This window comes from Eikenella sp. Marseille-P7795 (assembly GCF_916618725.1).
In the GTDB taxonomy this organism is placed as follows: domain Bacteria; phylum Pseudomonadota; class Gammaproteobacteria; order Burkholderiales; family Neisseriaceae; genus Eikenella; species Eikenella longinqua.
Window position 1 is genome coordinate 52,333 of record NZ_CAKAJZ010000010.1, and the last position, 49,302, is coordinate 101,634.

Annotated in this window: 45 protein-coding genes (1 of these 45 only partly in view); 32 read left to right on the top strand and 13 right to left on the bottom strand. The window is 59.1% G+C overall.

Annotation, left to right across the window (positions count from 1 at the left end; genetic code table 11):
• On the top strand, nucleotides 1–629 hold the 3' portion of the coding sequence (dinB, locus tag LG371_RS11210; protein WP_225748541.1) for a DNA polymerase IV. It extends 448 nt beyond the left edge of the window; the window shows 629 of its 1,077 coding nt (coding positions 449–1,077); the start codon falls outside the window, past its left edge; the stop codon is at nucleotides 627–629.
• Between the two features lie 139 nt (nucleotides 630–768).
• Here dinB and LG371_RS11215 read toward each other — a convergent pair whose 3' ends face one another.
• Complete coding sequence (locus LG371_RS11215) at nucleotides 769–1,362, bottom strand: TetR/AcrR family transcriptional regulator (protein ID WP_225748542.1); 594 nt, start codon at nucleotides 1,360–1,362, stop codon at nucleotides 769–771.
• 151 nt (nucleotides 1,363–1,513) lie between these two features.
• Here LG371_RS11215 and LG371_RS11220 point away from each other — a divergent pair, with 151 nt between their 5' ends.
• From LG371_RS11220 to LG371_RS11230, 3 genes are all read left to right on the top strand, one after another.
• Nucleotides 1,514–3,553 carry a TonB-dependent receptor gene (locus LG371_RS11220; protein ID WP_225748543.1) on the top strand — a complete coding sequence of 680 codons (2,040 nt, stop codon included), beginning with the start codon at nucleotides 1,514–1,516 and terminating at the stop codon, nucleotides 3,551–3,553.
• 249 nt (nucleotides 3,554–3,802) lie between these two features.
• Nucleotides 3,803–4,210 (top strand): extensin, encoded by a 408-nt coding sequence (locus LG371_RS11225; RefSeq protein WP_067591553.1) that lies wholly within the window; start codon nucleotides 3,803–3,805, stop codon nucleotides 4,208–4,210.
• Between the two features lie 11 nt (nucleotides 4,211–4,221).
• Complete coding sequence (locus LG371_RS11230) at nucleotides 4,222–5,463, top strand: MFS transporter (RefSeq protein WP_225748544.1); 1,242 nt, start codon at nucleotides 4,222–4,224, stop codon at nucleotides 5,461–5,463.
• A 105-nt stretch (nucleotides 5,464–5,568) separates the two neighbouring features.
• Here LG371_RS11230 and LG371_RS11235 read toward each other — a convergent pair whose 3' ends face one another.
• From LG371_RS11235 to LG371_RS11255, 5 genes are all read right to left on the bottom strand, one after another.
• On the bottom strand, nucleotides 5,569–6,645 hold the full coding sequence (locus LG371_RS11235; RefSeq protein ID WP_225748545.1) for a class I SAM-dependent methyltransferase: 1,077 nt from the start codon (nucleotides 6,643–6,645) through the stop codon (nucleotides 5,569–5,571).
• 25 nt (nucleotides 6,646–6,670) lie between these two features.
• The gene (gene murU / locus LG371_RS11240; RefSeq protein WP_370632692.1) at nucleotides 6,671–7,447 is read right to left on the bottom strand and encodes an N-acetylmuramate alpha-1-phosphate uridylyltransferase MurU; all 777 of its coding nucleotides are present in this window, start codon (nucleotides 7,445–7,447) and stop codon (nucleotides 6,671–6,673) included.
• 296 nt (nucleotides 7,448–7,743) lie between these two features.
• Nucleotides 7,744–8,640 carry an EamA family transporter RarD gene (gene rarD / locus LG371_RS11245; protein WP_225748546.1) on the bottom strand — a complete coding sequence of 299 codons (897 nt, stop codon included), beginning with the start codon at nucleotides 8,638–8,640 and terminating at the stop codon, nucleotides 7,744–7,746.
• A 205-nt stretch (nucleotides 8,641–8,845) separates the two neighbouring features.
• Nucleotides 8,846–10,054: a PilT/PilU family type 4a pilus ATPase gene (locus tag LG371_RS11250; protein WP_370632694.1), complete on the bottom strand. Its 1,209-nt coding sequence runs from the start codon at nucleotides 10,052–10,054 to the stop codon at nucleotides 8,846–8,848.
• 474 nt (nucleotides 10,055–10,528) lie between these two features.
• The gene (locus LG371_RS11255; protein WP_225748547.1) at nucleotides 10,529–11,569 is read right to left on the bottom strand and encodes a type IV pilus twitching motility protein PilT; all 1,041 of its coding nucleotides are present in this window, start codon (nucleotides 11,567–11,569) and stop codon (nucleotides 10,529–10,531) included.
• A 419-nt stretch (nucleotides 11,570–11,988) separates the two neighbouring features.
• Between LG371_RS11255 and LG371_RS11260 the strand changes: the two genes are divergently transcribed.
• Nucleotides 11,989–13,380 carry a DHA2 family efflux MFS transporter permease subunit gene (locus tag LG371_RS11260; protein ID WP_225748548.1) on the top strand — a complete coding sequence of 464 codons (1,392 nt, stop codon included), beginning with the start codon at nucleotides 11,989–11,991 and terminating at the stop codon, nucleotides 13,378–13,380.
• Nucleotides 13,381–13,645: 265 nt separating this feature from the next.
• On the opposite strand, the gene LG371_RS11265 is transcribed toward LG371_RS11260, so the two are convergent.
• On the bottom strand, nucleotides 13,646–14,287 hold the full coding sequence (locus tag LG371_RS11265) for a hypothetical protein (protein ID WP_225748549.1): 642 nt from the start codon (nucleotides 14,285–14,287) through the stop codon (nucleotides 13,646–13,648).
• 388 nt (nucleotides 14,288–14,675) lie between these two features.
• Nucleotides 14,676–15,293, bottom strand: coding sequence for an outer membrane lipoprotein chaperone LolA (lolA, locus tag LG371_RS11270; protein ID WP_067591891.1), 618 nt, complete (start codon nucleotides 15,291–15,293; stop codon nucleotides 14,676–14,678).
• 289 nt (nucleotides 15,294–15,582) lie between these two features.
• On the opposite strand from lolA, the gene LG371_RS11275 reads away from it, so the two are divergent.
• The 9 genes from LG371_RS11275 to LG371_RS11315 all read left to right on the top strand — a co-directional run bounded on the left by LG371_RS11275 (nucleotide 15,583) and on the right by LG371_RS11315 (nucleotide 22,673).
• Entirely contained in the window at nucleotides 15,583–16,230 is a 648-nt protein-coding gene (locus tag LG371_RS11275; protein WP_067591888.1) for an HAD family hydrolase, read from the top strand.
• A 119-nt stretch (nucleotides 16,231–16,349) separates the two neighbouring features.
• On the top strand, nucleotides 16,350–16,946 hold the full coding sequence (locus LG371_RS11280; protein WP_225748550.1) for a hypothetical protein: 597 nt from the start codon (nucleotides 16,350–16,352) through the stop codon (nucleotides 16,944–16,946).
• Nucleotides 16,947–17,165: 219 nt separating this feature from the next.
• Nucleotides 17,166–17,957, top strand: a complete 792-nt coding sequence (locus LG371_RS11285) for a molybdopterin-binding protein (RefSeq protein ID WP_067591885.1) — start codon at nucleotides 17,166–17,168, stop codon at nucleotides 17,955–17,957.
• Between the two features lie 111 nt (nucleotides 17,958–18,068).
• Nucleotides 18,069–18,587 carry a GbsR/MarR family transcriptional regulator gene (locus tag LG371_RS11290; protein ID WP_067591882.1) on the top strand — a complete coding sequence of 173 codons (519 nt, stop codon included), beginning with the start codon at nucleotides 18,069–18,071 and terminating at the stop codon, nucleotides 18,585–18,587.
• A gap of 181 nt (nucleotides 18,588–18,768) precedes the next feature.
• Nucleotides 18,769–19,161, top strand: a complete 393-nt coding sequence (locus LG371_RS11295) for a DoxX-like family protein (protein WP_225748551.1) — start codon at nucleotides 18,769–18,771, stop codon at nucleotides 19,159–19,161.
• A 3-nt stretch (nucleotides 19,162–19,164) separates the two neighbouring features.
• Nucleotides 19,165–19,647 carry a DUF2269 domain-containing protein gene (locus tag LG371_RS11300; RefSeq protein ID WP_225748564.1) on the top strand — a complete coding sequence of 161 codons (483 nt, stop codon included), beginning with the start codon at nucleotides 19,165–19,167 and terminating at the stop codon, nucleotides 19,645–19,647.
• A 50-nt stretch (nucleotides 19,648–19,697) separates the two neighbouring features.
• Nucleotides 19,698–21,107, top strand: coding sequence for a hypothetical protein (locus LG371_RS11305; protein ID WP_156503499.1), 1,410 nt, complete (start codon nucleotides 19,698–19,700; stop codon nucleotides 21,105–21,107).
• 55 nt (nucleotides 21,108–21,162) lie between these two features.
• Complete coding sequence (locus tag LG371_RS11310) at nucleotides 21,163–21,729, top strand: hypothetical protein (RefSeq protein ID WP_067591873.1); 567 nt, start codon at nucleotides 21,163–21,165, stop codon at nucleotides 21,727–21,729.
• Nucleotides 21,730–21,833: 104 nt separating this feature from the next.
• The gene (locus LG371_RS11315; RefSeq protein ID WP_225748552.1) at nucleotides 21,834–22,673 is read left to right on the top strand and encodes an NAD-dependent epimerase/dehydratase family protein; all 840 of its coding nucleotides are present in this window, start codon (nucleotides 21,834–21,836) and stop codon (nucleotides 22,671–22,673) included.
• Between the two features lie 383 nt (nucleotides 22,674–23,056).
• Here LG371_RS11315 and glyA read toward each other — a convergent pair whose 3' ends face one another.
• A complete protein-coding gene (gene glyA, locus LG371_RS11320) occupies nucleotides 23,057–24,307 on the bottom strand; it encodes a serine hydroxymethyltransferase (RefSeq protein ID WP_067591867.1) in 1,251 nt (416 codons plus the stop codon).
• Nucleotides 24,308–24,629: 322 nt separating this feature from the next.
• Between glyA and msbA the strand changes: the two genes are divergently transcribed.
• Together msbA and LG371_RS12295 are read left to right on the top strand one after the other, a co-directional pair.
• Nucleotides 24,630–26,420 (top strand): lipid A export permease/ATP-binding protein MsbA, encoded by a 1,791-nt coding sequence (msbA, locus tag LG371_RS11325; protein WP_225748553.1) that lies wholly within the window; start codon nucleotides 24,630–24,632, stop codon nucleotides 26,418–26,420.
• 243 nt (nucleotides 26,421–26,663) lie between these two features.
• Nucleotides 26,664–27,236, top strand: coding sequence for a sugar O-acetyltransferase (locus LG371_RS12295; protein ID WP_179945896.1), 573 nt, complete (start codon nucleotides 26,664–26,666; stop codon nucleotides 27,234–27,236).
• A 286-nt stretch (nucleotides 27,237–27,522) separates the two neighbouring features.
• Here the strand turns inward: LG371_RS12295 and msrAB are convergent, their stop codons facing one another.
• Nucleotides 27,523–29,121 carry a bifunctional peptide-methionine (S)-S-oxide reductase MsrA/peptide-methionine (R)-S-oxide reductase MsrB gene (gene msrAB, locus LG371_RS11340; RefSeq protein ID WP_225748554.1) on the bottom strand — a complete coding sequence of 533 codons (1,599 nt, stop codon included), beginning with the start codon at nucleotides 29,119–29,121 and terminating at the stop codon, nucleotides 27,523–27,525.
• Nucleotides 29,122–29,602: 481 nt separating this feature from the next.
• Between msrAB and LG371_RS11345 the strand changes: the two genes are divergently transcribed.
• The 3 genes from LG371_RS11345 (at nucleotide 29,603) to lipA (ending at nucleotide 31,657) form a co-directional block, all read left to right on the top strand.
• Nucleotides 29,603–29,875: a YbeD family protein gene (locus LG371_RS11345; RefSeq protein WP_067591857.1), complete on the top strand. Its 273-nt coding sequence runs from the start codon at nucleotides 29,603–29,605 to the stop codon at nucleotides 29,873–29,875.
• The gene (lipB, locus tag LG371_RS11350) at nucleotides 29,875–30,507 is read left to right on the top strand and encodes a lipoyl(octanoyl) transferase LipB (RefSeq protein WP_067591854.1); all 633 of its coding nucleotides are present in this window, start codon (nucleotides 29,875–29,877) and stop codon (nucleotides 30,505–30,507) included. The genes LG371_RS11345 and lipB overlap by 1 nt, the downstream gene beginning before the upstream one ends.
• A gap of 157 nt (nucleotides 30,508–30,664) precedes the next feature.
• Nucleotides 30,665–31,657, top strand: a complete 993-nt coding sequence (gene lipA, locus LG371_RS11355; protein ID WP_067591851.1) for a lipoyl synthase — start codon at nucleotides 30,665–30,667, stop codon at nucleotides 31,655–31,657.
• Between the two features lie 76 nt (nucleotides 31,658–31,733).
• On the opposite strand, the gene LG371_RS11360 is transcribed toward lipA, so the two are convergent.
• On the bottom strand, nucleotides 31,734–33,767 hold the full coding sequence (locus tag LG371_RS11360; protein WP_067591848.1) for a M3 family metallopeptidase: 2,034 nt from the start codon (nucleotides 33,765–33,767) through the stop codon (nucleotides 31,734–31,736).
• 354 nt (nucleotides 33,768–34,121) lie between these two features.
• On the opposite strand from LG371_RS11360, the gene LG371_RS11365 reads away from it, so the two are divergent.
• The 4 genes from LG371_RS11365 (at nucleotide 34,122) to LG371_RS11380 (ending at nucleotide 37,918) form a co-directional block, all read left to right on the top strand.
• Nucleotides 34,122–34,664 carry a gamma carbonic anhydrase family protein gene (locus LG371_RS11365; protein ID WP_225748555.1) on the top strand — a complete coding sequence of 181 codons (543 nt, stop codon included), beginning with the start codon at nucleotides 34,122–34,124 and terminating at the stop codon, nucleotides 34,662–34,664.
• Nucleotides 34,665–34,918: 254 nt separating this feature from the next.
• A complete protein-coding gene (gene petA, locus LG371_RS11370) occupies nucleotides 34,919–35,512 on the top strand; it encodes a ubiquinol-cytochrome c reductase iron-sulfur subunit (protein WP_067591845.1) in 594 nt (197 codons plus the stop codon).
• A gap of 17 nt (nucleotides 35,513–35,529) precedes the next feature.
• Entirely contained in the window at nucleotides 35,530–37,122 is a 1,593-nt protein-coding gene (locus LG371_RS11375; RefSeq protein ID WP_370632693.1) for a cytochrome bc complex cytochrome b subunit, read from the top strand.
• Between the two features lie 13 nt (nucleotides 37,123–37,135).
• A complete protein-coding gene (locus LG371_RS11380; RefSeq protein ID WP_225748556.1) occupies nucleotides 37,136–37,918 on the top strand; it encodes a cytochrome c1 in 783 nt (260 codons plus the stop codon).
• Nucleotides 37,919–38,040: 122 nt separating this feature from the next.
• On the opposite strand, the gene clpB is transcribed toward LG371_RS11380, so the two are convergent.
• Entirely contained in the window at nucleotides 38,041–40,614 is a 2,574-nt protein-coding gene (gene clpB / locus LG371_RS11385) for an ATP-dependent chaperone ClpB (protein ID WP_067591839.1), read from the bottom strand.
• A 265-nt stretch (nucleotides 40,615–40,879) separates the two neighbouring features.
• On the opposite strand from clpB, the gene LG371_RS11390 reads away from it, so the two are divergent.
• The 4 genes from LG371_RS11390 to LG371_RS11405 all read left to right on the top strand — a co-directional run bounded on the left by LG371_RS11390 (nucleotide 40,880) and on the right by LG371_RS11405 (nucleotide 43,155).
• Nucleotides 40,880–41,326 carry a thioesterase family protein gene (locus tag LG371_RS11390; protein ID WP_225748557.1) on the top strand — a complete coding sequence of 149 codons (447 nt, stop codon included), beginning with the start codon at nucleotides 40,880–40,882 and terminating at the stop codon, nucleotides 41,324–41,326.
• Nucleotides 41,323–42,240, top strand: a complete 918-nt coding sequence (locus LG371_RS11395) for a tyrosine-type recombinase/integrase (RefSeq protein WP_067591833.1) — start codon at nucleotides 41,323–41,325, stop codon at nucleotides 42,238–42,240. The genes LG371_RS11390 and LG371_RS11395 overlap by 4 nt, the downstream gene beginning before the upstream one ends.
• Nucleotides 42,241–42,316: 76 nt before the next feature.
• Nucleotides 42,317–42,709, top strand: a complete 393-nt coding sequence (locus LG371_RS11400) for an EndoU domain-containing protein (RefSeq protein WP_225748558.1) — start codon at nucleotides 42,317–42,319, stop codon at nucleotides 42,707–42,709.
• A gap of 89 nt (nucleotides 42,710–42,798) precedes the next feature.
• On the top strand, nucleotides 42,799–43,155 hold the full coding sequence (locus LG371_RS11405; protein WP_225748559.1) for a DUF5376 family protein: 357 nt from the start codon (nucleotides 42,799–42,801) through the stop codon (nucleotides 43,153–43,155).
• Between the two features lie 325 nt (nucleotides 43,156–43,480).
• On the opposite strand, the gene LG371_RS11410 is transcribed toward LG371_RS11405, so the two are convergent.
• Entirely contained in the window at nucleotides 43,481–45,025 is a 1,545-nt protein-coding gene (locus tag LG371_RS11410; protein ID WP_225748560.1) for a patatin-like phospholipase family protein, read from the bottom strand.
• 186 nt (nucleotides 45,026–45,211) lie between these two features.
• On the opposite strand from LG371_RS11410, the gene ppx reads away from it, so the two are divergent.
• The 5 genes from ppx to ccoS all read left to right on the top strand — a co-directional run.
• On the top strand, nucleotides 45,212–46,705 hold the full coding sequence (ppx, locus tag LG371_RS11415) for an exopolyphosphatase (RefSeq protein ID WP_225748561.1): 1,494 nt from the start codon (nucleotides 45,212–45,214) through the stop codon (nucleotides 46,703–46,705).
• 240 nt (nucleotides 46,706–46,945) lie between these two features.
• Nucleotides 46,946–48,139: a lysozyme inhibitor LprI family protein gene (locus LG371_RS11420; protein WP_225748562.1), complete on the top strand. Its 1,194-nt coding sequence runs from the start codon at nucleotides 46,946–46,948 to the stop codon at nucleotides 48,137–48,139.
• Between the two features lie 81 nt (nucleotides 48,140–48,220).
• Nucleotides 48,221–48,766: an NUDIX hydrolase gene (locus LG371_RS11425; protein WP_067591821.1), complete on the top strand. Its 546-nt coding sequence runs from the start codon at nucleotides 48,221–48,223 to the stop codon at nucleotides 48,764–48,766.
• Nucleotides 48,767–48,847: 81 nt separating this feature from the next.
• Complete coding sequence (locus LG371_RS11430; protein ID WP_067591818.1) at nucleotides 48,848–49,159, top strand: hypothetical protein; 312 nt, start codon at nucleotides 48,848–48,850, stop codon at nucleotides 49,157–49,159.
• The coding region (gene ccoS, locus LG371_RS11435; protein ID WP_225748565.1) for a cbb3-type cytochrome oxidase assembly protein CcoS at nucleotides 49,159–49,302 on the top strand (144 nt) is incomplete at its 3' end. The genes LG371_RS11430 and ccoS, both read left to right, overlap by 1 nt.

Genomic DNA, 49,302 nt, shown 5'->3' on the forward strand with positions numbered 1-49,302 from the left:
TCGCCAAAATCGCCTCCGACTGGCGCAAGCCCAACGGCCAATTCGTCATCCCCCCGCCGCGCATTGCTGAATTCCTGCTCACCCTGCCGCTGGGCAAAATCCCCGGCGTGGGCAAGAAAACCCTGCAAAAAATGCACGCCCTCGGCCTGCACACTGCCGGCGATTTGCAAAAAATGCAGCGCGGCGAATTGGTCAACCTGTTCGGCCGCTGGGGCTACCGTCTCTACGACCTCGCCCGCGGCATCGACAACCGCCCCGTGCAGCCGCAGCGCGAACGATTGCAAATCTCCACCGAAATCACCCTGCCGGAAGACCTGCCGCTGGCCCAAATCCTCCGCCACCTGCCTGATTTGGCGCAAGATTTGTGGCAGCAGGCGCAGCGCAAACAAGTGCAGGCGCACACGCTCACCCTCAAGCTGAAAACCGCCGATTTCCGCATCCTCACCCGCTCGCAAACCTATTCTTCCGTGCTGCCCGACGCCGCCGCGCTGGAGCAGGCCGCCCGCCAGCTCGCCCGCCGCATGCCCGCCGCCGAATACCGCCTGATCGGCCTGGGTATCAGCCATCTGCTGCCGCAGGGCAGCCAGCCGGAATTGTGGCCGGGGACAGAAGCGGAAGAGGCTACCTGAAAACTATCTGCCAAGCTTGGAAGCTGCCAAACAAAGCGGCTTGCCGCAGACAAAAGGCTACCTGAAAACTTGGATTACGGTTTTCAGGTAGCCTTTTGGTTTTCACTCCGTTGAAGCTTGTATTTTCAGGTAGCCTTTTTCAATCTGCTCGGTGTTCTCGGCTGGTTAGGCCGTAGAGCAATAGGTGCAGGATGTCTTGCGGCAGTTGCTGCGGGTTGGCTGCGTAGTGTGCCGATATTTGTGGGAGGCGCATCAAGCCGTCCATTTGGCGGATAAATAGCTCGATCAGTTCCACCGGCAGGCTGGGCTGGATGAGGTTGCGCTGTTGTAGGGTGTGAAAGAAGCCGCGCATGAAGCGGTATTTTTCTTCTTCCATATCGTGGAAGAAGCGTTCCAATTCTAAATCGGTGATGTTTTCGATGTCGCGCAGCACGGCGGCGGAATAGAGATCGGCCAGCGATGCCTGCTGGATACGGAACAGCTCGGCGGCGGCCTGTTCCAAGCTGCATTGCTGCGCCAGCAGCGATTCCAGCCGCAGGCGCACGCCTTCTTTGTGTTCGGCAAACAGTTCGGCCACCAATGCGTTTTTGCCGGCGTAATATTTGTAGAACGTTACGCGGCTTACTTCTGCCGCCGCGCATAAGGCCTCCACCGATACGGCGGCAAATCCTTGTTGATAAAATAATTTCCTAGCGGTTTCGCGCAGAGTTTGCTGTTTTTTGCTTAGAGGCATAGCGTGGTTTTCTTTTTTGGCGTGGTTGGAGCTGGTTGAGAATTGCTTGCATTCTCTTTTGTGGCTTTTTATAATTTACAATATACGTAATTTTAATGTAAATATGTAAACTTTGCAGTCGGTACAGCTCGGCTGCCATGAGGAGAATGCCATGAATGTGAACACCCGCCCTACCGCCTGCCTGCTGGCGCTGTTGGCCTCCGCACCGTATCTTGCCCATGCGGAGGAAGCGGAGCCGAGCGGGCAGTTGCCGGATATCGTCATCACCGGCGAGCGCGGCAGCCGCACGGTATTCCAAACCGGCACTTCGCACAACGTTTTCACTGCGCCCGACATCGACCGCAGCGGCCACAAGCTCTCCGCCACCGATCTGCTCAAGCAAACCGTCAACACCGTAGATTTGGGCAGCGGCAATGATTTGCCCGCCGTGCGCGGGGTGGACGGCTCCGGCCCGGCGGTGGGCGCGGTGGCCTTTTTTGCTGGCACGCGGCCGCGATTGAATTTGTCCATCGACGGCCGCTCGGCCACTTACAACGAGTATGCTTTTGGCACGCAGTCGCTGTGGGATATGCGGCAGGTGGAAGTGCTGCGTGGGCCGCAGAGCCTGGTGCGCGGGCAGAACGCAGTGGCCGGCGCCATCGTGATGCGTTCCAACGACCCGACTCAGGAATGGGAAGGTGCGGTGCGCTTGGGCGCGGGCAACCAGCAAACCCGCAATGGTGCGCTGATGCTCTCCGGCCCGATTATACGCAACAACTTGGCTTTCCGATTGAGTGCCGAGCGGCAGCAGCGCGAAAGCTACGAACCGTTTGTGTCTTACCACCCCGCCGGCAACCCACGCCGCGTGGAAAACACCAATATCCGCTTCAAATTGTTCCTCACGCCCGAAGCCTATCCCGGCTTCCTCAGCCGCTTCACCTTCAACTACATCAAATCGCGCGCCCCGCAAAACGAAATTCTCGGCAATACCGCCAGCACCCGCTTCCTGCCGCAAAAGCCGGTGTTTGAAACCGGTTCGCGTTCCGGCATTTGGGATGTGTCTTGGCAAATCAGCGACAGCTTCAAGCTGGAAAACAAGCTGGTGTATGCCCGCTATGATAACGACCGCATCCACCTGCCCATGTCCGTGCACCCGCAGGGCGTGCCCGCTACTTTGCGCGGTCATGAAGTGCAATGGGAGCCGGTGTTGCACTTCCGCCCCGAAGGCGGCAGCGTAAAAGGCTTGGCCGGGCTGTATTTCTTCCGCAGCAGCCAGTATGAAACCGTGGATATCCGCAGCGTGGGCGGGCGCAACGAGTTCGACGACGCCAACCGTGTGTACGCCGCCTTTGCTGAAGCGGATTGGCGTTTTGCCCCGCAATGGCACCTCACTCTCGCCGGCCGCCTCGAACGCGAAGAACACCGGCGCCACGGCGGCGGTGCCAGCCTGCATCTGGATTTGGACAAAGGTCAAACCGTGTTCCTGCCCAAAATCGACCTTTCCTACCGCCCGAACGAGCATTTTGCCGGCGGCCTGAAAATCGCCCGCGGCTACAACCCCGGCGGTGCAGGCATCACCTTCGGCCGCCCCGTGGTCACTTATGACTTCCAGCCCGAATACATCAACAACTTCGAGCTCTACACCCGCTGGCGCACGCCCGATAAGCGGCTCGAATTAAGCGGCAACCTGTTCCTCAACCGCTACAAAGACATGCAGCTGCCGTTTTACCTCGGCCCCAACTCCGTTGTCATTCGCAACGCCGACAGCGTGCAAACCTATGGCGCCGAGCTGCAAGCCGGTTGGCAGGCGCTGGAACAGCTGCGCCTCACCACCGCCCTCGGCTTGCTGCACACCGACATCCGCCGCTATCCGAACAGCGGCATCGAAGGCCACCGCCTCGGCCGTGCCCCAGGCTACACCGCCACCCTCGGCCTGGCCTGGAAACACCCCTCAGGCTGGGAAGCCGGCGGCGACGCCCGCTTCAGCGGCGGCTACTTCTCCGCCGCCAACAATACCGAAGTCGGCCGCATCAAACGCTACGGCCAGTTCAACCTCTACGCCGCCTACAATTTCAAACAAGGCCGCGTATCGCTGTATGCCGACAACGTGTTCAACAGCCGCCGCCCGATTTTCATCTCCTCCAACGACCGGCATGATGCCCTGTTCCAACGCCCGCGTGCCGTCGGCATCAGTACTGAATTGCGCTTTTAGGCAAAGAAAGGCTACCTGAAAACGAACACAGTGGGTTTCTGCGAAGTTAAAGCGTGAGCTTCAATGTAGTGAAAACGGCAGAATAATTTTCAGGTAGCCCATCCGTAGTACCGCAAAGGCTACCTGAAACGCCGTAGGGGCAGGTTATATAGCCGCCCGCTGCCACGCCCTTTTTCAGGTAGCCTCATTCGCAATACAGAAAAAGCTGCCTAAACCCTCCCAACCCACTCTCCAAAAGGAACCCGACTCATGTTCACCCCCGTCAAAACCCTGCCCGAAGGCAGCATCTTCTACACCGATCTCGCCGGTGTCTCCGTGTTTGCCGCCTGGCTGGACGCATTCGAAGTGCTGCTGCACAGTCACCAACGCCTAGCCACCGTATGCGCGCCGATGCGCCTGCAAAAAGAAGAAACGCAGATTGTGGCCGACCGCAAGCTCTATTTGGATTGGATTCGCGCCCACCAGCCGCTGTTGGCCGATCGATGCGCCGCCATGCTGCTGATTGAGCCGGATGCCGAACAACTGGCACTGATGCGGCAGCAGTCGGGCAAAATGGCGCCCGCCTTGGGCGTGAACTATATCGTGGAAGCCGATTACGCCGCCGCCCTGGCCTCCGCCCAAGCCGCCCTGGCTGCCTTCCAACCCGAAAAAGTTTAGGGAGGCCGCCCGTGCCCTCTATTCCGACAGCCCGCCCGCAGCTGCGCGACTGGCTGCTGCTCGCCACTGCCGCCACCTACAAATTCACCCTGATCGGCTTTTATCTGGTGGCGCTGATGACCATCCTCAAAAGCGGCGGCTTTAGCCTGAAACAGCTGGGCTGGGTTTACCTCATCGGCAGCGTGGAGAGCGGAAAAATCCTGTTTTCCACCCTGATCGAACGCTACCGCATCGGCCGCTGCGGGCGTTTCCGCGGCTGGATGCTGCTGTCGCTCGGCGGCATCGGCGCCGCGCTTTCGGTATTGCTGTTTATCAATCCGCTGCACGCTTTCCCGCCGCTGGCTGCCGCCTGCCTGTTGCTGTGCGCTTGCGGCACGCTCTACGGCTGCGCGGTGCTGGGTTTGAGCTGTATCGTGCTGCCGTATCGCGAGCGCGGTTTCGGCGGGGTGATTCAAACTGTGGCCGCCCGCGCCGGCAAGATGATCGGCGGCGCACTGGTACTGCTGGTGTTCCGCCGCTGGGGCTGGCAGGCGGCGGTTGGCTTGATGCTGTTGTTTAACATGTTGCTGATGCTACAAGTTTGGCTCTACCGCGAACCGCCGGCACAAACCCCGCCGGCTGCCGGTTTTGCCGAACTGTTTGCCCGTATGCTCGGCTTTTGGCGGCTGCCGGGGCGCGGCTTGCGTTGGCTGTTGCTGTTGGTGGCGGCAGCCACTCCCTATGCCTGGATTGCCGCCACTTTTGTGCCCAAACTGGGCGATTTGGGCTTCGATGCGGCGCAAACTGGCGCCATTCTGGCGGTGGCCATTCCGCTTGCCTGCATGACGGTTACGCCGCTGGCAGGCTGGCTGGCGCGGCGGCAATCGCGCCGGCGGATAGTCGGCCGGCTGTGCATGTTGCAGCTGCCGCTGGTGTTGTCGTTTGTGTGGATCGACCGGTCAGCCATGCTGCATCCGTGGTTGCCGCCGCTGCAAATCGTGGCTTTGAGCTTGAGCTACACGCTGCTTTTGCCGGTGATGCTGGCTCTGATGATGGACAAATCCGAGCCGGCCACCGCAGCCCTAGACAGCAGCCTGCAATTTTCCGTGCTGCTGGCGGGCACTTACGCGGCGGGCTTTGCCGGGCTGCGGCTGGCGGAGGCTTGGGGCTATCCGGCAGCCTACGGCGTGGCGGCGGGCTTGGCATTGCTGGTGTGGGCAGCGTTTGCCTGCAACGGGCGGCTGCTGGATTATGGGGCGGAAGAGGCTACCTGAAAAATGGTCGGCAAAGTTTGGAAGCTGTCACACAAAGCGGCTTGCCGCAGACAAAAGGCTACCTGAAAACTTGGATTACAGTTTTCAGGTAGCCTTTCTTTTGCTTCAGGCTTTCTTGCAGCACAAGAGGCTGTGGCCGAGGCCGAGTTGGTCGTGGATGTGGGCGATGGTGAGGCCGGCGCTTTCGATGCAGCGGATGAGGTCGTTGCTGCGGAAGAGTTTGCTGTTGCCGTTGGCCAGCGCGGTGAAGTAGAGGCTGGTGTGGGTGAGGCAGTAGGCGGCGGTTTCGTGTTTCTGCCTGTCCCACAGGGGCTCGAGGATGTAGAGGGTGCTCTCTGGGCTCATGCTGGCGGCGGCGCGGCGGAGGATGGAGGCGGCTTGCTCTTCGGTGAAGCAGTCGAGGAATTGGCTCATCCAGATGGCGTCGAAGCCGCTAGGGAAGGGGGCGGCGGGGTCGAGCAGGTTGGTGGGGTGGCCGTGGATGCGTTCGGCGCCGGGCCGGCCGGCGGTGTGGGCGCGCATGAGCTCGAGCTGCTGGGGCAAATCCATGATGGTGATGTGCACGTTGGGGTTGTGGGCGGCGCAGGCCAGGGCCCAGCGGCCGGTGTTGCCGCCCACGTCGAGCAGGCGGCGCACGGGTTGGGCGAAGACGATTTGGAGGGCGGCGGGGAAGGATTGGTCGGAATAGAAGTGGTCGAAGGCGAGCCATTTTTCGCGGGTGCGCTCGGGGAGCTGGGAGAGGCCTTGGTAGATGGTGGGCCAGCTGCCGAATTCTTCGAGCCCGGCGGGGCGGCCTTCGAGCAGGGCGGCTTCGAGGTGGAACATGCCTTGGTAGCACACGTCGTGTACGAAATCCATGTTGATGGGAGACATGGGGTCTTGGATGAGGAACCAGCCGGCTTTGCTGATGAAGTAGCGCTCGTTTTGGAGCAGCACGGTGCCGATGGAGAGGGAGGCTTCGAGCAGCACTTGGGCAGCGTAGTGGCTGATTTTGGCTTCGCTGGCGATGTGCTCGAGGGTTTGGCCTTCGCGGGCGCGGTTGAGGCACTGGAGGATGCCGAATTTCACCATCAGGCGGGAGGCTTGGAAGGCGATGGGGCCGAAGATGATTTGCTGGGCGAGGCGCTGGGCTTCGGTGGCGGTTTGCTGTTCTTCGGCGTAGTGCTGGAGTGTGGGATTCATGATGTTGGCTCGGTAAGGGGCGGGGCTACCTGAAGGCGTGGGCTTCAAGGAAGATCAAATGATGTTTTTGCGTGGACAAGGCTGGGTTTCTGTGAAACTGGGTTGGGCTTACCATTGCGCGGTGAGGGCGGCGGCTTCTTGCAGGCGTTCGGGGGTGCCGACGTCGAGCCAGAGGCCGCGGTGCATTTCGCCGCTCACTTGGCTGCTGCTCATGGCTTGGCGCAGGAGGGGGGAGTTTGGCATGCTGGTGGGCGGGGGTGTGGGCGAAGAGCTGGGGGCGGTAGAGGCCGATGCCGCTGAAGGTGTGGGCGGGCTGTGGCTGCCGGTTTGATTGTCGGCGTTTGGCCGCCGGGCAGGAGGCGGAAGTCGCCTTGGGGGTGGTGCGGGGGTTGGGCACGAGCCAGAGGTGGGCAAAAATGTGCTCGGGCAGGGTGGCGGCGAGCCGGATGGCGGGGCGGCAGTCGAAATCGGTGAGGATGTCGCCGTTGATGACGAGGAATGGCTCGTTGCCCAGGAGAGGCAGGGCGGTGGCGATGCCGCCGGCGGTTTCGAGCCCGCCGGGGGCTTCGGGGGAATATTGGATGGAGAGGCCGTAGCGGCTGCCGTTGCCGAGGGCTTGCTCGATTTTGTGGCCGAGCCAGGCGTGGTTGATGACGACTTCGCGGATGCCGGCGGCGGCGAGGCGGCGCAGGTGCCAGCCGATGAGTGGCTCGCGGCCGCAGGGGAGCATGGGTTTGGGCAGGGTGTCGGTAAGCGGGCGCATTCTTTCGCCGCGGCCGGCGGCCAGAATCATGGCTTTCATGTTTTCAGGTAGCCTTTGTGGAAATGGGGGATTATATAGCGGAATGGGGTGTTGTGTTTCGGCTTGGCTGAAGTTTGCGTTTTGGTTTGGCAGAAACTTCGCTGCCTTCGGAAACTTGGTTTTTATGCGGCCTGATTTGTGGTTGAGGCTACCTGAAAGCTTGAGCTTCAACGCAGTTAAAACGAATGAAGTGAGTTTCTGCGAAGCTAAAATCTGTTTGGCGGGTTTCGGGTGATTTTAGGGTTGGCTTGTATGGCTTTGAAGGGCGGGAAAAGTTTTCAGGTAGCCTCTGCGGTTTAAGCCTGCCGTTTGCGGGCGCCCCAGATAAACAGTGCCACGCCGGCCCACACCCAGAGGTAGCCGGCAAACTGGGTGCGGCTGAAGGGCTCGTGGAAGGCGGTGAGGCCGAGCAGGAATTGCAGGCTGGGCGAGAGGTATTGCAGGATGCCGATGGTGGAGAGGCGGATGCGTTGCGCGGCGGCGGCAAACAGCAGCAGGGGAATCATGGTGGCGGCGCCGCTGCCGATTACGATGGCCAAGGGCAGCGGCGGCAGTTGGGCAAACACGAGGCTGCCGTGGGCGTGGTGCCAGCCGAGGTAGAGGGCGGCGAAGGGCAGTAGCAACAGGGTTTCCAGCGTGAAGCCGGGCAGGGCGGGCAGCGGGGCGAGTTTGCGCAACAGGCCGTAGAGGCTCCAGCTCAGGCCGATGCCGAGCGCGAGCCAGGGCATCTGCCCGCCCCACGCGGAAAGCCACACCACGCCCACGGCGGCCAGGGCGATGGCGCCAATTTGCAGCGGGCGCAGGGTTTCGCCGAGAAAAATCCGGCCGAAAAAGATGCTCACCAGCGGGGTAACGAAGTAGCCGAGGCTGGCTTGCAGCACTTGCCGTTGGGTGATGGCGGCGAGGTAGAGCAGCCAGTTTGCGGCGAGCAGTGCGGCGCAGGCGGCGAAGGTGAGCAGGGTTTTTTTGTGTCGCAGGGCTTGCAGCAGCAGGGCGCGGCTGGGGCGGGGATAGGCGATGGCGCCGATGGCGAGCAGTGAGGCCCACACGATGCGGGGCGCCATGAGCTGCCCGGCGCTGATGGGCTGGCCGACGAGGGGCAGCCAATAGAGCGGGAAGAAGCCCCAGATGAGGTAGCAGGCGAGCACGCTGTAGAGGCCGCGGCGGTATTCGGTGGGATTGGTGGTGTGCATGGTGTGCTCAATGTGGCGGATCAGGCTACCTGAAAAAACGGGATTTCCGAAGGAAGACGAGTTTCTGCGAAGCTAAAACGGGGTTTCCAAAGAAAGGCGAGCTTCAGCGAAGCAAAAACAGGCGGCGGCTGATGCATGAAAACGGCAGAGGCTACCTGAAAATCCGCCGGGCGTTTTTCAGGTAGCCTCCATCAGCCATGGGCTGTTACATCAAGTTCAAATCGTTTACGCGCTCGAAGATGTGCGTGCTTTCGCGGCCTTCTTCGTAGAGCTTGATGCGCAGGCGCAAGTCGTTGGCGGATTCGGCCTGGCGCAGGGCTTCGTCGTAGTCGATTTCGCCGTTGATGTAGAGGCGGAACAAGTCTTGGTCGAAGGTTTGCATGCCGTCGTCTTCGGCGCGCTCCATCAGCTCGCGGGCTTCGAGCAGCTCGTTTTTGAACACGTGGTCCTGCATGGCGGGGGTGTTGATGAGCAGGTCGATGATGGCGTTTCGGCCCTTGCCGCCTTTTTTCAGCACCAAGCGCTGGCCGATGATGGCCACCAAGTTCAGCGCCAAGTCCATCAGAATCTGCTGGTGCCGCTCTTCGGGGTACAAGTTCATAATACGCTCAACGGTTTGGCTGGCGTTGGTGGCGTGGATGGTGAAGAAGCACAGGTGGCCGGTTTGCGCCAGTTGCAGGGCGTATTCCATGGAGTGTTCGTTACGCACCTCACCCACGCAGACCACGTCGGGTGCCTGACGCATGGCGCTCTGCACGGCGGCGCCCCAGCTGTGGGTGTCGAGGCCGACTTCGCGCTGGGTGATGATGCTCTTGATCGGGCTGTGGATATACTCGATCGGGTCTTCGATGGTAACGATGTGGCCGGCGGAATGTTTGTTGCGCCAGTCGAGCATCGCGGCCTGCGAAGTGGATTTACCGGAGCCGGTGGGGCCGGCCAGGATAATCAGGCCGCGCTTGCGCATGGAAAGTTCTTTGAGCACTTGCGGCAGGCGCAGGTCGTCCACGGTGAGGATATTGGTGGTGATGCGGCGCATCACCAGGCCGATGCGGCCTTGCTCGTGATAAGCATTCACACGGAAACGGATGCCGTTTTGCGATTGCAGGGAATAGTTCAGCTCCCATTCCACCGGGAATTTGGCTTTCTGCTCGTCGTTGAAGGTGGAATACACGATTTGTGCGGCTTCTTCTTCGGTGAGCGGTTTCACCGGCACGGGCACCAAGGTGCCGTCGATTTTGAACGAAGGCGGGAAGTTGCTGCTGATGAAAATATCGGAAGCGTTGCGCTTGAGCGATTCGTCGGCCATTTTTTCCAGCAGCGGGTGCAGCTTGGCGCGCTCGCGGGTGAGGTGTTGGTTTGGGCCGTGGCCGACGGGTTGCGCCGGTGCGGCGTGCAGCGGAGGATGGTTGGGCACGGCGGCAGCGGGGCGGGCTTGCGGTTGCGGCGCGGCTTGAGCCGGCTGCTGCGGAGCAGGCGCGGGCTGGGCTTGGGCAGGAGCAGGTTGCGGCTGCGACGGCGCAACCTGCATTTGGCCTTGCGCTACTTGGGCGAAGCGCGATCTGAGCGGCTGCGCGGGCTTGGCTTGGGGCTGCGGCTGGGCAGGCGGCACGGCTTGTGCCACGATTTCCGGCTGGGCGAATTGCGGATCGGGCATATCCGGCAGCGACGGGATGTCGATGGCCTGCGGGCTGAGGCTGTCATCTTGTATTTGCGGGATGGCAAACTGGCTTTCGATGTCGGATAAATCCCCTTCCGGCGTGATGGCAGCGGAAACAGGGGTAGGCTCGGGCGGCAGGTTGTCGCTGTTGGCCATTTCGGAGAGCAGCTCGGCCAGATTTTGTTTGTGCTGATCGTTTGACATAATGTTTTCCCTTGTTTTGTTGGCTGGTTAGACCAGTTGGTCGGGGTTTTGCGCTTTGGCGCGGGCGGCGTCAATGCTGATGATGCCGCGTTTGAGCAGGGCTTGCAGCGATTGGTCGAGCGTCTGCATGCCGTGTGCCTGGCCGGTTTGCAGGGCGGAGCCGATCTGGGCGATTTTGTTTTCGCGGATCAGGTTGCGCACGGCGGCGGTGGAAATCAGGATTTCGTGCGCGGCCACGCGGCCTTTGCCGTCTTTGGTTTTGAGCAGGGTTTGCGAAATCACAGCGCGCAGCGATTCGGAAAGCATGGAGCGCACCATCTCTTTTTCGCCGGCGGGGAACACGTCAATGATACGGTCCACAGTTTTGGCGGCGCCGGTGGTATGCAGGGTGGCGAATACCAAGTGGCCGGTTTCGGCGGCGGTAAGCGCCAGGCCGATGGTTTCGGGGTCGCGCATCTCGCCCACCAGGATGATGTCCGGGTCTTCACGCAATGCGGAGCGCAGGGCGTTGGCGAAGCTGTGGGTATGCTGGTGCAGTTCGCGCTGGTTTACCAGGCACAGCTTACTCTGGTGCACAAACTCAATCGGGTCTTCGATGGTGAGGATGTGGTGATGGTGGTTTTCGTTGATGTAGTTGATCATCGCCGCCAGGGTGGTGGATTTACCGGAGCCGGTGGGGCCGGTAACGAGCACGAGGCCGCGTGGCTGGTCGGAAATTTTTTGGAACACTTTTGGGGCGTTCAATTCTTCCAGCGTGAGCACTTTGCTGGGAATGGTACGGAATACGGCAGCCGGGCCGCGCTCGGTGTTGAATGCGTTCACACGGAAACGGGCGATGTTGGGCAGCTCGAAGGAAAAGTCGGTTTCCAGCCTTTGTTGGTAGTCTTTGCGCTGGTGGTCGTTCATGATGGAGGCGATCATGTTGCCGACTTCTTCGGCGCTCATTTCGGGCAGGTTGATGCGGCGCACGTCGCCGTGCACGCGGATCATGGGCGGCAGGCCGGAGGAGAGGTGCAAGTCGGACGCTTTGTTTTTCACGCTGAAGGCGAGTAGGTCGGTAATCTGCATGGCTTTTGAAACTCCCTTTTCAGTAAAATTTTTTGCAGTTTTGCTAAAAACAGTTCATTGTAAATAAAGATGGCGGGATAAATAAAGGAAAACTTGTATTTTCCTGTAAAATTGGCGGTTATCTGAAACAGGCTGGGTGGTTTGGGCGTGTTTTCGTGGCTGGCCGGCCCGGCTTGGGGAGTGGAGGGGCTACCTGAAAAATGCCGCCCTTTTTTTCAGGTAGCCTGTTGTTTGCTATCGAAAGGCTACCTGAAAACGATATTTCAGTGCAGCCGAGGCCGGCTTGCTGAACAGCGCAAACGGGATTTTGGCTTCAGACGCGCTGAAGCTGATGCTTTCAGACAGCTTTTTCAGGTAGCCTTTCCTTTGCCCGAGCCGGGCGGCATGCCCGCCGCTTATCTTCAATCAATCTTATCTTTATGAACGCTCAACAAAAAGGGCTGGCCTGGACGGCGGCCGTGGCGCTGTTTATGCAGTCGCTGGATTCCACCATTTTAAACACGGCGCTGCCGGTGATGTCGGCGAGCCTGCACGAATCGCCCTTGCAGATGGAGCTGGCCATCATCAGCTACGCGCTCACTGTGGCGGCGCTGATTCCGCTTTCGGGCTGGCTGGCTGACCGGCTGGGCACGCTTCGCGTGTTCCGGCTGGCGGTGATAGTGTTTGTGTTGGGTTCGGTGGCCTGCGCGATGGCGCCCACGCTGGATTGGCTGGTGGCGGCGCGTATCCTTCAGGGCGTGGGCGGGGCGCTGATGATGCCGGTGGCACGGCTGGCGATTATCCGCACCGTGCCGAAGTCGGAGCTGGTGGCGGCGTGGAACCTGATGGCGATGACGGGGCTGGTCGGGCCGATTGTGGGGCCGATTTTGGGCGGTTGGCTGGCGGTGAATTTGTCGTGGCACTGGATTTTCTTCATCAATATCCCCATCGGCCTGGCGGGGATACTGATTTCGGGGCGCTATATGCCGAATGTGCGCATGGAAACGCAGCCATTGGATTGGAAAGGGTTTTTGCTGTTTGCCGGCGGCCTGGTGGGGCTGACTTACGGGCTGGAGCTGGCGGCGGAAAGTCTGGGTAATGCCGCCCGGGCGCTGGCGGTGATGGCTGCGGGCGCGGCGGCGATGTGCCTGTATGCGCTGTATGCGCGGCGGTCGGCCAACCCGCTGCTGCCGTTGTCGCTGTTTCGGGTGCACACTTTCCGCATCGGGCTGGCGGCGAATTTGATGTTTCGCCTGCTGGCTTCGGGCATCCCGTTTTTGGTGCCGCTGATGCTTCAGGTGGCTTTCGGCTACAACGCGGAGATGGCGGGCTGGATGCTGGCGCCGGTGGCTTTGAGCTCGATTGTGATGAAGCCTTTCACTGCGCCGATTTTGGTGCGCTTTGGCTATAAGAACACGCTGTTGGGCACGGCGCTGGCGATGTCGCTGATTGTGGCTTCGCTGGGGCTGCTGGATTCGGGCAGCTCGATTACGTTTTATATGCTGCTGGCGGGGGCCTACGGGCTGTGCCAGTCGCTGATGTTCACGGCCATCAATACGCTGACCATCGGGGATTTATCCGATGCGGAGGCGAGCGCGGGCTCGACCATGCTGAGCATGGTGCAGCAGGTGGGCATCGGCATCGGGATTGCGGTGGCGGCGGTGGTGCTGGGGGTGTACCGCGCGGCGGTGGGCGAGAGCGGGGCGCTGTTGGAGCGGGCGTTTAGCCATACTTATGTGTCGCTTTCGGTGTGCGGGGTGGTGTTGTTGTGGCTGCTTTCCAAGCTGCATTCGGGTGACGGCGGGCATTTGAGCGGAAGGAAGGGCGGTTGAGCAAGGCTGCTTACTTGCGAGGTGGTCGGAACTGGTTTGCAGGTAGCCCGAAGCGTTGGCAGGCTACCTGAAATTTTTCGGACTAATAGACAAAAGGATGATTTTTCATCCCTTTTGTCCTTTCTTGACTCTGAAGAAATTATCTATAAACAATTTCTTAGTCTGCACACCCATCCCCGCATGACAGCGGATTTTGACCTTCAATTCACCAAATCGCCCTTCCAACATATTGGTGGTGTTCGGCATCATCCATTCCCGGTCCCGTTCAAAAGTAAACAGGTATGGCAGGCCGCTGTTCAGGCTGTGATATGCACGCCTCAGGTGTTTGTGGGTAACCACCATCGTGCCCCCCTTCCTCTTCCCCATAGCTCTTCTCGTTCAGGTAGTCGCGGTATCGGCTGTGCCATTGTTGCAATTGTCGGGTGAAGTCTGCCTGGGATAGCCGGAACAGGCTGTCTGCCAGGGCTTTGAGTTCCTTAGCGGCTGCGGATTTGGGTTTGCGTGTCAGGTAGCGCCGTATGGTTTGCTGTTGATGAAACTGGCATAGCTGAAAGGGAATGTCGGGAAGAAGCTTGGCTAGGCCTTTGAAGCCATCGGCAGTAATGCTCTGGATGGAGATGCCTTGCCTGAGGATGTGCCTCAATCCTGCTTGGTAGAGGGCGGCGGTTTCGCGTTCGACGTATTGGTGGTACAGTACTTGTCCGCTCAGGCTGTCGAGAAACACCATGACGCCGAAGTTCCTGCCGAAGTAGGTGGTATCCATGATGAGGTTGGCGGCCCATACTTTTTGGGCGGTGTTTGCAGGCGGAGCGACTTGCCGGATATGGCGTTGGATGGTTTTGGCGCTGCATTGGTAACGGACGGCCAATTGTGCGAGCGTTTGCTTGCCGTGGATGTACTCTTGCAACAGTTGGCTGGGAGAAGGGAGTTTGGAGACGGGCAGGTACTTTTGGCAGGCGGAACATTTATATCTTTGCCGGCCGTTTTTACGACCGTATTTGATTAGGGCATTTTTATAGCAAAAGGGGCATTTTTAACGAACATTGGCAAAAAATCGCTGAAAGCCGCGTATGGTAAGGCTTCCAGCGATTTTTACCATCCCTTTTGTCCTTTAGTCCGAAATTGGTAGTGGGGCGTAGCAGTGGAGGAAGAATTCGGGATCGCGCATGGCGTGGCTTTCGGCAGGCGGTAAATGGGCGGATGTTAAGCTATGCCGTTTGGCGGTGCAATAAGGCTACCTGAAAACAGTTGGCGGGTTTTCAGGTAGCCTTTGCTTTGCCGATGCGAAACGGGGCTTATTGGGTGAGTACGTCCACGCCTTGCGGGGGGGTGAAGCGGAATTGGCTGCGCGAGAGGTTGGGCTTGGTGTTCAGGCCGTTGAATTTGATGGTGGTTTGGTTGCCGAAGCTGTCTTTCAGGCGCATTTCGGCGAGGTTGTCGCCTTTGAAGCCGAGGCGGATGTATTGGTAGCCGGCGTTGGAGCGCTTGGGGGTGGCCAATACGTAGTCGATGCCGTTTGCGGAGCCGTCTTCTTTGAGGGTGTAGCTGGCGGTGAGGGCGTCTTTGTTGGAAAGGATGGCGGCGGGGCTGTCGCCGATGGCTTGGTTTTGCGCGGTTTTGGTGATTTGGGCGAGGTCGATGTCGTAGAGCCAGATGTGGCTGCCGTCGCCTACGATGGTTTGCTTGTAGGGGCTGGTGTATTCCCATTTGAAAAGGCCGGGGCGCAAAATGCTGAATCGGCCTTGGGCGCTGCGGGTGCGGTTGCGGCTTTGCACGCTTTGGCTGAAGCTGCCGCTGATGCCGTCGGTGTCGGCGTTGAATTTTTGCAGGGCTTCGATGCCGCCGGCCTGGGCGGTGCCGATGATGAGGGCGAAGAGGGCTGCGGCGGCGAGGCGGAAGGGTTTGCGGGGCATGGGGTTTCCTTTGCTGGGGTGAAAAGGGATGCGGCGCATTGTACCAGCTTGGGCGCGGCGGGGTAGGGCGGAGAGAATTGTAAAGATGGCGCGGTGGCGGGGTTTTGCCGAAAAGGCAAGGAATTAGGCGGCTTTTTGCGGCGGTTTTTTAACCGGATTTTATTCCTGCGTTATAATTCGCGGCTGCGGTAAAGATATTTTCAGGTAGCCTGCGTGCGTGTTGAGGTTACCTGAAAAGTTGCCATGCCGATATGTTGTTCAAAATATGGGCGAGACATTGGGAGACTTTATGATTCAAGCAGTATTGTTCGATTTAGACGGCACGCTGGCCGATACGGCGCTGGATTTGGGCGGCGCGCTCAACCGCCTGCTGGCCAAAAATGGCCTGCCCGCCGTGCCGATGGCGCAGATTCGGCCGGTGGCCAGCCACGGTGCGAACTATTTGATTAAACTGGGCACCGGCATTGAAAAGGGCCACCCCGACCATCCGCGCTGGCGGCAGGAATACTTGGCCGAATACGGCCGCTGCTTTCATGAAGAAACCGTGTTGTTTGAAGGCATCAACCCCATGATTGAGCAGCTTGCCGGGCGCAGCATTGCCTGGGGCATCATCACCAACAAGCCGCATGTGTTCACCAGCCGCCTGGTGCCCGAGCTGGGCTTTGCCGTTCCGCCCGCCGTGGTGGTGAGCGGCGACACCTGTGCCGAATCCAAGCCCAGCACGCTGCCCATGCACTATGCCTGCCGCCAAATCGGCATTGAGCCCGAGCGCTGCCTGTATGTGGGCGATGCCGAGCGCGATATGGTGGCCGGCAAAAACGCGGGCATGCGCACGGCGCTGGCCAACTGGGGCTACATCGCCGAGAGCGACCCGGTGCACGAATGGCCGGCCGATGCGCGGCTGGATGCGCCTGGGCAGATTTTGGATTTGCTGTAAGCATTTATAGCGAATCAAATTGGCTTTCGATACAAGGCGAGCTAACGACGTAGCGAAAGTTAAGTTGGTTCGCTATATTTAAGCAGTTTCACCCTTCCCTTGATAATGGAGAACGCCTGATGAAGAAAATCAAATTATTGCTGCCTGTTTGCGCCGCCTTGGCTTTGAGCGGCTGTTTTATGTCGCAGAAATCACAAATCGTGCGCCGCGAGGTGCCTTATAGCGCGCAAAACCAGGCGCGCCTGCGCATCTACGGCCAATACGGCCGCGACGTGGTGCGCATGATTCCAAACAGCACCTGTGAGCAATGGGCGGAAAAACAAGGCCGGCGCCGCCACACCCGCTTTACCGGCGGGCTGCCGCGCCGCATCCGCAACCTTTCCGTGGGCATGCCCGCCACCCAGCGCAGCAATATAGTGAACGAAGACACCGGCGTGGTGTTCCGCGAATCGTATAAAGAATTCGTGGTGCCCGCCGGCAAAGCGCTGGTGTTGGATGGCGCGTTTTCCACGGAAACGATCGGCCGCGTGGATCGCTGCCGACTTGCCGCCAGCCTCACCCCGCAGCCCGGCAAAGACTACGAAGTGCAATATTCGCGCGGCGGAAACAGCTGCGATGTGGCCGTGGTGGAAATCCTGCCGCAGGCCAGCGGCGAAGTGCACCCCACCCGCCCCGCGCCCATCCAATACTGCCCCATGCCGGGCACCAGCTATTAAGCAGCAAAGGCTACCTGAAAAATGCAGATAACTTTTCAGGTAGCCTGTTATCCCTAGAGGCTACCTGAAAAATATAGTGGATTAAAATCAGAATGCTACCGCGTTGGCTCGCCTTGCCGTACTGTTTGTACTGTCTGCAGCTCGCTGCCTTGTCCCATTCTGATTTTAATCCACTATAGAACACAAAATTTCAGGTAGCCTGCACACCAGAGGAACCCCATGACCTTCTCCCTCATCGTTGTTGGCGACGAAATCCTGCACGGCAGCCGCCAAGACAAACACTTCGCCTTTTTCAAACAGCTGCTCAAAAAACGCGGCCTCCAGCTCGATTCCGTGCAATACCTGCCCGACAACCGCCCCATCCTCGCACACCGCCTGCGTCAAAGCTTTGCCGAAGGCCGGCCCACCTTCATCACCGGCGGCATCGGCAGCACCCCCGACGACCACACCCGCCAAGCCGCCGCAGAAGCCCTCGGCCTGCCGCTGGCGCTGCACCCCCAAGCCGCCGCCCATATCGAAACCGTCTCCCTCAAACACGGCGACAGCCTCGACAGCCCCGCCCACCGCATCCGCCTGCGCATGGCCGAATTCCCCCAAGGCAGCAGCCTCATCCCCAACCCCTACAACAACATCGCCGGCTTCTCCATCCGCGAACACTACTTCCTGCCCGGCTTCCCCGTGATGGCGCAGCCCATGGCCGCCTGGGTGCTCGACCAGCTCTACGCCCACCTCCAGCACCAAACCGAACGCCGCAGCATCAGCGCCTGGATCGACCTGCCCGAATCCCGCGTCAGCCCCGTGATGAGCAGCATCGAGCAGCGCCACCCCGGCATCCGCAGCTTCAGCCTGCCCGCCACCCCCACCGCCGAGCGCCGCTACCGCCTGCTGTTCGGCCTCAAAGCCGAAGGAACCGCCTGCGCACAGCTCGACCAAGCCTGGCAGGAAGCCCAAGCCCAACTGAAAGAGCAGGGCGCCACACAAATCGAATTGGCCGCTGACGACGAAGCTTAGGCGGGGAAAGATTTTCAGGTAGCCTGCATACGGCAAACAGGCTACCTGAAAAATTATTTTCTAATTTCTGTATTGACAGAAATAAAAGACGCGCATACACTCCGCCCCACTATGAAACTGAATCCCACCACAGAAAAATTCATCCTGCATTGGGGCGAGATGGGCTCCAAATGGGGCGTAAACCGCAGCGTGGCGCAAATCCACGCGCTGCTCTACATCATCGGCCGCCCGATGCACGCCGAAGAAATTTGCGAAACGCTGAATATGGCGCGCTCCAATGTTTCCAACAGCATCAAAGAATTGCAGGGCATGCTCCTGGTGCACACCGTGCACATCATGGGCGACAGGCGCGACCATTTCGCCACTTCCGACGATGTGTGGGCGCTGTTCCGCACCATCGCCGAAGTGCGCATGCAGCGCGAAATCGAGCCCACGCGGCAGTTTCTGCAAGCGCTCATCGACAGCCCCGAGTTTGCGCAGGAAAACGAGGCGGCGCAGCAGAAAATCCGCCAAACCCACGACTTCATCGACACGCTCACGGTGTGGGCCAACGAGATGCTGAAGCTTTCCACCGGCACGATGGTGAAAATCCTGAAGCTGGGCGCGGGGATACAGAAGTTTTTCCGCTGAATATTTTGGTTTGGAAGATTGGGGCTACCTGAAAATGCGCTTGGGTTTTCAGGTAGCCTGAAAGAGAGTGGAAAGCTTGCAAACCAATCATGCGGCTAAGCCCGCTAAATTTTTAAGCCCATATTTCTCTTTATGCAGAAATTTAGAAAATACAGATAACTCGTGAAAGGCTACCTGAAAAATGGAAAACGTGCCGAACAAGCCGTCTGCTCCGGCTTATCTGGCGTATTCGCTGGGGGTGTTGTGGCTGTGGAGCGGGATTCAGCCGCTGTGTTGCGCGGCGGGGGAATCGCTGGCGCTGCTGCGTGCGGTGGGGCTGCCGGAGGGTTGGTTGTGGCCGGGGTTTGCGGGGGCTTCGCTGCTGGATGTGTGTTTCGGGCTGTTGTGTTTTTGGCCGGGGTGGCGGGCTTGGCGGGCGCGGCTGTGGTTGGCGCAGCTGGCCACGGTGGCGGGCTATTCGCTGATTGCGGCGCTGCGGCTGCCGGAAATGTGGGCGCATCCGTTTGCGCCGCTGGTGAAGAATGTGCCGATTTTGGCGGTGTTGTTCTTTTTGTATAACAGTGAGTTGGAGTGAATGATGAATGCTTATCTGATTGTGAAAACCTTGCATATTATTTCGGCCACGCTGATGGTGGGCACGGGCTTCGGCACGGCGTTTTACCTGTTTTGGGCGAACCGCTCGGGCTCGGTGGCGGCGCAGGCGGTGGTGTCGAAGTGGGTGATGAAGGCGGATTGGTGGTTTACCACGCCGGCGGTGGTGTTCCAGCCGCTCTCGGGCTTGTGGATGCTGCACTATCTGGGCATGCCGCTCACTTGGGACGGGGCGTGGCTGTGGGTGAAGTGGACGCTGGGGCTTTATGCGTTGGCGGGGGCTTGCTGGCTGCCGGTGGTGTGGCTGCAAATTAAGATGGCACGGCAGGCGGCTGCGGCTTGGGTGGCGGGGGAGGAGACGCTGCCGGGGAGCTATCGGCGTGATCAGTTTTGGTGGGAGCTGCTGGGCTATCCGGCTTTCTGCGCCACGGTGGTGATGTATTTTCTGATGGTGTTGAAGCCGATGTAGGGGCTACCTGAAAAAGATAAAAGCTAATTATGGAGGAAATTATGGAGGAAATGATGGATAGCAAAAAACGGCTGCTTGCCCTTTCTCTCGCCCTGTATGTGGTTTCCCTGTTTTTGCCCGTGCTGGGTGGGCAGATTGGCTTGGTTGTGATGTATGCCAGTATTGCTTTCGGCTGGCTGGCGATGGCGGTGGGGATGCTGCCTGCGTTGGCGGGCTATGCCAATTTGTTTTATTGGTGGACGGCGGTGCAACTGCTGCGCGGCAAAGAGCCGATAGTAGCTTCTTGGTTTTTCATGGTTTTCTCCTCATTTAGCCTGGTTATTCCGTTGATGCCGATCATGCGGGACAGAGCGGAGTTTACCGCGGTAGGTTGGGGCGCGTTGCTGTGGTTTTCTGCGCTGTGGCTGATGCGTTTGGCAGTGATGACCGAAAACACCCCCGAAGCCTTAAATCGCGCCTTCAAAAAATGGGCGAAAGTATGCGCCGTGATCACCTTTTCCCTGTTCGCCTTTGGCCGTTGGCAATATGCCGCCGCCAATGCCCAACAGCGCGAACAATATTTCCTCGTTGGCACCGTGTTTGCCTTTATGCTGCCCTCGTCGCTTCCCTATATTGCCCCACCGGCTTCCCTGCCCGAAGCGGGCAATGGCAGCGCCGAATGGCTGGGCGGGCTGGAAATTTCCGAAGACAACAGCCTGACTTTCGTTTCAGGTAGCCTCAAAGAATACCGCCCGCCCAAACGCTTCATTTATCAAGGCTACCTGATACAGGAATACTTCCACGAAGACGGTATCCTCTCCATCGTGCCCGCCGAAAAGCCCGCCGACTACCGCTACGGCTACCGCCCCGCACAAAGCGGCGAGCAGGGCGAACAAATCCAATTTATCCAACAAGCAAACGGGCACACCGTTTGGCAGGCGCCGGTGAAACGCGCAGATTTGGGGCAGTATCCCGATTACGGCAAAACCATCCAAAGCCTGTGGCAGCCGCCCAAACACACCGAAATCGCCGCCGAGTTTGACGCCAACCCCGCGCAAACCTTTGCCGAAGCCTGCCCGATTGAGCCATATAGCGCCCCGTTCAAACTGCACGAACCGCTGCAAATCGACGGCAAAATCTATTCCGACAAATACCGAAGCCCGCTTGCCCAAAGCCGCATCCTGTGTAATGCAGACTACATTCTCTGGCTCAACGCCCCCGCATACCAAAGCTACGACGACAGCGTTGAATTGAGCGCCGTGCTCATCCGCCGCCGCGATATGCTGCCCGTGGAAAAATACCGCGCCACCCGCTATCCGGATCAGACAAACCACGCCGTGCTCAAACAAGCCGCCGTGCAGCCGCAAGCCTGGCTTGCCGGCATCCGCCGCATGGCAACCCGCCGCCGCGCCGAAAACTATGGCCTGCAAGAAAGCGAGCTGGTGATAGAGGGCGAGGGCGGGGAATGGGTGCTGTGGTAATTTTCAGGTAAACTCCGGCTGCCCAAAGGCTACCTGAAAAATATGGAAGCCGGTCATGGAGGAAATCATGCATACCAAAAAACGCTTGATTATGTTGTCGCTTGCGCTGTATCTGCTGTCGCTGTGCCTGCCGTCGCTTGGCGAGCAGCCGGGCGTGGCGGTTTTGATGGCGGGCATCGTGTTCGGCTGGATGGGGATTTTTACCGGGAAGTTGGCCACGTTGGCCGCCTATGCCAATGTGTTTTATTTGTGGTCGGTGGTGCGGATGCTGGAGGGCAGGCAGCCGCGCCACGCGTTGAATGCCTGCATGGTGTTGTCTTTGTTTACATTCCCGTTCATGCTGGGCGCTAACCCGTTTTCGGATATCGGGGCGGTCGGCTGGGGCGTGTTGGTGTGGCTGGCGGCCTTGTGGCTGCCGTGGGCGGCGGGTATGACCGGGGAAGAATCTGCCGGGCTGCGCCGTGCAGCGGCAATATGGGTCAGCGTGTCGGCGGTCATGTTGCTGGCGGCGTTTGCCTACGGGCGCTGGCAGTCTGCGGCCTTGACCCGCGACGGCATCGTGCAGGATTGGCCTGCGGGCACGGTGTTTGTGTCGAATAATCTTGGGAAATACGCCGATTAGAGGGTGGATTACCACAGTTTTCAGGTAGCCTTGAGCGGGCTGGAGGCTACCTGAAAGCGATATCCTGTGAAGCTAAAAATAAAATCAAACAATATCAGATTATTATGAACATCCTCCTCTTCGGTGGCAGCGGCTTTATCGGCAAACGCACCGCGCATCTGCTGCGCCAAAGCGGCCATACCGTGCACACGCCTTCACGCTGCGATTTCAACTATCTGCACCCAAACGAAGCCGCCGCCCGCCGCCTGCTGCACGGCATGGACGCCGTGTTTAACTGTATCGGCGTGATGAGCCGCCATGCCGAGGTGCTGGAAACCGTGCACCACCGCACGCCCGCGCTGTTGGCCCGGTTGGCGGCGCAGGCAGGCGTGCGCCATTGGGTGCAGCTTTCCGCGCTCGGCGCCCATCTGGCGCACGCCGTGGCTTTTGTGGGCAGCAAAGGGCGCGGCGACGAGGCTGTGTGCCAAATCGGCGCGGCGGGCGGGATGCGCGTGCTGGTGGCACGACCATCCCTCGTGTACGGGCGCGGCGGCGCGAGCTGCGAGCTGTTTATCCGCCTTGCCCGCCTGCCTGTGCTGCCTCTGCCGGGCGGCGGTCGTTTCCTTGTGCAGCCGGTGCACATTGCCGATGTGGTGCAGGGTTTGGCCGGTTTGCCGGCAAGCCGACTGCCGCACGGCGCAGTAGTAAACATGACGGGCAGCCGCGCCCTCACGCTGGCCACCTACCTCGCCACCCTGCACCGCAAGCCGCCGCCGCGCATCCTGCCGATAGCGCTGCCGCTGCTGCGCCCCGTGCTGCCGCTGGCCAATCTGTTCAGCAACGGCATGGTTAGCGCGGGCAGTTTGGCTCTGCTGCAACAAGGTGCTTGTGCCAGCTGCCGCCCCTTCGCCGAGCTGCTCGGGCGGCAGCCGTTGGCGGCGGAGGAGTTTGCCGGGCATGAATAAATCCGGTTTGCGAAAACTGGCTTTGTTGGTTTTCATTCTGTTGAAGCTTGGTTTTCAGGTAGCCTTACCGCGCTTGAGGCTACCTGAAAAATGGGGCGGCATGTTTTCTGTTTGAATAGATTGAGTTGGATTGGATTTTTAGTGCCGGTTTTGCAGAAGCTTGCCTGGCTCGTTTTAGCTTGGCAGAAACTCAGCCTTGCTTCGCCGTTTTCAGGTAGCCTTTGGTTTGGCTTAGAGGCTACCTGAAAATTATTTTGGTGCGGTGAAGGCTGCTTGCTTGCGCCGAGGCTGGATTTTTCAGGTAGCCTCAATCGTGTGGGCGTGAATGCGGCAAGAAAAAAGCCGGCTGTTTCCAGCCGGCCGGGTGTTGTTCAATCAATCGGTTAGGCGCCGTACACCGGATGGGCGTCGCAGAGGGCTTTCACTTCTTTGGCCACACGGGCGAGGGTGGCTTCGTCTTCCGGTTTTTCCAGCACGTCGGCCACCAGGTTGGCGAGCTTGCGGGCATCGGCTTCTTTGAAACCGCGCGTGGTGATGGCGGCGCTGCCCACGCGGATGCCGGAGGTAACGAAGGGTTTTTCCGGGTCGTTGGGGATGGCGTTTTTATTGATGGTGATCATGGCTTTGCCCAGCGCGGCTTCGGCGGCTTTGCCGGTGATGTGTTTCGGGCGCAGGTCTACGAGGAATACGTGGCTTTCGGTGCGGCCGGACACGATGCGCAGGCCGCGTTTCACCAATTCTTCCGCCATGGCTTTGGCGTTGATTTTCACCTGTTTGGCGTATTCTTTAAACTCGGGCGCGAGGGCTTCTTTGAAGGCCACGGCTTTGGCGGCAATCACGTGCATCAGCGGGCCGCCTTGCAGGCTGGGGAAAATGGCGGAGTTGAGCGCTTTTTCGTGGGTGGTGTCGCGGCACAAAATCACGCCGCCGCGCGGGCCGCGCAGGGTTTTGTGGGTGGTGGTGGTCACGAAGTCGGCGTAGGGCACGGGGCTGGGGTATTCGCCGGCGGCAATCAGGCCGGCGTAGTGGGCCATGTCGACAAATAGATAGGCGCCCACTTTGTCGGCGATTTCGCGGAAGCGGGCCCAGTCGATTTCCAGGGCGTAGGCTGAGGCGCCGGCCACGATCATTTTGGGCTTGTGTTCGAGGGCGAGGCGTTCTACTTCGGCGTAGTCGAGCACTTCGTTCTCGTCGAGGCCGTAGGTGATGGCGTTATAGAGTTTGCCGGAAATGTTTACGGAGGCGCCGTGGGTGAGGTGGCCGCCGTGGGCGAGGCTCATGCCGAGGATGGTGTCGCCGGGTTTGAGCACGGAGGTGTACACGGCTTGGTTGGCTTGGGAGCCGGAGTGGGGCTGCACATTGGCATAGGCGGCGCCGAAGAGTTTTTTAATGCGGTCGAGGGCGAGCTGTTCGGCCACGTCTACGTGTTCGCAGCCGCCGTAGTAGCGTTTGCCGGGGTAGCCTTCGGCGTATTTGTTGGTGAGCTGGCTGCCTTGCGCTTCCATCACGGCGCAGCTGACGTAGTTTTCGGAAGCAATCAGTTCCACATGGTCTTGCTGGCGCGCTTCTTCGGCGGCAATGGCGGCGGCCAGTTCGGGATCGTATTGTTTGATGGTTACGCTCTTGGAAAACATGCTGGGCTCCTTAACTTGATAACGATTGGATGATGAATACCCCGCCGGAAAGCGGCGCGGTTGAAACAAACGGGCTGGTATTGTAGCTCAAATTGCTGTTTTATGCTGGCTAAAAGGCTTGCTGGGCGGGAAATGTGGCTACCTGAAAAGCGGAGTGTTGCGGTAGGTCAAAAGTTAATCGTTGGGGCGGGCAGGGGTTTCAGTTAGCCTTCGGGGCGGCCTGTGCGGGCGGATGGCAAATCGGGTAAAGCTGCCTGTGGCTGCATTGTTGCCCGGCCGCTTTTGCCTTACAATTCGGCACTTTCATCCAGCAGGGATAAGCATGTCGTCTCCTTCTACGCAAAGCAGCTGGGCGCTCTACCGCCGCCTGTTTGGCTACCTGAAAAATTATCTGCGGATTTTTATTGCCGCCGTGATCGGCATGATTGTGGTGGCGGCCACGGGGCCGATTTTCGCCTGGCTGCTCAAGCCGCTGATTAACGAAGGCTTTGTGGAAAAAAACCTGGCCGCCATGCGCTGGGTGCCGCTGGCGATTATCGGGCTGTTTATCATCCGCGGCATTTTCAATTTCATCAACGAATACAGCACCAGCTACCTATCCGGCCATCTGGTGCAGCAAATCCGCCGCGAAATGTTTGCCAAGATGCTCAGCCTGCCGGCCGGCTATTACAGCAAACACGGCAGCGGGCGGATTATGTCGCGCATTATGAACGATGCCAGCCAGATTACCGAAGCGGGCTTTAATGTGGTTACCGTTACCGCCAAAGACGGCATCACCGTGGTAGGGCTTTTGTTTTTCCTGCTGTATCTGGATTGGCAGCTCACGATTATCACGCTGGTGATGATTCCGGTGCTGGCGTGGTGCGTGCGGCAGGTGAGCAAGCGGCTGCGCCAGCTTTCGCGCGAAAGCCAGCAATATGCCGGGCAGATGACGCAGGTGTTGGGCGAAAGCATCACCGGCGAGCGCGTGATTAAGGTATATGGTGGGCAGGAACACGAGAAAAACCGTTTCGACAGCACCGCCATCAACGTGCGCCGCAACGGCGTGAAGCAAACTGCCGCCAACTCCTTCAGCACGGCGCTAACCCAGCTGATGATTGCCACCGCCCTGGCCACTATCCTCTATCTGGCCGCCGCTCGCGCCGTTTCCGATTCCTTCAGCGCCGGCGATTTTATGTCTTTCCTTTCTGCCATGCTGATGATGTTCGACCCCATCAAACGCATGACCGGCATTTCCTCCTCGCTGCAACGTGGCTTGGCTGCCGCCGAGAGCGTGTTCGGCTTTTTAGACGAGCCGGTTGAGCCCGATAACGGCAAAGAAACCCTCAGCGCCGACACCGGCGACATCGAGCTGCGCAGCGTAACCCACTGCTACGAAGGCGCCAACCGCAACAGTTTGGACAACATCAGCCTGTCCATTCCCAACGGCAGCGTGGTGGCCTTGGTGGGCGCTTCCGGCTGCGGCAAAACCACGCTGGCCAACTTGCTGCCGCGCTTCTACGACCCCACCGCCGGCGAAGTGCGCATCGGCGGGCGCGACATCCGCGAGTACAGCATGGCCTCATTGCGCGAACAGATGGCGCTGGTGAGTCAAGATGTGGTGCTGTTCAACGGCACCGTGGCCGAGAACATCGCCTACGGCCGTTTCGATGCCGACCCCGCCGCCATAGAAGCCGCCGCCCGCGCCGCCAACGCCTGGGAATTCATCTCCGCCATGCCGCAGGGTTTGCAAACCGAAATCGGGCAGAACGGCCTCAAACTTTCCGGCGGCCAGCGCCAGCGCATCGCCATCGCCCGCGCACTGCTGAAAAACGCGCCCATCCTGATTTTGGACGAAGCCACCAGCGCGCTCGACACCAAATCCGAACGCCTGGTGCAATCCGCGCTCGACAAGCTCATGCAGCAGCGCACCACGCTGGTGGTGGCGCACCGCCTCTCCACCATCGAGCAGGCCGACAACATCGTGGTGATGCACGAAGGCCGCATCATGGAGCAGGGCAAACACGCCGAATTGCTCGCGCGCGGCGGCCGCTATGCCGACCTCTACCGCATGCAGTTTCACGATCAGCAGGAACAGGCGGCGGAAGCGGAAGAGGCCGCCGAAACCGCCTAAGCAGCGGTCGGCAGCAAAAAGCAGCAAGGGTTCCCTGCTGCTTTTTTGTTGCCTTTGACCGGAGTGGTAGTAGCAAAGGCTACCTGAAAACGTTTGGCTTTGCAGATAGCAGGCACTCGCCAGCTTGTTTGAATTGTGTTGAAGCTAAATTTTTTCAGGTAGCCTCTAAACCGTAGCTGTTTGGCTGCCGATGAGCCAAGCGTATAATCGTGGGGCTAATGATCAACAAGGAAGGAGTCGGCTATGGCAATGAGCGAACTGGAAAAACTGAAGGCGGGGCTGCCTTATGATTTTACCGATCCGGAAGTGAACGCCTTGAAATTGAATGCGGTGCGGGCATGTCAGAAATTAAACGGGATCAGTGTGTTGGAGCAGGATAAGCGCGAAGCGGCCATTCATGAGCTACTCGGCTCGTCAGGCGTGTCGCCGAACATCCTGCCCGTGTTCAACTGTGACAACGGTAAGAATATCCATGTGGGTGATCATTTCCTGATGAACTACAATGGCACGATTCTTGATATCGAGCGCGTCAGCATTGGTGACCATGTGATGATCGGGCCGAACACGCTGATTACCACCGTGGGGCATCCGCTGTCGCCTAAAGGCCGTCGCGCCAATCTCGGTATGGCACGGCCGGTGGTTATCGGTAACGATGTTTGGATCGGCGGCAATGTAACCATTCTTCCGGGCATTACCATCGGCAGCAATGTGGTGATTGCCGCCGGTGCAGTGGTAACTAAGGATATTCCTGATAACTGCGTGGCGGGCGGGGTTCCTGCCAGGGTGTTGAAAACAATTGAGAACGATTTGGAATAGTTTGGTTTGCCGTTTGGGTGGGATATTTGTTTGTTGATGCCCGCGATATGTTTTCAGGTAGCCTTCCGTCTGTTTGAGGCTACCTGAAAATATTAGGCAAAGCGGGAAAGGGTTGGGCGGTGTTAGCTTTGCCGAAGCTAACACGTTCAGGTAGCCTGGCATTGGCTGCCTGATGAATAAAGGCTACCTGAAAACACAAGCTTGAACGCAGTTAAAACGCCGTGCGGCAAAGTTTCTGCGAAGCTGAAATTTTCAGGTAGCCTTTTGCTCTGGCGTACTTGCTGCCTTAATGCAAATCTTTCAAATAACTGCCGTAGCCTTGCTGCTGCATTTGGGCTTGGGGGATGAAGCGCAGGCTGGCGCCGTTGATGCAGTAGCGCAGGCCACCGCGGTCTTTGGGGCCGTCGGGGAAGACGTGGCCGAGGTGGGAGCCGGCAGCGCTGCTGCGCACTTCGGTGCGGTGCATGTGGTAGCTGTAGTCGTCGTGTTCGGTCACGGCGTCGGGGCTGATGGGGCGGGTGAAGCTGGGCCAGCCGCAGTGGGATTGGAATTTGTCGCGGCTGCTGAAGAGGGGTTGGCCGCTCACGATGTCAACGTACAGGCCGGGCTCGAAGAGGTGGTCGTATTGGTGGCTGAAGGCGCGTTCGGTGTCGCCTTGCTGGGTGACGCGGTATTGCTCGTCGGTGAGGGTACGGCGCAGGGTGGCGTCGTCGGGTTTGCGGTAGGTGGCGGGGTTGAAGCCTTTGGCCGGGGCGGGGCTGCTGCCCTCGGCGGGCTCGAGGGGCTGGTCGGCGAGGCGGATGTCGATGTGGCAGTAGCCGTGCGGGTTTTTGGCCAGGTAGTCTTGGTGGTAGGCTTCGGCGGGGTAGAAGTGTTGTAGGGGCTGGGCTTCCACCACGAGGGGACGGCTGTGTTTGCGCTGTTCGGCTTGGAGGGCGGTGCGGATAACGGGGGCGTCGGCGGGGTTGGTGTAGTAGATGCCGGTGCGGTATTGGCGGCCGCGGTCGTTGCCTTGTTTGTTGAGCGAGGTGGGGTCGATCACGCGGAAGTAGTAGCGCAGGAGGTCGGCCAGGCTGATGCGCGCGGGGTCGTAGTCTACTTTCACGGTTTCGGCGTGGCCGCTGCCGTGGATCACGTCTTCGTAGCTGGGATGGGCGGTGCGGCCGTTGGCATAGCCGGATACGGCGTCCACCACGCCGGGCAGGTGCTGCATATAGGCTTCCACGCCCCAGAAACAGCCGCCGGCCAGATAGATGGTTTGGGTGCGGGCGGCGCGGGGGCTGCCTTGGGCGTCGGCGTAGTGCGGCTGCACGGGGGCGGCGGCGAGGTCGGCATTGGGGTTGTCGAGCAGGGCGAGGGCTTGTTCGCGCGGCAGGCTGCCTTTGTGCACGCGCAGGATTTGCCCGTCGGCGGAGAGCAGCACCCAGCTGGGATACACGCCCACGCCGGCGGTTTTGGCTAGGGTGCCGTCGTCGAGGGCTACCTGGAAACCGGGGTAGTCGAATTTGGCAAACCATTCTCTGAATTCGGCTTCGGGCTTTTCGCCGAGGAAGCCGGGCGAGGCGACGGCAATCAGGTTGGCGCGGGCGTGCTCGCCGGAAAATTCGGCGGATTGCTGCCATTCGGCGGTGCTTTGCAGCTCGCTGAGGCACAGCGGGCACCAGCTAGCCCAGAATTTCACCAGCGTGGGGCGGCCGGGCCGGAGCAGGGTGCGCACGGGCGTGCCGCCCGGGGTGTGCAGGGCGGCGAGGTGTGTGGCGAAGGCGGTGTCGGGCATGGCGGGGGCTCCGTGTTTGGGTTGGGCGATGATTTTGGGCGCCAGCAGGCCGATGATGAGGACGACGGGGATGGCGGCGCAGAGGAAGAGTAACACTTTTTTCAGCATGCTTGGCTTCCAAACGGATGGGTGGGCAAGGGCGCCGTTCGGGCGGACTTTGGGCGCTTTTCTAGCACCGGGCGGGGCGGTTGGCAAGCGATTGTGAAGATAGAAATTATTTATGACGAGCGCCGAAGCAGGGCGGGAAGGCTACCTGAAAAACGGTTTTCACTCTGCGGGAAACCAGGCGGCATATTGGAGCCGGCTGGGAATGTTTGCTTTGCCAAGCCCGGTATTTTTCAGGTAGCCACAGGCTTGAGGCTACCTGAAAATAGGGCTTCAACGCAGTTCAAACGAACCCTGCGGCTTTTGCCGCACCTCAACCGCTTCAGCTTTTGGGAAACAGCGCGATAACCCGCCGGAAAATACGGGTATTCGCCCATGCCGCAAGCCGCGCCGCGTGTTGTTCAAGCAGGGTGTTTTCCAGTAAAATGCCGGCCTGAATATATCGGCCGCCGCGCCTCATGCCGCAGCCGTTTGGAGAAAATAAATGAGCGATAGCAAGCAAGAAACCCTGCTGGAATTCCCCTGCCGTTTTTCCATCAAAGTGATGGGCGCCAAACACCCCGAATTTGCCGCCAACGTGTTGGAAACCGTGCAAAAACACGCGCCGGACACCGCCGAACACGATTTGCAGCACCGCGAAAGCAGTCAAGGCAACTACCAGGGCGTTACCGTTACCCTGAACGCCGAAAGCAAAGAGCAGCTTGATAACATCTATCTCGCGCTCACCGCCCACCCGATGGTGAAAGTGGTGCTGTGATGAAAGTCATCCCGCTCGGTCTGGCCGAATACAGCCCGATTTTCCACGCCATGGAAGCCTTCACCGACGCCCGCAGCGAGCGCACCGAAGACGAGCTCTGGGTGGTGCAGCATCCGCCCGTGTTCACGCAGGGCATGGCCGGCAAAGCCGAGCACCTCTTGGTGCACAGCAACATCCCCGTGGTGCAGATTGACCGCGGCGGCCAAATCACCTACCACGGCCCCGGCCAGCTCGTGGTGTACACCCTCATCGACTTCAAACGCCGCAAAATCAGCGTGCGCGATTTGGTGAGCCGCCTGGAAAACAGCATCATCGCCACCCTGGCCGAATACGGCATCGCCGCCGCCGCCGACCCGAAACGCCCCGGCGTGTATGTGGAAGGCAAAAAAATCGCCTCGCTCGGCTTGCGCATCAAACGCGGCGCCGTGTATCACGGCCTCGCGCTCAATGTAAACATGGATTTGAGCCCTTTCCACCAAATCAATCCCTGCGGCTATGCCGGGCTGGAAATGACCCAAATCGCCGACTTCGTGCAGCCCGCCCCGAGCGTGGACGACGTGGCCGCCAAGCTGACCGCTCATTTGCAGCAGCAGCTGAGGCTACCTGAAAACGATGTTTCCGCAGGAAGCTGAGTTTCTGCGAAGCTAAAACGATGTTTCCGCAGGAATCTAAAAATAGAATCGCCAAGCAGCTGAAACAGGCGGATTGGATTTTCAGGTAGCCTTACCCCGAGCCGGCAGGCTACCTGAACCCACACATCACATTAAAAACACAGCAAAGGTATCAACCATGACCACAGAAAACAAACAAGACAACGCCCGCGGCGTCAAACATAAAGGCGCCGCCAAAGTCGCCCGCATCCCGATTAAAGTCGTGCCGCTCGAACAGAAGCTGAAAAAGCCCGACTGGATTCGCGCTCCGCTGCCCACCGGCAAGAAATTCTTCGAAATTAAAAACATCCTGCGCGACCAAAAAATGCACACCGTGTGCGAAGAAGCCTCCTGCCCCAACATCGGCGAATGCTTCAGCCGCGGCACCGCCACCTTCATGATCATGGGCGACATCTGCACCCGCCGCTGCCCCTTCTGCGACGTCGGCCACGGCCGCCCCAACGCGCTCGATGCCGAAGAGCCCCAGCACCTCGCCTCCAGCGTGGCCGCCATGAACCTGCGCTACGTCGTCATCACCTCGGTGGACCGCGACGACCTGCGCGACGGCGGCGCCCAGCACTTTGCCGACTGCATCACCGCCATCCGCGAACGCAGCCCGCACACCAAAATCGAAATCCTCGTGCCCGACTTCCGCGGCCGCCTCGACATCGCGCTCGACATCCTCGCCCAAACCCCGCCCGACGTGATGAACCACAACCTCGAAACCCACCCCCGCCTGTATAAACAAGCCCGCCCCGGCGCCAACTACCAGCATTCGCTCGAACTCCTGCGCCGCTACAAAGAAATGATGCCCCACATCCCCACCAAATCCGGCATCATGGTCGGCCTCGGCGAAACCGACGACGAAGTGCGCGAAATCATGCGCGACATGCGTGCCAACAACATCGAAATGATTACCGTGGGGCAATACCTCCAGCCCAGCAACAGCCACCTGCCCGTATTGCGCTACGTTACCCCCGACATGTTCAAACAGTTCGAGTGCGAAGCCTACGCCATGGGCTTCACCAACGCCGCCATCGGCGCCATGGTCCGCTCCAGCTACCACGCCGACGCCCAAGCCGCCGAAGCCATGCAGTCCCACCACAGCGGCGGCTGCCATCACGGGCATTGAGGCTACCTGAAAAAAGGCTACCTGAAAAATTTCAGGTAGCCTTTTCTTCGTTTGGTAATACGATTCTAATCAAAGCTTAAGCCGCTTGCATATCAAACCCGCTGTGCCGCAGCAGGGCATCTATGCTGGGGGCACGACCGCGGAAGGCGCGGAAGGATTCGGCAGCGCTGCGCGAGCCGCCCACGGCGAGGATTTCCTGCCAGAAGCGGCGGCCGCATTCGGCCACGTCGCCGCTTTCTTCAAACGCGGCGTAGGCATCCGCGCTGAGCACTTCCGCCCAGGCGTAGCTGTAGTAGCCGGCCGAATAGCCGCCGGCGAAGATGTGGCCGAAGCTGTTGGCAAAGCGGTTGTATTCGGGCGGCTGCACCACGGCCACTTCGCGGCGCACATCGTCGAGCACCTGCGCCCAGCCGGCCAGGCGCGCAGGGTCGGTTTCGCTGTAGATCAGCATGTCGAAGAGGGCGAATTCCATCTGGCGCACGAGGAACATGCCGCGCTGGAAGTTTTTGGCGGCGAGCATTTTGCGGAACAATTCCTGCGGCAGCGGCGCGCCGTCGTCTTCGTGGGCAGACATGCCGCGTAGCACGTCGTATTCCCACACGAAGTTTTCCATAAACTGGCTGGGCAGCTCCACGGCGTCCCATTCTACGCCGTTGATGCCGGATACGCCGAGCTCGTCCACTTGGGTGAGCAGGTGGTGCAGGCCGTGGCCGGTTTCGTGGAAGAGGGTGAGGATTTCATCGTGGCTCAAGCGGGCTTCTTTGCCGCCTGAGGGCGGGGTGAAGTTGCACACGAGGTAGGCGGTGGGCAGCTGGATTTGGCCGTTGGGCAGGCGGCGGCGGCCTTTGTAGTCGTTCATCCAGGCGCCGCCGCGTTTGCCTTCGCGGGCATACAAATCCATGTACACGCCGCCGATGGGGGCGCCGTGTTGCGAAAGCTCGAAATAGCGCACGTCGGGGTGCCACACGGGCACGGTTTGCTCGGCAAAATCGATGCCGTAGAGCCGCTTGATTTGGGCAAACAGGCCGGCCAGCACTTTGCCCACGGGGAAGTATTTCTTCACTTCGGTTTCGGAGAAGGCGTATTCGGCCTGGCGCAGTTTTTCGGAGGCGTAGGCCAAATCCCAGGGCTGCGGGTTGTCGATAGCGAGGCTTTGGCGGGCGAAGGCCTGCACGGCGGCGAGGTCTTTTTTGGCGAAGGGTTTGGCGCGGCGGGCGAGGTCGTGCAGGAAGTCGAGCACTTGGGCGGGGGAGACGGCCATTTTGGCCACCAGGGAGAGCTCGGCGTAGTTGGCGTAACCGAGCAGTTTGGCTTCTTGCAGGGTGATTTCGAGGCGGCGGGTGATGTTGGCGCTGTTGTCGAATTTGCCTTCGTTGGAGAGCTCGCTGGCGCGGGTAACGTAGGCGCGGTAAACCTGCTCGCGCAGCTCTCGGTTGTCGGCGTATTGCATCACGGCGAGGTAGTGCGGCATTTGTAGGCCGATTTTGTAGCCGCTTTTGCCTTCGGCCTGTGCGGCGGCGGCAAACATGGAGAGTGCGTCTTCAGGCAGGCCGGAAAGGGGTTCGGCGCTGTCGAAATAGAGGGCGAAGGCGTCGGTGGCGTCGAGCACGTTTTGCGAGAATTTGGCGGCGAGCTGGGCGCCTTCGGTTTGCAGGGCGGCGAATTGGGTTTGTTTTTCGGGCGGAAGCTCGGCGCCGCTGAGGACGAAATCGCGCAGGTCGTGGTTGAGCTTGGTTTGCTGGGCGGGGCTGAGGCGGGCGAATTCGGGGGAATTTTTGATGGTTTTGAATCGTTCGTAGAGCTCGATGTCTTGGCCGATTTCGGTGAAGAATAAGGTGATTTCGGGCATGAGTTCGTTATACACGGCGCGCAGCTCGGGGGTGTCGGCTACGGAGTTGAGGTGGGAGACGACGCCCCAAATGCGGCCGACGCGCTCGGTGATGCCGGTGAGCGGCTCGACGGTGTTGCCCCAGGTGGCGCCGGTTTGGGCTTTGACTTCGGCAATGGCTTGGCGGGCTTCGGCGATGGCGCTTTGCAGGGCGGGTTTGATGTGTTCGGTGCGGATTTGGTCGAATTGCGGCTGGTCGCCGAGGTGGAGCAGGGTGTTCACGGGGTTTCCTCTGTGCGGTTGGATGGATGATGGGGGCAGATAGGGGCGGGGCGGGTTTTCACAAGGGCAGGCTACCTGAAAAGTGTGGCGGGGTTTGAACTTTGTTTTCAGGTAGCCTGGATAGTGGGCAGGTTGGCGGTTTGCTTGGTTTGTATCTGCGGGATGAGGCTACCTGAAAAATAAGATTGTGCTTGTGCTGGCTTCGTCTTTGTGTCGTTTTTGCTTCGCAGAAATTCCTTTTGGCTATGCCAAAATTTCATTTTAGCTACGCAGAAACTGGGTTGCGACTATGCCGCAACCCAGTTTTCAGGTAGCCTTCGGGGTTTTGATAAATGGATGGAAAAGGAGTTTTTTATGAGCAATATCCGGCCTTATTTGGATTTTGTGCCGCAAATCGGGGCGGGCTGCTATATCGACCCGATGTGCGCGGTGATTGGTGATGTGGTGCTGGCGGAGCGGGTGTCGGTGTGGCCGTTTGCCGTGTTGCGCGGGGATGTGAACCGCATCCGCGTGGGGCGAGGCAGCAATATTCAGGATCATGTGATGCTGCATGTGAGCCACAAAACGGAGGATAAGCCGGAGGGCTCGCCGCTCATCATCGGCGAGGATTGCACCATCGGCCACCACGTTACACTGCACGGCTGCACCGTTGGCCACCGCGTGCTGGTGGGCATGGGCAGCATTGTGTTGGACGATGCGGTGATTGAAGATGATGTGATGATTGGCGCGGGCAGCCTGGTGCCGCCTCGCAAACGGCTGGAAAGCGGCTATTTATATGTGGGCTCGCCGGTGAAACAGGTGCGGCGGCTCACGGCGGAGGAGCTGGCCTTTCTGCCGTATTCGGCGGCGCATTATGTGCAAGTGGCGGAAAAATACGGGCAATCGCAGCGCGGGTGAGCGGGCAGGGCAGGGTGGCGATTATTTTGGCTGCGCGGAAACTCACTTTTTCAGGTAGCCTGAAAGCCTGGCTTTATCAAGGATAAATAGTTGGCAACCTTGCCTTATTTGCCACTTCTCCGGCAACCGCCATCAGACAGAACTTTACGTTATTTCAAAAATTGCTTTAAGTGTTGATTTAGATTAAGGTAAAATCACGCTGCTGCGAAATCTGCAGTATTTCGGTATTTTTACAGTATTAGGATGATTGAGTAATGAATAATCAAGAAATCAATCAGGAGAGGCGGCGCTTTTTGGTGTTGGCCACTGCCGGAGCGGCCGGTGTGGCCGCAGTGGGCGCGGCCACACCTTTTGTTGCCAGCTTTTTCCCCTCGGAAAAGGCCAAGGCGGCCGGCGCGCCGATCAACATCGACGTGAGCAAAATCGAAGCCGGCCAGCTGATTACGGCAGAATGGCGCGGCAAGCCGATTTGGGTGCTCAACCGCACGCCTGAGCAAATCAAGGATTTGGCCTCGCTAGACAGCCAGCTGGTCGATCCCAATTCCACGGCGGCAGACCAGCAGCCGGAATACTGCCAAAACCCTCTGCGCTCCATCAAGGGCAAAGACAATATTTGGGTGGCCATCGGCATTTGCACGCACTTGGGCTGTTCGCCCACCTTCCGCCCCGATTTGGCTCCGGCCGATTTGGGCGCAAACTGGAAAGGCGGCTTCTTCTGCCCGTGCCACGGCTCCAAGTTCGACTTGGCCGGCCGTGTGTATAAAGGCGTGCCGGCGCCCACCAATCTGGTGATTCCTCCTTATAAATATCTGTCTGAAACCACCATCCGCGTGGGCGAAGACAGCTGATACCGGGGAAAAAGACAATGACAAACCAAACCAATAATAAAGCCAAAGCATTGTTAAATTGGGTGGACGCGCGTTTCCCCCTGTCTAAAATGATGAAGGAACACGTAACCGAGTATTACGCCCCGAAAAACTTCAACTTTTGGTATTTCTTCGGTTCGCTAGCTTTGCTGGTGCTGGTGATTCAGATTGTCAGCGGCATCTTCCTGACCATGAATTACAAACCCGACGGCAATCTGAACCAATACCACCTGCCCGCTGCCTTCACCGCGGTGGAATACATCATGCGCGATGTGTCCGGCGGCTGGATTATCCGCTATATGCACTCCACCGGCGCTTCGATGTTCTTCGTGGTGGTGTATCTGCATATGTTCCGCGGCCTGATTTACGGCTCGTTTAAGAAACCGCGCGAGCTGGTGTGGGTGTGCGGCGCTTTGATTTTCTTGGCCTTGATGGCGGAAGCCTTTATGGGCTACCTGCTGCCTTGGGGGCAGATGTCGTTCTGGGGCGCGCAGGTGATCATTAACCTGTTTGGCGCGATTCCGGTTATCGGCCCGGATTTGTCCACTTGGATTCGCGGCGATTTCAACGTTTCCGACGTTACGCTCAACCGCTTCTTCGCCCTGCACGTGATTGCCGTGCCGCTGGTGCTGGTTGGCTTGGTGGTGGCGCATCTGATTGCGCTGCACGAAGTCGGCTCCAACAACCCCGACGGTGTGGAAATCAAAAAACTGAAAGACGAAAACGGCATCCCGCTCGACGGCATTCCTTTCCATCCGTATTACACCGTGAAAGATATTTTGGGTGTGGTGGTGTTCCTCATCGTGTTCTGCGCCATCATGTTCTTCGCGCCCGAAGGCGGCGGCTACTTCCTGGAAGCGCCAAACTTCGACCCTGCTAATTCGCTGAAAACTCCAGCACACATCGCCCCGGTGTGGTATTTCACCCCCTTCTATGCCATTTTGCGCGCCATTCCTTCTTTCGCCGGCACGCAGGTGTGGGGCGTAATCGGCATGGGTGCGGCAGTCATCCTGATTGCCTTGCTGCCCTGGCTCGACCGCTCGCCGGTGAAATCCGTGCGCTACCGCAACACCATTTTCAAAACCATGCTGGTGCTGTTCCTGATTGCCTTCATCGGCTTGGGGATTTTGGGTGCGCAGGTGGCCACCGATTTGAGAACGGAAATCGCCCAATCGTTCACGATTTTCTATTTCCTGTTCTTCCTCGGCATGCCGATTTACACCAGCCCAGAGCGCCCGAGCTTGGCCGCGTTTAAGCAGAAGCTGGGCGCCCAGCCCTTGGCTGCCTTGTTTGCCGCCGGCTGGGTGGGTGGGGTGTATTTGATTGCCCTTTTGGTGAGCATTTACGACCTGTACCTGCTTGCCCGCCTGTTCTTTGCCGATCCGTTCCAGATTCAAACGCTGATTATCCGCGTGTTCTCCGTGCTGTATATGGCGTTCTTCTTTGTGAGCACGCTGCTGAACACCAAACTGAATGTGGATAAAGCAGTGCCGGAACGCGTTACCATGAGCACCACGCGCCAGAAGATTATGTTCTTCGTGTATGCTGCGATTGCATTGGTGGGTGCTTATCTGTTTGCTGGCAGTATTTAATGGGAGCGGCAAAATGAAAAAATTATGGAAAAACTGGTTTGCCGCGCTGATTTTGGCCATGCCTTTGGGCAGCTATGCTGCCGGCGGCGGCAATTATGAGCATGTGGATATCGACTTGGGCGACCAAGTGAGCCTGCAACACGGCGCACAAATTTTCGCCAACTACTGCCTCTCCTGCCATTCGGCCAGCGGTATGCGCTACAACCGCTTGCAGGATTTGGGCTTGAGCGAAGACGAAATCCGCAAAAACTTGATGTTCACCACCGATAAAATCGGCGATGTGATGCATTCTTCGATGAATCCGGAAGACGCCAAACGCTGGTTTGGCGCCGAGCCGCCAGATCTCACCCTGATTGCCCGTTCGCGCGGTGCCGATTACCTGTATGCCTATATGCGCGGCTTCTACAAAGACCCAACCCTCCCCACCGGCTGGAATAACTTGGTGTTCGACAAAGTGGGCATGCCGCACCCCTTGTGGGAGCAGCAGGGCGTGCGCGCCGTGGAGCTGGACGACAAAGGCCAGCCCGTGATGGAGAAAGACGAGCACGGCAATCTGGTGCCCAAGCTGTATTGGGAATCCACCGGCCTGCATAGCCGCCGCCTGCCCAACGGCACGGTTGTTCAGAAAGAATACGATCGCTACGCCAAAGATCTGGTGGCCTATCTGGTGTATATGGGCGAACCCGCCCAGCTGCAACGCAAACAAATCGGCTATGGCGTATTGCTGTTCCTGTTTGCCGTTTTGCTGCCCTTGGCCTACTTCCTGAAAAAGGAATACTGGAAAGACGTACATTAAACTTGGCTGAAACAAACAACGCAGGCTGGAAACAGCCTGCGTTTATTATGGTCTATATAGTAAAGGCTACCTGAAAACCGATTCACCGTTTTCAGGTAGCCTTTTATGCTTGCATCTTTAGCTTATGCGAACACCAGCCTGTCGCCATCGGCTTCCACTTTGATTGTGCTTTCAGGCACGTATCTGCCTTCGAGCAGGGCTTTAGCCAGCGGGTTTTCGATTTCCGACTGGATGGCGCGTTTGAGCGGGCGCGCACCGTAAATCGGGTCGAAACCGGCTTTGGCGATGATGTCCAGAGCGGCATCGGAAACGGAAAGGCGCAGGTTTTGTTTTTCCAAACGTTTTTCCAAACCTTTGAGCTGGATTTTGGCAATACTGCGGATGTTTGCCTGATCCAATCCGTGGAACACGACCACTTCGTCGATACGGTTGATCATTTCGGGGCGGAAGTGGGTTTTCACATCTTCCATCACCACTTCTTTCACCGCTTCGTAGTCATCCGTGCCCATCTGCTGGATGTGCTGGCTGCCGATGTTGGACGTCATGACGATGACTGTGTTTTTAAAGTCCACCGTGCGGCCTTGTCCGTCAGTCAGGCGACCGTCATCCAATACCTGCAAAAGGATGTTGAACACGTCGGGATGGGCTTTTTCCACTTCGTCCAACAGAATCACGCTGTACGGTTTGCGGCGCACCTGTTCGGTCAGGTAGCCGCCTTCTTCGTAGCCGACATATCCGGGAGGCGCGCCGATTAAGCGGGCAACGGCGTGTTTTTCCATGTATTCGGACATATCGATGCGGATGAGGTGGTCTTCGCTGTCGAACAGGAAGCCTGCCAATGCTTTGCACAATTCGGTTTTACCCACGCCGGTCGGGCCGAGGAACAGGAAGCTGCCGTAGGGTTTGTTCGGGTCGGCAAGACCGGAGCGGCTGCGGCGGATGGCATCGGACACGGCGCGCACGGCTTCGTCCTGACCGACCACGCGGCGGTGCAATACTTCTTCCATTTTCAGCAGCTTGTCACGTTCGCCTTCCATCATTTTGGACACGGGGATGCCGGTCATGCGCGATACGATTTCTGCTACTTCGTCCGCGCCGACTTCGGTACGGAAGAGTTTGTTTTGTTTTTTGCCGTCGGCATTGCTTTCTGCCGCTTGAAGCTGCGCACCCAATTTCGGCAATTCGCCGTATTCGAGCTCGGAGGCGCGGGCGAAGTCGCCTTGGCGTTTGGCCTGCTCGATTTTGACTTTAATGTCGTCCATCTGTTTTTTGATGTCGGCAGTGCTGGAGGAGGCGGCTTTTTCGGCTTTCCAGATTTCGTCCAAATCGGCGTATTCTTTTTGCAGGCCGTCGATTTCTTCGTCTATCAGCTCCAAACGTTTTTTGCTGGCGTCGTCGCTTTCTTTGGCCACGTGCATTTTTTCCATTTTGAGCTGGATGATGCGGCGGTCAAGTTTATCCATCTGCTCGGGTTTGCTGTCCAATTCCATTTTGATTCGGCTGGCGGCTTCGTCAATCAGATCGATTGCTTTGTCGGGCAGGAAGCGGTCGGTGATGTAGCGGTCGCTCAACTCGGCGGCGGCAACGATGGCGGGGTCGGTGATGTCGATGCCGTGGTGGATTTCGTAGCGTTCCTGCAAGCCGCGCAGGATGGCGATGGTGTCTTCCACGCTGGGCTCGCCGACCAATACTTTTTGGAAGCGGCGTTCGAGTGCCGCGTCTTTTTCGATGTATTGGCGGTATTCGTCCAAAGTGGTCGCGCCGATACAGTGCAGCTCGCCGCGCGACAGGGCGGGTTTGAGCATATTGCTCGCATCCATTGCGCCGTCGGTTTTGCCTGCGCCGACCAAAGTGTGGATTTCATCAATGAAAATCAAAGTATTGCCGTCATCTTTGGATAATTCGTTCAATACGGCTTTGAGACGTTCTTCAAACTCGCCGCGATATTTCGCACCGGCAATCAAAGCCGCCAAATCCAACACCAGCAGGCGTTTGTTGCGCAAAGATTCGGGGACTTCGCCGTTCACAATCCGCTGCGCCAAACCTTCCACAATCGCGGTTTTACCCACGCCCGGCTCGCCGATGAGTACGGGGTTGTTTTTAGTACGGCGTTGCAGCACCTGAATCGCGCGGCGGATTTCGTCGTCGCGGCCAATAACCGGGTCAAGCTTGCCGTCGCGGGCGCGTTGAGTGAGGTCGGTGGTGTATTTCTTCAGGGCTTCGCGTTGGTCTTCGGCATTGGCATCGTTCACGTTTTGTCCTCCTCGAACCGCATCAATCGCGGCGTTGATATTTTGTTCGGTTGCACCGGCTTCTTTCAGGATTTTGCCGGTGGCGTCGTTCTGCTGCACCAAGGCAAGCAGAAAAAGTTCGCTGGCGATATAGGCGTCGCCGCGTTTAATGGCGGCTTTGTCCATCAGGTTCAGCACTGCCTGCAATTCGCGGCTGGGCACCATATCGCCGCCCTGGCCGGATACTTTGGGCAGGCTGCTTAATTGCTGCTGCAAACGCTGTTTCACCTGCGGCACGTTCACGCCCGCATGAGCCAGCAGCGCGGCAGCCCCGCTGTTTTGGTCGTCAAGCAGAGCCTTGAGCACAAAGCCCGCTTCCAGATAGCTGCTGTCGGCAGCCAAGGCCAAACTCTGCCCCTCTTGCAGGGCTTGCTGGAATTTGGCGGTGAGTTTATCAAATCGCATATTCGTTTTCCTTTGCTTAAATTTTGGTTCGCAGGCTATATGGGTTTGGAAGAAGGTTTGTCAAGAAGGAATCTGCTATTTTTGTCGGGTGTTCATGCAATCCGTTCTATTGGCAGGAAATAAATGCTATAGTGGATTCAATTTAAACTGCTACGGCGTTGGCTCACCTTGCCGTACTGCTTGTACTATCTGCAGCTTGCCGCCTTGTCCCGATTTAAATTGAATCCACTATAATGCCTGTCTTTCCCGCTATCGGAGCCACCCCTTGCCTGCCGCCCGCATCCAAATCGCCCTGCCGCCGCAATTCGATTTTGCCACCCGCCTGACCGTGGAAGTCGGCCACCTCAACTACGGCAACCATCTCGCCAACGACGCCGTGCTGCGCATGGTGCACGAAGCCCGCCTGCGCTTCCTAGCCGCGCACGGCTGCACCGAAACCGACATCTTCGGCGCCGGCCTGATTATGGCCGATGCCGCCGTGCAATACCGCGCCCAAGCCTTTCACGGCGATGAATTGCTCATTCAGGTAGCCCTCGGCGAAATCGGCCGCGCCGGTTTCCCTTTATTTGCCAAGCTCACCCGCGAAGCCGACCAAGCCGAAATCGCCCGCGTGCAATGCGGCATGGCGTTTTACGACTACGCCGCCCAACGCCTCGCCCGCACCCCCGCCGCCTTCCGCGCACATTTCGCCCCAAACGGAGCAGGGCGATGACACAGCCGTGGACACAGCAAATCGAGCCCTGGCTGCACACTTTGCAACAGCAAAACCTCTCCGCCCACACCCAAGCTGCCTACCGCCGCGACCTCGCCTGGCTTGCCCGCTTCCAGCCCCAAGCCGAGCTCAGCCGCCCCCTGTTCACCGCCGCCCTGCGCCAGCTCACCCAAGAAGGCCAGCACCCCCGCAGCATCGCCCGCCGCCTCAGCGCCTGGCGGCAATTTTGCCGCTGGCTGGTGCAAAAAGGCTACCTGAAAGCCGATCCCACCCACGGCCTCAAAGCCCCCAAAGCCCCCGAACGCCTGCCCAAAGCCGTGAGCGCCGAGCCGCTCAACCAACTGCTTGACCAAACCCCCGGCAGCGAACTCAGCCAGCGCGACCTCGCCATCTTCGAGCTGCTCTACGGCAGCGGCCTGCGCCTTGCCGAAGCCTGCGCCCTCAACCTGGCCGACCTCGACCTGCAAAGCGGCTGGGTGGCCGTAACCGGCAAAGGGCGCAAACAGCGCCACGTCCCCCTCACCGCGCACAGCATCCGTACCATCCAAGGCTACCTGAAAACCCGAGCCGCCGCCCCCGGCGAAAACGCACTCTTCACCGGCCGCAGCGGCAAGCGACTCGGCAGCCGACAAATCCAAAAACGCCTGCAACAATTCGCCGCCCAACACGGCAGTCCCCACCTCAGTCCCCACATGCTGCGCCACAGCTACGCCAGCCACCTGCTGCAAAACGCCCGCGACATCCGCGCCGTGCAAGAGCTGCTCGGCCACAGCCAGCTTGCCACCACACAGCACTACACCCGCCTCGACTTCGACCACCTCGCCCGCGTGTACGACGATGCCCACCCCCGCGCCCAACGCCAATCCGGCACGCCCGAAGGCAGTCCCCCGCAAGACGAAAGCGAAACCGACTAAAGCCAGGGCAAAGCAATAAACGGCTACCTGAAAAGTTTAGCTTCGCAGAAACCCGCTATGCTGCGTTTTAACTTCGTTGAAGCTTGCGCTTTCAGGTAGCCTCATCATCGGCGGACTATGCGGACAATTCGCGAGGGGCGGCTATTCCACCGCAACCGGCAGGGTACGCGTGGACAGGATTGAGCGAACCTACCCGAACGGCACATACGATGCCAAAGTCTCCATCTACGATCCCAAAACCGGGCGGTATGTGCCTAAAGCCGGTAACGGCGTTTCCACCATGTTCCCGGATCATTGGTCGGTGGATAGGATTAAGGTGGAAGGAGCTAGGGCTTTTGAGAATGGAAATCGTGTAAAAGGAACAACCCATAAATTTCGAGGTGATTCTCCTTCGGGAATAAAAATAGAGTGGTTCGTTGATAAAAATAGCGGACGTATCACTAATTTCTATCCACAAAAAGGTAAGTAATTATGAAACTTATTTATGCGTATTAGTTTAATCCTGGTTATAATCAACATGAACCAATTTGTTTATCATATGAGGCAAATGAACGTAACTTGCCTAGTGAACCAGATCATACAACAGATTTTGAAGAGGAAAGGATACTGGCAGCTTTGTTAGGTAATTCTGATTCATTATATTCTGCTCCATTTGCCAAAGATAAATTGAACAACCCATCAGTTAAGCGCCAGCTTATTAGTACTGAAGGATGGGATGCAGAAATTGTCGGCGATGAAGTGCAGATGCGATTTGCATTTGCATCAGAAGATCCGGAGGATGAGGATTATCAACCGATCTTATTCCTCCCTCGCAAGGAGGTAGCGTATGCCATGGAAAAATGGTTAGCATTTCTGCAGCGGGATATTGACCCGAACTATTCGGAAATCATCGATACCAAAGAAGCCTATCGCTAGCTTGCCCTGTTTTTTAACACGCCCATCCTTGATTGCGTTCCAACTCAAAAAGGCTACCTGAAAAATTTTAGCTTCGTAGAAACTCGCGGAGATCGTTTTAACTTCTTTGAAGCTTGCGCTTTCAGGTAGCCTTTTCATTGTCTTAATCGGAAGCGGTAGCCCAACGCCAATCGGCGCAAGATGCAGCCCATGCCAAGATTCCAAACCAAACCGTCAGCCATGCCGCGAATGGCGGAAAACGGCATGCTGTTCCTTGCAGGTAAGCGCTTGGCGGAACTCACACAAATATCACGTTTGCTCCGCTGAAATTCGCTTCGCCCGTTTTTCAGGTAGCCTCCCGAAGCCTTGCCTCCGGGCTTCGGCTATTTGCCAGAGGGCAAACAATCCGCCGCCGGTGCGGATGCGTTGGCGCAGGCGAGCGGGGCGGCTGGGCTTTCGGCGGCAGCGGGGCGGTTGCCGCCCTTGGCGGCGGCAGCGGGGCTTCGGGGGCGGCGTGTTCCGACAAGGCGGCCAGCATGCGCTCGTAGTCGGGCGATTGGCGCATGAGCACGCGGGCGGCTTCTTTCAGGTTGTTCACGTCTTCGCGCGGCAGGTAGAAGCTGGTGGAGATGTTGAGCACGTTTTTGCGCAGGGAGGAATCGGGCAGGTCGCGCAGGCTGAGGTTGATAAAGTGCAGGCTGATGGGGCGGCCTTTGCCTTGGGCGCCGGCGTTCCATTGGTCGGCCACGGCGCGGACGCGGCGCAAGGATTCCTGCGAGTTTTGGTCGATGGGCACGTTGATGATGGCGCCCAGCACGTCGGAGAGGCCGGGCACTTTGGCGCTTTGGTCGATGCTGCTGTCGAGCTGGTTTTGCGCGTTTACGCTGATCACGATGATTTTGCGTATGTTTTGGTTGGCCATCTGCCGTTGCAGGGTTTGGCTGGGGTAGATTTCGGTGGCATCCAGCAGGCCGCGCAGGCCGAGGTTGTCGGTGAGGCCGCCGTCGAGCAGGTGGATGTAGGGGCGTGCTTTGCTGTTTTGGTAGAGCTCGAGCTGCTGGCTGATTTCGCGGCGGGTTTGGCTTTGCTGCTGCCCGCTGCTGCCATGCTCGAGGGCGTATTGCAGGCGCGGGGGCAGGGTGTAGCCGCAGTTACCGCCGTTGTTGTTGAGGGTGATGGGGCTGAACACCACGGGCACGGCGCTGGAGGCGGCCACGGCGCGGGCAAGGCGCAAATCGGAAAGGTTTAGGCACATGATGTCGAAAAATTCCTGCGTGAAATCAATGCGCTTACCCACCGACATATCGGTGGCGGACACCACGGCAAACGGGCCTTTGCGCCGCCGCGCCAAATCGCCGAAGGTGGCGTGGCCGAACAGGGTGCTTTCAAACTGCTCCTGCAATAAGTCGCCGCGGCCGAATTCGGGCGAGGTGAGGCGCGGCAGGTTGCCGAGGGAGAATATTTGGCGCGACACCTGCCGTTGGAAATTCTGCTTGAGAAACTGCTGCTCGAAGGCGGGAATGGTGTCGCGGCCGTGCAGCGAATAATAGGTGGCCAGCACCGAGCCGCCGGATACGCCGTACACCAAATCCACGCTGTCGAGCAGCGGCTTTTCGCGCCCGCCGATGTGCACCCGCTGCTTGGCTAGCTCTTCCAGCACGCCGTAGCCCAAGGCCGCCGCGCGCGTGCCGCCGCCGGAAAACAGCAGCACCACAAACACGTCGTCATCCTGCTGCGCCATGCTTTGCTCCAAGCGGTAGCCGCTGTTGGTGTCCACTTGGGAGATGGTGGCCACCGGCCGGTAGTTCACCAGCGAGCAGGCCGAGAGCCACAGCAAAAGCCCCTCTGCCGCCATCCGTTTCAGCATTCCGCCGTATGCACTAATCCGCATTGCAACCCTTTCCAATCATTCAAACCATAATGCAGGCTACCTGAAAAATAGAAAAACCGTTTTTCAGGTAGCCTCAAGCGCATTATAGCAAAGCCGTTGGCGCCGGAGGCTACCTGAAATCCCGCCCGTAATGACACGCCCGGCGCCGCAAGGTAAGATACGCGCTTTCCATCCGGCCTATCCGATATGACCATCCCTGCCAATATGCTGGCCGCAGTAGACCTCGGCTCCAACAGCTTCCGCCTGCAAATCTGCACCAACCACAACGGCCAGCTGCAAATTATTGATTCCATAAAAGACATGGTGCGCTTTGCCGCCGGGCTGGACGAACACAAACGGCTCGACGAAGCCGCCCAAGAGCGCGCGCTCGCCTGCCTGGCCAAATTCCACGAACGCCTGCGCGGCTTCCCGCCCGAGCAAGTGCGCGCCGTGGCCACCAACACCTTCCGCGTGGCCAAAAACATCGCCCCCTTCATGCCCCGCGCCGAAGCCGCCTTGGGCTTTCCCATTGAAATCATCGCCGGGCGCGAAGAAGCCCGCCTTATCTACACCGGCGTTATCCACACCCTGCCGCCCGGCAGCGGGCAGATGCTGGTGGTGGACATCGGCGGCGGCTCCACCGAATTCGTAATCGGCAGCGCGCTCCAGCCTGAGATCACCGAAAGCCTCAACCTCGGCTGCGTGAGCTACACCCTGCGCTTCTTCCCCAAAGGCAAAGTGTCCGCCGAATCCTTCAAGCTCGCTGTTAACACCGCCCGCAGCGAAATCCAGCGCATTGCCAAGCTCCTGAAAACCACCGGCTGGCAGCTCGCCGTGGGCACTTCCGGCACCGCCCGCACCCTGCGCGACCTCATCGCCGCCGCCAACCCCGAAGACAACCGCATCACCCGCACCACCCTGCAACGCATCAGCCAGCGCCTCATCGAAGCCGGCAGCGCCAAAAAAGCCAAATTCGAAGGCATGAAGGCCGACCGCATCGAAGTGTTTGCCGGCGGGCTGGCCGTGATGAGCGCCGTGTTTGCCGAGCTCGACATCGACAGCATGAGCGTAACCGACGCCGCCCTACGCGACGGCGTGTTCTACGACCTCATCGGCCGCCAGCTCAACGCAGACATGCGCGACCAAACCATCGCCCGCTTCCAAGAGCGCTACCATGTGAGTGCCAACCAAGCCGAGCGCGTTGCCACACTCGCCGCCCAGTTTTTCGATATGCTCGCCGAACACGAGCCCGAAAAAGAACGCCGCTACTGGCAGCAATACCTGCGTTGGGCCGCCCTCGTGCACGAAATCGGCACCGACATCGCCTACCCCGCCTACCACAAACATTCTGCCTACATCCTCGAGCAGGCCGACATGCCCGGCTTTTCTCGCCAAGAGCAGCGCATTCTTGCCACTCTCGTGCTCGGTCAGCGCGGTGACCTGAAAAAAATGGTCGAGCTGCCCGTTAGCCCCGCCATGTGGCTCGCCATCGCCGCCTTGCGGCTTGCCGTTTTGTTCTGCCGCGCCCGCCTGCCCATCACCCTCCCGCCCGGCACCCGCCTGAGCTACGAAAACAAACACTACACCCTCGCCATCAGCCGCCAATGGCCCGAAGAGAACCCCCTCACCGCCGGCGCCCTGGCCGACGACGCCGCCCAATGGCGCAAAATCGGCATCCGTTTCGGGCTCCTGCTGCAATAGCAGCCCGCGCACACACAGTTCAGCTTTAGGCAGCCCTGAGCGAGCTCGGCTGCACACAGAAAGGCTACCTGAAAAATATCGCGTCCATTTGCGCGGACCATTTTTCAGGTAGCCTTCCTGCCCCGCAAGAGACTACCTGAAAACCAAAGCTTCACTCAGCCCGGCACCCACAAAATTTCCTGCCGCCGCCACTCCGTTGCAGGTAAAATACCATCTATGTCCTCCTCTAAGGAAACCGCCATGAAAGCCCTGATGAAACCCGCCCTCGCCATCCTCATCGCCGCCGCCCTCGCCGGCTGCGGCAAAGAAGACACCAAACCCGCCGTTACCCTCAGCTGCGAAGCGCCTGAAGCACTCGAGCAGCTCAAGGCCCAAATCCAAGCCACCGCCTTCCCGCCTGCCGACCACGAGTTGCCCACCCCGCAGGCCGGTGCCGCCGAAATTCAAGCCGCACTCGAGCAGCTCGGCTTCGAAATCACCGACATCCGCACCACCCAAGCCGCCTCCGAAGGCAGCAAACAGCTTGCTTGCGAAGCCACCCTGCGCTTCGCCCCCAAAGCCGACGCCCAAGCGCGCCTGAAGCAAAGTATTTCCGACTATATGGAAATCAACGAAAGCGACGGCATCGAATACAACGAAATGATGACCGCCGGCGACCCCACCCTCAAGCCCGACGGCCAAGGCGGCTACATCCGCCCGCTCAGCTACAGCGTGAGCCAAACCGACAGCGGCGACAAACTCGTGATCAACGTAGACAGCAAAGCCGCCTCCTCCGGCCTGCAACCGCCGCTGGCCTTCTACCTCGCCGCCCCCGATTTAGCCAAACAAGTGGCCGAAATCCGCCAGCAAACCGCCGCCGAAGAAACCCGCCAGCAAGAGCTCAGCGCCCTCGACCAAACCCGCCTGCAAGCCCGCATCGAGCTCTTGCGCACCGAAAACAAACAGGCGCACGACAACCTCAACAAAGCCTGGCAAGCCCTGCCCGCCGCTGCCCAAGCCTCGCTCAGAGATGCCCAAAACCAATGGAACCGCGTGCGCGCCAGCCAATGCGCCTACCAAAGCAAGGCCGACGCCACCGACCCGCTGGAGCAGGAAGCCCTGCGTATTGAGTGCGACACCCGCGAAGTGCAGCAGCGCATCCCCAACCTCAAGCAGGAAGCCGAAGCCTACACCGGCAACCAGCTGGCCGAAGCCACCCAGCGCGCCCAATCCGCCCAGCAGGAATTGCGCAACGTATGGCAGAGCGTGCCCGCCGACGTGAAAGACATCATCGGCCAAGACTACCAATCCTGGAGCGCCAGCAGCGCCGCCAAATGCGCCCAGGCAGGCCAGCAGGCCGGCGGCGGCAACAGCGGCCAGCTCGCCCGCCTCGAATGCACCGCTGCCGAAGCCCGCAGCAAAGCCAGAGAACTGCGCGGCTACGTTTCCCAATAACCGCCCCACTAAAGGCTACCTGAAAAATATCCGCTTCCGCCAAGGCATTGCTTTCAGGTAGCCTTAACCCCTCCACACACCATGAACCTCACCGAAACCCATCTCTCCAGCGAACCCATCTTCGACGGCAAATTCGTCACCATCGCCCGCGACACCGTGCGCCTGCCCAATGGCAACCAAAGCTACCGCATCGTCATCCGCCACCCCGGCGCCGCCTGTGTGCTCGCCGTTACCGCGCAAGACGAAATCGTGCTTGTGCGCCAATGGCGCTACGCCACCGGCCAAGCCCTGCTCGAACTGCCCGCCGGCAAGCTCGACCCCGGCGAAGACCCGGCCCTGTGCGCCGCGCGCGAGCTCGAAGAAGAAACCCCATACCGCGCCCAAAGCGTGCGCCTCCTGCACACCTTCTACACCGCCCCCGGCTTCTGCGACGAAAAAATGTACCTCTACCTCGCCGAAGGCATCACGCCCACCAGCACCCGCGAGCCCGACCCGGACGAATTCGTCGAAACCGTATTGCTTTCCCGCCAAGCCGTGCGCGAAGCCATCGCCGCCAACCAAATCCAAGACGCCAAAACCCTGATCGGCCTGCAATACTGGCTGCTCAACAGCCCGCCCGCCGATTAAGGCTACCTGAAAAACAGCTTGGGTCATCATCCAAACTGCCCACTAAAAAGGCTACCTGAAAAACCAAAGGCTACCTGAACCATGCGCCAATTCACCCTCAGCACCGAAAACGGCACCCTGCTCGGCTTCCTCGTGCTCACTGCTGACAGCGGCGACGAGCCCCAATCCGGCCACGCCATGCTCCAGCTGCACGAAGCCCCGCTGCCGCCCGCCGATGCCGCAGCTGCCCGCGCGCTCGCCGCCCTGGCCGGCCAAATGCTCGCCTGGCAGCCGCAGGGCGAGGGCATCGCCTTATACGATGCCGAAGGCAGCCCCGCCGCCGACATCCGCCAGCAATACCTGCGCCTCGGCGGCCACACCCTGCTGCTCACCGATTTGGAAGGAAACCTTTGATGGACAGCGTGTTTATCCTCATCCCCATCAGCATTGTGCTGGCCTTCATCATCGGCTACTTTTTCTGGTGGTCCGGCCACAGCGGCCAGTTTGACGATTTGGAAGGCCCCGCCCACCGCATCCTGATGGACGACGATTCCGCC

Excerpts from the sequence above, each read along its gene's own strand:
- LG371_RS11260 (WP_225748548.1), top strand. The coding sequence starts at position 11,989 with ATGAACGCTCAACAAAAAGGGCTGGCCTGGACGGCGGCCGTGGCGCTG.
- LG371_RS11305 (WP_156503499.1), top strand. The coding sequence starts at position 19,698 with ATGATGGATAGCAAAAAACGGCTGCTTGCCCTTTCTCTCGCCCTGTAT.
- msbA (WP_225748553.1), top strand. The coding sequence starts at position 24,630 with ATGTCGTCTCCTTCTACGCAAAGCAGCTGGGCGCTCTACCGCCGCCTG.
- rarD (WP_225748546.1), bottom strand. The coding sequence starts at position 8,640 with ATGCACACCACCAATCCCACCGAATACCGCCGCGGCCTCTACAGCGTG.
- LG371_RS11375 (WP_370632693.1), top strand. The coding sequence starts at position 35,530 with ATGACAAACCAAACCAATAATAAAGCCAAAGCATTGTTAAATTGGGTG.
- LG371_RS11315 (WP_225748552.1), top strand. The coding sequence starts at position 21,834 with ATGAACATCCTCCTCTTCGGTGGCAGCGGCTTTATCGGCAAACGCACC.
- LG371_RS11365 (WP_225748555.1), top strand. The coding sequence starts at position 34,122 with ATGAGCAATATCCGGCCTTATTTGGATTTTGTGCCGCAAATCGGGGCG.
- LG371_RS11235 (WP_225748545.1), bottom strand. The coding sequence starts at position 6,645 with ATGAATCCCACACTCCAGCACTACGCCGAAGAACAGCAAACCGCCACC.
- LG371_RS11420 (WP_225748562.1), top strand. The coding sequence starts at position 46,946 with ATGAAAGCCCTGATGAAACCCGCCCTCGCCATCCTCATCGCCGCCGCC.
- LG371_RS11425 (WP_067591821.1), top strand. The coding sequence starts at position 48,221 with ATGAACCTCACCGAAACCCATCTCTCCAGCGAACCCATCTTCGACGGC.
- ppx (WP_225748561.1), top strand. The coding sequence starts at position 45,212 with ATGACCATCCCTGCCAATATGCTGGCCGCAGTAGACCTCGGCTCCAAC.
- lipA (WP_067591851.1), top strand. The coding sequence starts at position 30,665 with ATGACCACAGAAAACAAACAAGACAACGCCCGCGGCGTCAAACATAAA.
- LG371_RS11410 (WP_225748560.1), bottom strand. The coding sequence starts at position 45,025 with ATGCGGATTAGTGCATACGGCGGAATGCTGAAACGGATGGCGGCAGAG.
- LG371_RS11215 (WP_225748542.1), bottom strand. The coding sequence starts at position 1,362 with ATGCCTCTAAGCAAAAAACAGCAAACTCTGCGCGAAACCGCTAGGAAA.
- LG371_RS12295 (WP_179945896.1), top strand. The coding sequence starts at position 26,664 with ATGGCAATGAGCGAACTGGAAAAACTGAAGGCGGGGCTGCCTTATGAT.
- LG371_RS11310 (WP_067591873.1), top strand. The coding sequence starts at position 21,163 with ATGGAGGAAATCATGCATACCAAAAAACGCTTGATTATGTTGTCGCTT.
- LG371_RS11300 (WP_225748564.1), top strand. The coding sequence starts at position 19,165 with ATGAATGCTTATCTGATTGTGAAAACCTTGCATATTATTTCGGCCACG.
- LG371_RS11280 (WP_225748550.1), top strand. The coding sequence starts at position 16,350 with ATGAAGAAAATCAAATTATTGCTGCCTGTTTGCGCCGCCTTGGCTTTG.
- LG371_RS11290 (WP_067591882.1), top strand. The coding sequence starts at position 18,069 with ATGAAACTGAATCCCACCACAGAAAAATTCATCCTGCATTGGGGCGAG.
- LG371_RS11225 (WP_067591553.1), top strand. The coding sequence starts at position 3,803 with ATGTTCACCCCCGTCAAAACCCTGCCCGAAGGCAGCATCTTCTACACC.
- clpB (WP_067591839.1), bottom strand. The coding sequence starts at position 40,614 with ATGCGATTTGATAAACTCACCGCCAAATTCCAGCAAGCCCTGCAAGAG.
- petA (WP_067591845.1), top strand. The coding sequence starts at position 34,919 with ATGAATAATCAAGAAATCAATCAGGAGAGGCGGCGCTTTTTGGTGTTG.
- LG371_RS11345 (WP_067591857.1), top strand. The coding sequence starts at position 29,603 with ATGAGCGATAGCAAGCAAGAAACCCTGCTGGAATTCCCCTGCCGTTTT.
- LG371_RS11395 (WP_067591833.1), top strand. The coding sequence starts at position 41,323 with ATGACACAGCCGTGGACACAGCAAATCGAGCCCTGGCTGCACACTTTG.
- LG371_RS11275 (WP_067591888.1), top strand. The coding sequence starts at position 15,583 with ATGATTCAAGCAGTATTGTTCGATTTAGACGGCACGCTGGCCGATACG.
- LG371_RS11430 (WP_067591818.1), top strand. The coding sequence starts at position 48,848 with ATGCGCCAATTCACCCTCAGCACCGAAAACGGCACCCTGCTCGGCTTC.
- lipB (WP_067591854.1), top strand. The coding sequence starts at position 29,875 with ATGAAAGTCATCCCGCTCGGTCTGGCCGAATACAGCCCGATTTTCCAC.
- lolA (WP_067591891.1), bottom strand. The coding sequence starts at position 15,293 with ATGCCCCGCAAACCCTTCCGCCTCGCCGCCGCAGCCCTCTTCGCCCTC.
- LG371_RS11285 (WP_067591885.1), top strand. The coding sequence starts at position 17,166 with ATGACCTTCTCCCTCATCGTTGTTGGCGACGAAATCCTGCACGGCAGC.
- LG371_RS11255 (WP_225748547.1), bottom strand. The coding sequence starts at position 11,569 with ATGCAGATTACCGACCTACTCGCCTTCAGCGTGAAAAACAAAGCGTCC.
- LG371_RS11295 (WP_225748551.1), top strand. The coding sequence starts at position 18,769 with ATGGAAAACGTGCCGAACAAGCCGTCTGCTCCGGCTTATCTGGCGTAT.
- LG371_RS11380 (WP_225748556.1), top strand. The coding sequence starts at position 37,136 with ATGAAAAAATTATGGAAAAACTGGTTTGCCGCGCTGATTTTGGCCATG.
- msrAB (WP_225748554.1), bottom strand. The coding sequence starts at position 29,121 with ATGCTGAAAAAAGTGTTACTCTTCCTCTGCGCCGCCATCCCCGTCGTC.
- glyA (WP_067591867.1), bottom strand. The coding sequence starts at position 24,307 with ATGTTTTCCAAGAGCGTAACCATCAAACAATACGATCCCGAACTGGCC.
- LG371_RS11220 (WP_225748543.1), top strand. The coding sequence starts at position 1,514 with ATGAATGTGAACACCCGCCCTACCGCCTGCCTGCTGGCGCTGTTGGCC.
- murU (WP_370632692.1), bottom strand. The coding sequence starts at position 7,447 with ATGAAAGCCATGATTCTGGCCGCCGGCCGCGGCGAAAGAATGCGCCCG.